Origin of the sequence: Polynucleobacter sp. MG-5-Ahmo-C2 (genome assembly GCF_018687735.1) — a bacterium.
GTDB lineage: Bacteria > Pseudomonadota > Gammaproteobacteria > Burkholderiales > Burkholderiaceae > Polynucleobacter.
The window spans coordinates 1540188-1597858 of record NZ_CP061304.1; the positions used below are offsets into that span (position 1 = coordinate 1540188).

A 57671-nucleotide genomic window follows, 5' to 3' on the forward strand; every position below is an offset into this window, starting at 1 on the left:
ATACACCACTTTCTCGGTGTAATGCATACGACTCGACTCAGGAATAATTGTTTTATCCGCAACAATGTAATCCATATAACTAGCACCCGTTGAGCCAGCAAAACCAAGGTAGCCCACTTGAATTGGGGCTGCTCGGTAAGAAAAAACTCCGATAGGGCTAAGCTCTGTATGCCCACCTAAATCTACGGCAATATCAATCTCACAGTCCCTCGCAATTTGGGCAACCTGAACATCAGTTTTACCCTCGAGATCTAAAAAATGATCGAAAGCTTTGCGCAAGCGTAGCTCAACCTTATCGCCCTTTATCGCGCTTCTTAAGGAAAACGCATAGATCTCAAATTTCTCCCGGTCATGGAGTTCAAAAAGTTCAGCAGTTAGCAGAGAAACAGGGTGATCTCTAAAATCAGCAGAAAAATACCCAATACGAATTTTCTGATGAGTCTTTTTTTCTAACGGCTGAAGGATGACCTTAGGCAAATGCTGCGCATTTATAAATGCTTGCGCGGCCTGATGATTTATTTCAGGTGAATTGCTAAAAGATAAAACCGGGAATACAAGTGTGCTTTTTTCATTCTTATCCAGACCCCGAATAACGTTCTCGTAATCTTTATCCAGACCATCCCAAAGGGCCATTTTTAACTTGGTGTAGAGAATAGAACCTGGCAAATACTCTAGACTAGGCTTTAATGCATGTGCTTTCTGAAAGCAAAATAATGCCTCCTCATACTGACCCAATCTCTCAAGAACATTTCCTTTGTCTGCATAAGCACCAGCATAATCGGGCTTTAATGAGAGTGCTTTATCAAAATATTTGACTGCAGCCACATAATCAAACAACGCGTAGGCCGTTGATCCCCTATTGCACCAAGCATCTGCATATTCAGGTGATATTTGCAATGCTCTTTCTTGGCACTCAAAGGCCTGCTGATAATTTTTGAGTCTACGGTGCGCCACCCCCACATTGTTCCAGGTAGAGGGAGATCCAGCATTGATTGATAGGGATTGTTGATACCATAACATAGCCTCATCAAATCGCCCTAATTCCTGCAAAGCATTACCTTTATTGCTATAAGCCTCCGCATAGTTTGGCTCTAAAGAAATTGCCTTGTCATAAACTGCAATCGCATCTTGATATCTCCCCAATTCCTGCAAAGCATTACCTTTATTGCTATAAGCCTCCGCATAGTTTGGCTCTAAAGAAATTGCCCTGTCAAAACTCATTAAAGCTTCGGCATGATACCCAAGCTCCTTAAGAATATTTCCCTTATTGCTATGAGCAACTGCATTGGGAGCAAATGCATCAATCGATTTATTTATCAACTTCAAGGCTGCTGTGTAGTCGGCCCTATAGGCAGCTATCACACTCAAAAAACATAGTGCATCAGCATTTTTTGGCTCAATTTTCAAGGCATGCAGCAAGTAATTTTCCGCCTCATTCAATTGATTGGATTGAATATTCTGAATGGATAAATTGAGTAAATAAGCGACTTGGGGATTCATGATGCAATGCTAAACGATTTTTAAATCAATTCTTGGAACTTACTAAAGCAAAACGCCCGGTCTTTTGAACCAGGCGCTTTTTTCTACAGCTGACTAGCTGGTGTGGCGAGTTACATCATGCCACCCATACCACCCATACCGCCCATATCAGGCATGCCGCCGCCAGCAGATTCATCTTTTGGCGCTTCGCAGATAGCGCAATCAGTTGTCAACAACAGGGCTGCAACAGAAGCTGCATTTACCAAAGCAGTTTTAGTTACTTTAGTTGGGTCAATCACACCTTGAGCTACGAGATCACCGTATTCGCCAGTGGCTGCGTTGTAACCGTTGTTGCCCTTGCTGGCCAATACTGCATTGACAACTACACTTGCCTCATCACCAGCGTTCGATACGATGATGCGGAGTGGCTCCTCCATAGCACGCAATACGATGCTGATACCAGCGTCCTGATCAGCGTTATCACCTTTTAGACCTTTGATACCCTGCATTGCACGAATCAAAGCCACGCCACCGCCAGGAACAATACCTTCTTCCACGGCCGCACGGGTTGCATGCAATGCATCATCAACACGGGCTTTCTTTTCTTTCATCTCCACTTCAGTAGCAGCTCCAACACGAATCACTGCAACACCGCCTGCCAACTTGGCAACGCGCTCTTGCAATTTTTCTTTGTCGTAGTCGCTAGTAGCTTCATCAATCTGCACGCGAATATTCTTCACGCGAGCCTCGATCGCTTTAGCATCACCAGCACCGTCAATAATGATGGTGTTTTCTTTGCCAATTTCAATTCGCTTAGCTTGACCTAAGTGCTCAAGAGTTGTTTTCTCGAGCGTGAGGCCAATTTCTTCCGCAATGACGGTGCCACCAGTCAAAATCGCGATATCTTCCAGCATTGCTTTCCGGCGATCTCCAAAGCCAGGAGCCTTAACAGCACAGGTCTTGATAATGCCGCGAATATTATTCACCACCAAAGTTGCCAAAGCTTCACCTTCAACATCTTCCGCAATGATGAGCAATGGACGGCCAGATTTGGCTACTTGCTCGAGTACTGGGAGCAAGTCACGGATGTTGCTTACTTTTTTGTCGAACAAGAGAACGTATGGTGATTCCAATACGGCAACCTGCTTTTCAGGCTGATTGATGAAGTATGGGGAGAGGTAGCCACGATCAAACTGCATACCTTCTACTACTTCAAGTTCGTCCTCTAAAGACTTGCCATCTTCAACGGTAATCACGCCTTCTTTACCTACTTTTTCCATTGCTTCAGCAATGCGCTGACCAATGCTGTGATCACTGTTAGCTGAAATAGAGCCAACTTGAGCGATTTCTTTAGTAGTTGTGCAAGGCTTGCTAATTTTCTTGAGTTCTTCAAGAGCGGCAGTTACTGCTTTATCAATACCGCGCTTGAGGTCCATTGGGTTATGGCCTGAAACAACGTATTTCATACCTTCGCGTACGATGGACTGGGCCAAGACAGTAGCGGTAGTTGTACCGTCACCAGCGATGTCAGCAGTTTTGGAAGCAACTTCCTTAACCATCTGCGCACCCATGTTTTGCAACTTATCTTTGAGCTCGATTTCTTTTGCTACAGATACGCCATCTTTAGTAATCGTAGGACCGCCAAATGAACGCTCCATAACAACGTTGCGTCCTTTTGGTCCCAGGGTTGTTTTTACTGCGTTTGCGAGAATGTTGACGCCTTCTACCATTTTGGTACGGGCGCTATCTCCAAATACAACGTCTTTTGCTGCCATGATTGAATTCCTCTCTTAAATACCGAAATTACTTCTGTACAACAGCCATGATGTCTTCTTCGCGCATTACGAGAAGCTCATCGCCGTCGACCTTAACTGTTTGACCTGCGTATTTACCAAACAACACGCGATCGCCTACTTTGACGTCGGGTGCATTTAATTTACCGCTGTCATCGCGTTTACCTGGACCCACTGCCAAAACTTCGCCTTGATCAGGCTTTTCTGCAGCAGCGTCAGGAATGATGATTCCGGAAGCAGTTTTTGATTCTTGATCTAAACGCTTGATGATTACGCGATCATGTAAGGGACGCAAATTCATCTCTTCTCCTATGTTAGTAAGTGTTAACTAATTAAATATCTATATATAAATCAATTGCTTATAATCTCTTCACACGAACTGCAAAGGTGATTTACTTAAAAATCAGCTATTTTTAGCACTCGTGTGTAGGGAGTGCTGATTATATAGGTGCGATTCCCAGGATTTCAAGAGGAAGACCATAAATTCGGGCAAATTTCGGCTCTATTTATAATATGGACAGGTTGGTAGGGTAATTCCTACAGATAAATCAGCCTTAAGCCCTTACCGCTCCAATCCGTCCTGCCTAGACTGGACAGTCACCGATTGGAGATTGCTGATGAGCCCGAAATCCCGGCTGTACACGCTTGTAAAGGCATGGAAGAACAAACCCTTCCAAGAAGTCCGCGACGCCTGTGGCGCGCCCTGGCTTGGCATTAGCAGCCAAGCACTAGAAGAACACCAATCCTGGTCCAAGCGACAAGCGATTAGCCATGAACCTATTTTTAACTGCAAGGGAACAAAACTGAGCGGCTCATTATTTAGACCACTATTAACAGCCTCAGATATGCAATTACTGCGTTTATTCATGGAAGGCCTCGATACGATTTCCTACTGGTATCGCAGTGGGCGTTTCATTCCTGGCATTTTGCCAGTGCCCACACATGCGATTGCCTCAAGCGGCTACATAGATGCATTAAGCGATCTGATTCTGAACTCACGTCTGCCAGTAGGTCTTATTGCACTGGGTATTCCCGCGCTTCCAGAATCCAATGTTACTGATGCATTTAAGGAAGGTTTATTACGAATGCGCAGGCTAGGCGTCTTGTTGCACTTGATGAACTTCTCGGGGAGTGTCGAACAATTGCACTTAACCTCAGAAATAGAGGTTGATGGAATTCATATTGATATGAGTCAGCTTCGTAATGCAACATTGTCTACAGGTGTAATTAAGCAACTCAGACATTCGCCCTATTCGACCACAAAAGTTTATGCAAGCAATGTAGGCCTTGTCAAAGACTTAGAAAATGCAGCTATCTTACAAGCCGATCATTGCTATGGCGGCTTAATGATGTCGCCACTAAGTCGCCATCAGATGCTCCAGATTAATGACAGCCGAATCGCTAAAGCCATTTTTTCGCTGCACCCTCATCCACAACCAAACCAAAATGGAGACAAGTAATGAGAAAACGCGTGATGTTGGTAGATGATCATCCAGCTATGCTGATGGCTCTCAAAAGTATGTTGCAAGACCAGCTGTTATTTGAAATAGTAGGACAAGCCCAAAATGGCGAGGAGTGCCTCCGATCTATTAAGGAGGTTAATCCCAATATGGTGATTCTGGATCTGGATATGCCTAAGACTGATGGCTTTGATGTCATTCGACGAATAGGCCTCATGTACCCCGATGTCCGAGTTCTAGTCTTATCTAGCATGGATGAAGCAGTCTATGGTGGCAGAGTTAGATCGCTAGGTGGGCATGGTTTTGTCAATAAAACTGCGGGGGCTGATGTCATCCTAGCAGCCTGTGTTGCTATTTCACAAGGTTATAACTTTTTCACTCACGGAAAAAACGGTAATAGCTCATTAAGTGACAACGATAAGTTAGCGCTGATTTCTGATCGCGAATTACAGGTTATGAAGTATCTAGGAAAAGGAAATACTAATCAGCAAATTTCAGACATGCTGCATATCAGCAATAAGACTGTAGCAACTTATAAGACTAGGGTATTTGACAAGCTTGGCATCAACAATATTGCTGACTTAATCTTATTTTGTCGGATGAATAAAATCATCGAAAGCTAAACGGTATGCATCGATTCATCGTCTGCACATCACTACTGTTTTACCCATTATTTCATGGTGTAAGTGGGATGACATACGCCAACCCAATGAATTCGGCAGAACAGCAATGGATCGATGCCCACCCCATAGTGCACTTCAGTATTCATGAAAAATATGAGCCCTATTTACAAGAAGAAATTGGCGGCAAGCAGGCTGGTGTCTTTTATGCACTCCTGAAACAACTGGGGGAATTTACTGGTCAAGAATTTTTACCCAAATGGAGAAAGACAGATCAAGAAGGATTACAGCAGCTAGTCAATGGGGAGGTCGATTTTATGATCGATCCGCCAGCTCTTAATAATGGATACCTCAAATTTGGATCTCTGTCTAAGGCGATCTTTTGGGGGCATGACGCCATCCTGACAAGAAACTCTAAAAGCATTGAAGGTATTTCCCCTGCCAATATTGCTTACTTTGATCGTGGATATGAGAATCCACCCATACCCGAGCACCCTCAAACCCATATCTCCACCAATTCTGGGAAGCTCATTGTCGACCTACTCAAAAATGATATTGAAGCCTTAGTCTTGCCTATTCGACTGGCCCATCAGCTAGTCAATAGACTTGATGCGCCAGAGCTACAACTTGATGGCCTATACAGCCGAGAGCCCTTTGCATATCGCTGGCTAATTTCAAATCAAGATGGTGCTTTGCATAGCCTATTAAGTCAATTTTTAAATAGTTTAGACCCCATTGAATCACGCCATCTATTTGCTCTTGGAGAATTGAGCCCCGCCCCAAAAAGAAGTCCCCACTGGAAAGTTCTTCCGTGGCTATCAAGTTTCGCACTCTTAATACTTGGTAGTTTCATATTTTGGCGCCAGCTAAAAAGACAATCCCTCCAAGAGAAAATATCTTTAACCCTTATTGCCTCTAAAGAGTTGGCTGAAAAAGCGAATGCAGCCAAATCTGCCTTTCTTGCAACGATGAGTCATGAAATTCGGACTCCGATGAATGCCATATTAGGGGTGCAAGAGCTGCTTCTGACAAGCAAGCAATTTCCTGATAATGAAAAAACATTACTAAAGAGCGCCCATTCATCGGCCGAGTCTTTGCTGGGCATACTTAATCAGGTATTGGACCTTTCAAAGATTGAGGCGGGCAAGCTCACTCTCAATTTAGAGCCTTGTTGTCTAAATACTCTTGTTGACAGTATTCATTCAACATTTTCAGCGATGGCAAAGAAGCAGGGCCTGATCTTGCATACATCTAAAGATCCACGTATTGCTACCGTCTTAATGATCGATACTTTACGGCTCCGTCAAATTCTGCAAAATCTTCTAAGTAATGCCATTAAATTTACCGATAGAGGTGAAATCTACTTTTCTATCAACGTGCTAGCAGATGATCACGCGGGCCAGTTAGTTGAATTTAGAGTCATCGATACTGGAATTGGCATGGATACCGAAGATATCAAGCTAGCGCTACAAGCTTTCGAACAAGTCCCAGGTAAAACAGATCAGCAAAATGGTACCGGGCTTGGCCTAACCATTACCAATCATTTAGTTAACTCTATGAACAGCCAGCTCTACTTTGAAAGTACCCCTGGCTTTGGCAGCAATATACATTTTTGCGTCGCCTTCCCACGGACTAGCATTGCCGCATCTAGGAATGCCTCTGCAGACCAAACTACGATCTCGCGCAAACTGGTATCCAAATGCCCTCAGGGTCAAAATAGCCCACTTCAAGCATTAGTAGTTGAAGATCATCCTGCAAGTCGACAGATTATTTCTTTGCAATTGCAAGCCTTGGGTATTGAAGTCAGTATTTGTGAAAATGCAAACGAAGCTCTTGAATTGATATCTCAACAGTATTTTGACCTTCTTCTCACGGACCAGTCCATTCCGGGGATGCAGGGTTCAGAGTTAGCAAAACGCCTACGCTCTTTAGGTCATCGTGAAATAGTCATCATTGGTGTTACTGCAGATATCTACGCTTTAGACTCTAGGCATCAATTTCTTGCCGCTGGTATGAATGGCGTTCTGATTAAACCTGTGAGTCTTATGACCTTAGAAAATGAGCTAAGCCGCTATTTCACCTCTCAAAAAATCACAGGGCAAAAAGAGGCGGGGAATACTTCAGAAGAGTATTCCTTTGATATTTTCTCCAAGCTCTTAAAACAAAGTCCAAGCCATATTTTGGTCATACTAGATGAAATTAAAAAGGTTCATGACAATAGTCTTATTACACTGAAAACAGAAAAGCTAGATGAAGATGTTCTGGCACACATGATTCACAAGGTGAAGGGTGGGGCCCAGCTCTTAAATGCCAGGCGTTTTGTAGAGTGCTGTGAATTATTAGAGGCAAAGGGACCCTTAACCGATAGGATCAGATCATTCATCCAGTTACTAGAAGAACAAAATCAGATTATCGAGCGTTATAAAGCAAAGCATGCCAAGCATTAATTGAAGGCATGGCTTTGCCTTCAGACCTCCTAGGTTTATCCTATTGGCTATGCTGCATCTTTTGAATCGATCTCTCTCGGTAGCTTTGGCAATCCTCTGGATTGGGGGTCCTCTCTTTGCAATTGACGCAGAAGCTAAGGAAGTTATTAAGACGCTGCCTCGGTCAGTTTCCAGCAGCTTAGACCGAAATCAAATTCCCATTGAGGCTGTGAGTGTCTCGGTCATCGAGATCGAGCCAGCTTATCCTGGCAAGCATGTATCTAAAGATATTCTGAGTTGGCGCGCCGCTGAGGCCATGAACCCGGCTTCAACAATGAAGATCCTAACAACACTTGCAGGCTTAGATATTCTAGGGCCGCAATATCGTTGGCGAACGAATATCTATACTGATGGCGTTATTCGCCAGGGAACTCTGAAAGGGAATTTATATCTACAAGGTACAGGTGATCCGAAGTTGATCCCAGAAGAGCTGGCCAAACTAATGAAATCCCTCCAAGCCCTTGGAATTCAAAAGATAGATGGCAATTTATTCTTTGATCGAAGCGCCTATGCGCCTAGCGTGATGGAGCACAACACGATCGACGGCGAAGCCCTGCGCGCATATAACGTTCCGCCTGATCCACTGCTCTATGCGTTCAGAACACTCTCATTTCAGTTAAGCAAATCTCGCACAGCTGACTTTATCGATATCAGCTATACGCCAGCACTATCGCGACTGAAGGTTGACAATCAAATGCAGCTAGTGGATCGAGCCTGTGATAACTGGAAAAGCAATATCCTCTTCAACTTAGATCCTGAGGCCTCAAACAAAACAGATCAATTGGTAGTGGCACAGTTTTCAGGAGCCTTTCCAAATACTTGCAGAGACGTAAACTACAACGTCGTTGCGCTAGATGCCAATACTTTTCTTACACAAGGCTTTGCCGCGGCCTGGGAGTTATCCGGTGGCACATGGCGGAATCCTCCCGTCGGAAAAAATGGCAATGTACCTCTTGCAGCAAGGTTACTTCTGCAGTTTGAAGGCATCAACCTCGCTGATGATGTGTTAGATATCAATAAGTATTCAAATAATGTCATGGCACGCCAAGTTCTTTTGACCTTAGCGCTAGAAAAAATGGGGAAGCCGGCTACGACCTCTAATGGTGAGTTAGTCATTCAGAGTTGGCTTAAGCAAAATGGCTTAGATTTTCCTGGTCTCGTCATTGAAAACGGTTCGGGCCTATCTCGCAATGAAGCCATCTCAACAGAACAAATGAACCAACTCTTGTTCACTGCGCGCAATCTGCCAGTAGGGAATATTTTTTATAACAGTCTGCCGATAGCTGGTACCGATGGCACGATGAAAAATCGCCTCATGGCTCAGTTGCGTAAATTTCTCCATCTCAAGAAAAAGCCAGAAGTCAGAATGAAAACCGGTTCATTGGTGGATGTACGCGCCATCTCTGGCTATGTGATCAGCAAATCGGGAAAGATGTATGCAGTGAGCTCATTCATCAACCATCCAAATGCTTGGAGAGGCTTAGAGGCACACGATCAATTACTGTCGTGGCTAATGGAAGATGGCCCAGAACCAAAACACGCACGCTGAAGCCGATCTCTGACGCCATCCCATTCCTCACCAGATGGCGGCTCTGGGAATAAGATGAGATCCCAGCCCTGTTGATCCAAATCCCGTAATGAACGATATAGGCGACTAGCAAAAGTAGTGGCATCGCTCGATATCACTACTTCTTCAGCATCAATTGAGGGATGGTCCTCTAAAACTAAAGAGGATTCTGAATCCCACACCACTACTGCAACACGAGATTTTGTATCCGGAAATTCACTTAAGGCATCCAATACTCGACCTGGAGCATACAAGCGCAAGGGTGTGGTTGGAGCGTAATGGGCCTTGAGACTTCCAGAGACTCTTGGTGAGAGGTCTGCTAAATTGACATCATCGCCCTCGCGCTTTACCCCGCCATCTTGATAGACCTTAACTCCAGTCATCGCAAAAATTTCTTTTGGCGTAATTACACCAGGACGGAGTAAAACAGCTTTATCGCCGGAGGACATATCAATAATGGTTGATTCAATACCGACTTCACAATTGCCGCCATCTAAGATCATCAAATCCAGAATGCCTTCAAATTCATTTCGGACGTCAGCTGCACTAGTAGGAGATACTTTGCCAAAACGATTAGCAGATGGAGCAACTACGCCACCTTTGAACTTTCGCAATAACTCTTGAGCAATCGGATGCGCAGGCGCGCGTATGGCTACCGTATCCTGACCACCGGTTAATTCATTCAGAACACTCTTGTCTTTTTTAAAGACCAAAGTGAGAGGGCCGGGCCAAAAAGTATTCACCAGTGTTAGCGCATCTTCGGATAGATCCCTTACCCACGGCGCCAGCACTGATACCCAATCCACTTGAGTCTGATCAAATTTATCAGGTGCTGCTAGATGCACAATCAAGGGATGACTAGTAGGTCGGCCTTTAGTGCTAAAGACTTTTTTGATGGCCTCGGGATTCTTGGCATCTGCACCAAGGCCATATACAGTCTCCGTTGGAAAAGCGACTAAACCACCATCGCGTAAGGTCTGGACCGCCTCGTTGATCACCGCAGAAGATTGCAGTGGGGTACTATCAGCGAACATTTTTAGGGCTCAATGCCTAATTCAATAGCTACGGCAGCACAATTTTGACGAGCTTCATTTAGCGCCTCGCCTAGACAATTAATGTGGCCCATCTTTCTACCTATGCGTGGAGCAGATTTACCATAGAGGTGCAACTTTGCATCAGGATGGGCAAGCACTTTATTCCAGGCAGGTTCTTTTGCTTTTTCTTCGCCTCCCTCAAACCAAAGATCCCCTAGTAAATTCAACATAGAGACCGGAGCAAGTTGGCGGGTATCGCCTAGAGGGAGACGAGCCATTGCCCTTACCTGTTGCTCAAATTGACTAGTCACACAAGCATCCATGGTGTAGTGACCAGAGTTATGTGGACGAGGTGCGATTTCGTTGGCAACGATATCGCCATTCTTGAGTACAAAAAACTCAACGCAGAGAACTCCGACATACTCAATCTTACGTATGAGTGCTTTTGCCGCTTCAATAATTTTCTTTTCTTGTGCAGGCTTCAGTGATGGGGCTGGTACGGTGGAAGTATGCAAAATCCCATCGCGATGAATGTTTTGGGACACAGGATAAGCTACAACCACATCATCATATCCGCGCACGACTAAAGCAGAAACCTCAAAATCGAGCTCCATACGCTTTTCGAGCACACATGGCACGCGCCCAAAATCATTCCAGGCAGCAGTCAATTCTTCTAGAGTATGAACAGTTTCTTGACCTTTACCGTCATAACCCATCCGAGCGGTTTTTAAAATTCCAGGAAGGAGGTCGGCTGGAGTATGAGTAATGTCTGCAGCATGCTCAATAATGCAATGAGGCGCTGGGCCAATATTGGTTTCTGACTTCCAGGCGGCCAAGAATTTTTTCTCAGCAATACGGTTTTGCGCTAACGATACGCAGCTACTTCGTGGGGCCACAAAAACACCCAAGGACTCCAGTTCATCTAAAGCCTGAGCGGGAACGTTCTCAAACTCAGTGCTAACAGATGCGCACAAGGCTGCCATTTCTTTTAAGGCAGCAGAGTCGGTGTAATCGGCTTGAATAAATTTTTCTGCAACAGAACCAGCAGGGCTATCAGAGCCGGGATCTAAAACACAAACTTTATATCCCATCGCTTGGGCAGCCTGGGTAAACATACGCCCCAGCTGACCACCGCCCAATATTCCCAAATATGAACCCGGCAAAATGGGCCCCATACGATCCGCCATGTAATTAATATCCAGGCAAATTCATGGAGCGTGCAGTATCTGATTGCTTTGCACGAAACTCTGCGAGACGCTTAGCAAGGTCTGGATCATGTAATGCAAGGCCCGCAATAACATGCAAGGCAGCATTGGCTGCGCCAGCTTCACCGATGGCAAAAGTAGCCACCGGAATACCCTTGGGCATTTGAACAATGGAGTACAGAGAATCTTCACCGCGCAAGTACTTACTTGCAACAGGAACGCCATAAATGGGGACAATGGTTTTAGAGGCAAGCATGCCTGGCAAGTGAGCAGCGCCACCTGCGCCCGCAATAATGGCTTGCAAGCCATTGGCTTGGGCACTTTCTGCATATTGAAACATATCATCAGGCATGCGATGAGCAGACAGTACTTTAGCCTCGTGTGCAATACCAAATTGCTCCAGCATCTGGGCGGCGTGCTGCATCGTATCCCAATCTGAATTGGAACCCATCACTATTCCGACTACTGGCTTCTTGCTCATTTACTTCTCCAAATGCCCTAAATATTTCTCAAGAGACCCTATTATCCCCGAGTTAAACGATTCAGGGCTTCGCGGTACTTTTCTGCTGTCTTTTCAATCACGTCAGCGGGCAATTGAGGTGCTGGCGCAGTTTTAGGCCAAGGCTTACCATTTACCGCAGCAGTTTCCAGCCAATCACGCACAAATTGTTTGTCATAAGAAGGTGGGTTTGAGCCCACATAGTAGGTTTCCGCTGGCCAGAAGCGAGAGGAATCCGCCGTGAGGATTTCATCCATTAGAACCAATTGGCCAGATTCGTCTAAGCCAAACTCAAACTTGGTATCAGCAATGATGATTCCGCGTGTTACAGCATATTCTGAGGCAGCTTTATAAAGTCGAATGCTGACTTCACGAATTTGATTGGCTAATTTTTCACCAATGAGCTCAACCACTTTCGCAAAAGAAATGTTTTCGTCATGCTGACCAAGCTCTGCTTTAGCAGCCGGTGTAAAAATCGGCTCAGGTAATTTTTGGGCATTCTCTAGACCAGCAGGCAATGTAATGCCACAAACTTTCCCAGTCTCTTTGTAGTCATTCCAACCGCTTCCAGCGAGATAGCCGCGCACAACTGCTTCTACCAAAATTGGCTTTAAGCGTTTTGCGACCACTGCGCGACCTTTCACCTGGGCAACTTCATCAGGACTCACTACCGTAGTTGGATCAATTCCAGTCAAGTGATTTGGAATAACTGCGGCCAATTTATCAAACCAAAAATTAGCCATCTGATTTAATACAATGCCCTTCTCTGGGATCGGCTCACCCATCACTACATCAAATGCGGATAAACGATCAGTAGTGATCATTAATAGCTTGTCATCGCCCAAGGCGTAGACATCACGTACCTTACCCTTAGACAGCAAAGGTAAAGACTGAATGGTGGTGGCGTACAAAGCTGGCATTTTTAATTCACTTCACGATCTGAGTTAGCTTGCCGCTCTTATAGAGTTCAGCCATTTTTTCCAAGGGAATAGGTGTGATTTTGGATGCTTTTCCAGCAGATCCGAAAGCTTGAAAGCGCGCAATACAAACCTTCTTGGCAGCTTCACGTGCTGGCTTCAAATAATCACGCGGATCAAATTTGCTTGGGTTCTCAAATAAATAACGGCGAATAGCACCAGTCATTGCTAAACGAATATCGGTATCAATATTGATCTTACGGACACCATTCTTGATACCCTCCTGAATCTCTTCAACAGGCACGCCGTAGGTTTCTTTCATATCCCCACCAAACTCACGAATTTCAGCAAGCAACTCTTGTGGAACACTGGATGAACCATGCATCACTAGGTGCGTATTCGGAATACGCGCATGAATTTCTTTAATACGGTCAATTGCCAAAATATCGCCAGTCGGTTTTTTTGTGAACTTATATGCGCCGTGACTTGTACCAATCGCAATTGCCAAGGCATCGCATTGTGTGGCTTTTACAAAGTCAGCAGCTTGCTCGACATCGGTCAATAACTGCTCACGTGTCATCGTACCGTCAGCCCCATGACCGTCTTCCTTATCGCCTTTCATGGTCTCTAAAGAACCCAGCACACCAAGTTCTGCCTCCACAGTAACTCCAATAGAGTGGGAAAACTTCACGACTTCCTTGGAAACATCAATGTTGTACTCATAGCTAGCAACTGTTTTACCGTCAGCCTCAAGCGAACCATCCATCATTACGCTAGTAAAACCACTCTTAATTGCTGCCATACAGACTGCTGGACTTTGACCATGGTCTTGATGCATCACAACGGGAATATGAGGATATGCCTCGACAGCAGCAGAGATCAAGTGGCGCAGGAATGCTTCGCCAGCATACTTACGCGCACCCGCAGAGGCCTGCATGATGACCGGGGAATCAGCTTCACTAGCCGCTTCCATAATCGCAGTGACTTGCTCTAGGTTGTTAACGTTAAATGCTGGGAGACCATAACCGTTTTCAGCAGCATGATCCAAGAGTTGTCGTAAAGATACTAAAGCCATGATGTTCTCTTAATTTATAAAGTGTTAATAATTGAATTTAATAAAATGTGAATTACTTCACATGAATAATTTTGAGGGTATTAGTACCGCCAGGTTCACCCATTGGCTCTCCTGAGGTCAGCACCACTGTATCGCCCTTTTTAACGGCACCTGCTTTTTTTAAGCAAGCCTCAACTTCTTGCAAAGCGGTATCACGATCCTTGGTGTAATCCAGACCAATTGGCGTCACATTGCGATAAGTGCTCAATGCTCTTTGGGTTGCAATCTTTGAAGTTAAAGCAAAGATGGGGACATGAATGTTATGACGGCTCATCCATATTGCTGTAGAGCCAGAATCGGTCAGCGCTGCAATCGCATTTGCGTTTAAATGATGAGCAGTAAACAAAGCGCCCAAAGCAATGGTTTGATCAATACGGGTAAATGTTTGATCCAAGAAATCCGTATCTAATTTCACAGGGTCTGATTTTTCCGCTTCGACACAAATCTCCGCCATCGCTTTAATTGTTTGCACGGGATAAGAGCCGGCAGCAGACTCAGCTGAAAGCATGACAGCATCAGTACCGTCCAATACGGCATTCGCTACATCACTGACTTCGGCACGCGTTGGCACTGGAGCATTAATCATGGACTCCATCATTTGCGTTGCAGTAATCGTAAATTTATCTGCCTCACGTGCCCAAGCAATCATGCGCTTTTGTAACGCTGGTACTGCAGCATTACCCACTTCAATAGCGAGATCGCCGCGGGCAACCATGATGCCATCACTCTCCGCAATAATACTTTTGAGCGCCTCAGGTTCAATAGCTTCAGCACGCTCTACCTTAGCAATCGTTCTCACCTTGCCAACGCCGTATTTAGCACTAGCAGCATCAGCCAACTTGCGGGCATATGCCATATCAGCGCCATCTTTTGGAAAGCTAATCGCCAAGAAATCAACGCCCATAGCAATTGCAGCATCCAAATCGGAGATATCTTTTTCAGTGAGCGCTGGCGCAGTCAAACCACCACCAGCGCGATTAATACCCTTGTTATTCGAAAGCGGGCCACCCTGTTCTACGAGCGTATAAATTTCTCCGCCCTTAACGCTCTCAACACGGAGAACAACGAGACCATCATTTAACAGGAGGCGATCTCCAGGCTTCACGTCACTGGGTAGCTCCTTGTAATCGAGTCCTACGCGACCTTGATCGCCAAGCTCACAAGCAACATCCAAAATAAACTTCTCGCCCTCTTTGAGAAGAATCTTGCCATCTGCAAATTTACCCACACGAATTTTAGGGCCCTGCAGGTCGGCCATGATGCCAACTTCCTTGCCCGCTTCAGCAGAAATACTTCTCACTAAATCATGACGTGCTTTGTGATCTGCCACGGTCCCGTGTGAGAAGTTCATGCGTACTACATCGACACCTGCGCGAATCATGTCTCGCAATACCTCAGGTTTTTCTGAGGATGGCCCTAGAGTTGCAATGATTTTTGTGGCTCGAAGCATATTTAGTCTTTCGCTCTTTCAGCAAGTACTGCAAAGGCTGGCAAAGTTTTACCCTCGAGAAATTCCAAGAAAGCACCACCACCAGTTGAGATGTAATCCACTTGATTTTCAATACCGTATTTTGCAATTGCAGCCAATGTATCGCCACCCCCAGCAATCGAGAATGCTGGTGAGTGCGCAATTGCTGCAGCTAGCATTTTTGTGCCGCCGCCAAATTGATCAATTTCGAATACACCTAATGGGCCATTCCAAACAATGGTGCCGGCGTGTGCCAGCATGATGGAAAGACGCGCCGCAGTCTTAGGGCCAATATCCAAAATCATGTCATCTTCCGCCACTTGATCTGCAGACACTCTATTCGCACGAGCCAAAGGAGAGAGTTCGTTAGCAACTACAACATCCTCAGGAATGGGGACGTGTGCGCCGCGCTTTTCCATGAGATCCATAATCTCTCGAGCCTCATTGACCAAGTCGGGTTCTGCAAGCGATTTACCAATAGGCAAGCCTTTAGCAAGCATGAAGGTATTCGCAATACCACCGCCAACAATTAATTCATCCACTTTTTCGGAAAGTGCTTTGAGGATTGTGAGCTTGGAGGAGACTTTAGAGCCCGCAACGATTGCTACAAGCGGGCGCTTTGGACTTGCCAATGCGCGACTTAATGCGTCTAACTCGGCCGCCATTAATGGGCCGGCACAAGCAACTGGTGCAAACTTAGCAACACCATAAGTCGTTGCCTCAGCACGATGAGCAGTACCAAATGCGTCATTTACGTAAATATCACATAGAGCGGCAATCTTTTTGGCCAGCTCATCATTGTTCTTTTTCTCGCCCACATTTAAGCGGCAGTTTTCTAAGAGAACTACTTCGCCTGGATTTACTTCAAAGCCACCATCCACCCAATCGCTAATGAGCGGAACTTTGCGATGTAACAAAGTGGCAATGCGATCTGCTACAGGGGCCAAGCTATCTTCGGATTTAAATTGGCCTTCGGTGGGGCGGCCCAAGTGAGAGGTGACCATCACGGCAGCACCAGCATCCAAACACATCTGCACTGCCGGCATAGAGGCCCGAATCCGAGTGTCTTCAGTAATATTGCCCGCTTCATCCTGAGGCACATTGAGATCGGCACGGATAAAAACCCGCTTTCCCTTTAATTGACCTGTTTGAGCTAATTCACTTAAACGTTTAACTTTAAATAAGGATTCCGGCATGAGATTGGGCAAATAAGGTGGTTTGTGGGGATTGCTCCATTCTAAATCGTCTAGCCCAACTACCCCAAAGGATCTAAGCCAACATACCGCCCTGCCTGCTCTACAATAGGGTGCTTGGACGCATTTTGGGTCTAGGGCCACCAACCCTCCCTCGGCGCCCCGATTAACCAGATACAAAAAGGTAGAGAAAATGTCGATGTCCGACCGCGATGGCTTTATTTGGTCCGATGGGAAGCTGATTCCCTGGCGTGAGGCCAATATTCACGTCCTAACCCATAGTCTGCACTACGGCATGGGGGTATTCGAGGGCATCCGCGCCTATAAAACCCCCCAAGGCACGGCCATTTTCCGCCTACCAGAGCACGTAAAGCGCCTCTTTAATGGCACCAAGATTTTCCAAATGAACATGCCCTATAGCCCAGAAGTGATTAGCAAGGCAATTATTGATGTGGTGAATAGCAACAAGCTGGAATCTTGCTACATTCGCCCTATTATCTTTATTGGATCCCAAAAGCTCGGCATTTCCCCCAAAGGAAATACGATCCACACCGCAATTGCCGCCTGGGAATGGGGTGCTTATTTAGGTGAAGATGGCCTTAATAAAGGGATTCGGGTAAAGACCTCTTCATTTACCCGCCATTTTGTGAACTCCTCACTCGTTCGCGCCAAAGCATCCGGCTATTACATTAACTCTATTTTGGCAAATCAAGAAGTCACCGCCAATGGATATGACGAAGCTTTGTTGTTAGATACCGAAGGCTATGTTTCTGAAGGTTCTGGCGAAAATATTTTTATGGTGAGCGATGGCATTGTTTACACGCCAGATTTAGCATCATGCCTAGACGGCATTACACGTGATTCAATTATCGATATCGTGAAAGACCTCGGTCTTGAGTTGCGCGAAAAACGGATTACTCGTGATGAGATTTACTCTGCAGATGAAGCCTTCTTCACCGGTACAGCTGCTGAAGTTACTCCGATCCGCGAGCTTGATGACCGCACTATTGGTGATGGCAAGCGCGGGCCAATTACCGAAAAAATTCAGAAGACTTATTTTGATGCGGTATACGGTAGAAGCGATAAATACAAATCTTGGCTCACCTACGTCAAGTAATTAGGAATAGAAACATGACTCAAGCTCAAGTGGTTATGGTGGATGGCAAGGACCTGCCATTGCATTGCCCAACCAACCAAACTCCAGCCTGGAACTCTCATCCACGGGTTTTCTTGGACATCACGAAAACCGGGGAAGCAAAGTGTCCATACTGTGGCGCTGACTACAAACTCATTCCTGGTACCGAGCCACACGGACATTAAGCGATATCAGTGCCCCGCCATGGGGTGCTGACTCGGGATACAACACATGCAAAGTATTCTGATCATTGCCCCAAACTGGATTGGGGATGCCGTAACAACACAGCCTTTACTAGCCAATCTCAAGGCACTCTATCCAGATTCTAAAATTGATGTTCTTGCAAGCAATTGGGTGGCGCCAATCTATCGTGCCTGCACTGAAGTGCACGAAGTCATTGAAGCAAATTTTGAGCACAAGAAGTTGCAATGGGGCCTACGAAAGCAATTAGCCAAAGTGATTGAAGCCAAGCATTATCAAGTTTGTTTTGTATTGCCTAATAGCTTCAAGTCTGCCCTCATTCCGTGGCTAGCGAATATACCTTTTCGGATAGGCTACCGCGGCGAGTTACGTTTTGGTCTGATGAATTTATCTTTGGATAATCCAAGAAAAATTAATCGCCCGCCAATGGTTGAGCACTACTTAGCCCTGAGTCAACTTCTGGAGGATGATGAGTCTCTTCCGCTTGACCCAAGCGTTCCGAAGCTCAATGTATCCCCCGCAGCAAAGCAATCTGTACAAAACAAATTACAAAGTGCCAATATCAATCGAGACTTGATCTATGTGATGTGCCCGGGCGCGGAATACGGGCCCACCAAACGCTGGCCTACTGAGCACTTTGCAGTACTCGCACAAAATCTCATCGCACAAAATCTCAGTAACCAGATCATTCTGCTCGGCAGCAAAAGCGATCATGCTCTTGGCGAAGAAATTAGCTCCCTAGCAAAACAAGTCAGCAACATTCACAACTGGTGTGGCAACACTTCATTAGATGAAGCGATTGCCTTAATTGGAATGAGTAAAGCAGTCATCAGCAACGATTCAGGGCTGATGCATGTTGCGGCAGCCCTAAAGACCCCCCAAGTTGCCATCTTTGGCTCTAGCGACCCCGCCCATACACCGCCCTTGTCTGATAAAGCTAAGATTATTTGGCTAAATATGTCCTGTAGCCCATGCCACAAAAGAGTGTGCCCTTTGGGTCACCTACGATGCCTAAAAGACATCCTGCCGGAACAAGTATTGGCTACACTCAATACATTGAAATAATTACTCGGAAACGGTAAGTCATGACCAAACTTGCAAGACTCTTTCAAAATGCTGATGAAGTCGTAGATGCTTGGCGAGATGCACTGCGCCATCGTGATGTTAAGAGTGCTCTCGATATCTGGCTTGATGACGACTCCATTACCTGTGTTCTACCTGAAGGTCATCGCCTCAGTGGGCATGCTGAAATTCGTAAAGGCTTAGAGAGGTTGTTATCTAAACAACCCTTGTTCCTTGAGCCCGTTGCTTGCATTAGTCACTCCATCCTAGGGGCCGCTATTTATGACACTACGGAAGCAGTACATCTAAGACCTGATCAAGTAGAGGCTGAATTTTTCTTAAATATCACCCTGGTCTTATTACAGGATAGTCAGGGCTGGCGGATAGCGCATCTGCATGCAAGCCGCTCTACCGAAGAAACCTTTGATGCTCCCTCTACACCCCACGGTCTGCATTAAATATCAATATGGATGAGCAAGTATTACGGTCGCTCATCAAGTGGCCCAATGTGCCAGATTGCTTTGGTTGGCTTGCTTTAGATCGACGTGGGCAATGGCGCATGCGCGATGAATTCTCCCAGCAAAATAAATTACCTGGCCAAATAATTACCCATACAGCATTAAATGAATTTATCTCCAGAAACTACGCCTACGATACTTTAGGAAGATACTTTTTCCAGAACGGCCCACAGCGTGTCTTCATTACACTCGACATCACCCCTTGGATAGCGCGTATAACCCCAAGCGAAAATGGCTCAGAACTTCTTACTCAATGCAAAAACCCAATCAAACCAAGTAGCGCCTTAAGCGATGAAAACGGCAATATTTATATTGTCGGAATAGTAAATCAAGTTCAATCTTCTAAAGAAGATTTCCAGACCGTAGCGCTTTTGCATGATCATGACTTAGATCATTTTTCCCAATTAGCAAAGCTTCATGAAGAAGCTTGTAGTTTTGGCGGATCCTGGATTTGGCAAGGTAAACAATTACCTCTAGATCCCATTCTCTCAGAAGAGCTCGCTGCACGCTTTAATTTTGTTGCTAAACCGAGCGAGAACGTTGGCTCTTAACTCGGCAGCTTTCCTTGCTCTTTGAGCTCATCCTGATACTGTCTTTGCATCTCGCGCAAACGCGCATCAATACTAGAGCCCTGATAGTAATCGGAGCCACCGGCAGAACGGGCAATCTTTAATTGCTCAATTGCTGATGGCCACGCACCTTCAAGAGCATACTTTTCACCGAGAGCGTAATGACGCATGGATACATTCTTAGCCTGATCATATGCTTTTGATAACAAACTCCACCAGACAATTTCATTAGGCTGCAAGCGAGTTCGAGATTTAAGCCAAGTAATCGCATCATTGGTACGGCCAAGCGCCAAATCCGCATTGATCATTGCAGCACCAGCAGCATATGACTGAGGGTAAGCACGAAAAGTCGCTTGCGCAATCTGTAAGGCCTCTTCTCCCCTGCCTTTAGCCAGAGCTAACTCGGATGCCGTGATATCTAAAGACAAACTTTGCCTCTGAATCGGCGAACCTGGAGCGCTAGCAGCCTGCGCTAAATTACGGGCTAGCTGCAAATACATTTCAGCTTGATCCACTTTGCCTTGCCGTTGCGCAATGAGAGCTAAGCCATAAAAGCCCTCCATTTGTTTTCCTGCCTGAGGCTGCTTACTCAAGCTTTCAAAAGTATTTTTAAGATCGTATAAACCGCTTGAAGTTCCTGACTGCTCCATACGCGCTCTAGCCTTGATGAAATAAAACTCGACTGATGTTGGAACATTGCGTGCATCAACTCTTCTTGCTCTATCTTGCATATCAGCAATACGATCAGTGGTTAAGGGGTGAGTCCTGACATAAGCGGGGACCCCTTTATCCATAACACTTGTAGCCCTTTGTAGGCGCTGGAAAAATCCAGGGGCGCCATTAACATCATATCCACTAGCATCCAAAATCTGAAAGCCAACGCGATCAGCCTCACGTTCAGCATCCCTTGAATAGGAAAGTTGATTATCAATGGCGACTGCCTGACCACCTTGCATTAAGCCCGCAGCAGCTGAAGGGTTGCGCGACATTGCAAGTGCACCAAGCACCATACCTGCAATTGCAATCATGGTGTTAGTAGATTGCTTATCCATCTGACGAGCGAGATGACGCTGTAATACGTGCCCAGTCTCATGGCCCATTACTGAGGCCACTTCTGAATCTGTCTCTGCGCTGACTAGCAACCCCGTATGAAAACCAATAAAGCCGCCAGGTAAGGCAAACGCATTGATGCTACTGTCTTTAACTGCAAATACTTCAAAGTTATAGGCGCCACTACCCTGTTCATTAGCGCCACCAAGTTGTAATCTTTTCGCAGCCTGTAATAGGCGGCGTTCCATTTGATTTAAGAAATCATAAATGGGTAAATCATTAGAAAAATCGGGATCAGGACGAATCTGACGCATGATCATTTCGCCATATTTACGCTCATCAATCCGGCTTAAAGAGTCTCCACCAGGATCTCCCATGTCGGGCAAAATAATATTGGGCTGACTTTGTAGAGCGCTACGAGCGGGCAGCTTGGACGATTTGGCATCAGGAGACTGCATGGCCCTGCCAATATTTTGGATGGCTGCAGAATTACCGTCTACCGAAACATCTCCAACAGGGGCGGCAGCATAAGCAGGCACAATTCCCGAGAATGCCAAAGCGGCTATCAGCTGAGTAGCCAAAATGCGCTCCAAAAATGAGGTTTTTCTGATGATCTTTATTTCCTGCATCCCCATATGGTAAAACTTATCCCATGAACAAACTAACTCATTTTGATGAAAGTGGCCAAGCCCATATGGTGAATGTGGGTGATAAGGCCTCCACCCACAGAGTCGCCATTGCTACAGGCACGATCAGCATGCTCCCCGATACCTTCACAATGGTTCAAGAAGGAAATCATAAAAAGGGGGATGTATTAGGCATTGCCAGAATCGCAGGGATTCAGGCATCAAAGAAAACGGCAGATCTTATTCCACTGTGCCATCCACTAGCCTTAACCCACGTTAGCTTAGACTTTCAGCTCGATCAAAAAACTAGTAGTATCAGTTGCCAAGTAAAAGCAGAAACAACAGGGCCAACCGGCGTCGAAATGGAAGCCCTCACCGCAGTCCAAGTCGCCCTACTAACAATCTACGATATGTGCAAAGCAGTAGACCGTGGCATGGTGATAAGTGATGTTAAGCTTCTTGAAAAGAGTGGTGGAAAGTCTGGGTTATGGAAAGCAAAATAGCAAATTATTAAGGGTCTCTATCATAAAATGATCATTGTCAATTATGCACAAGAAGTACTCGTTGAATTTTGACAAGAGACAAGGATTCAGGATATTTTAAATTCGCGATATCCTCAAAGTAGGTGGCATCACCCGCAAAAGTCTTATCCCTGAAACCAGCTTTTGACGCAAGATTTGCTTTAATAATTGCGGCCCCCATATCTATTGACGCCCTTTGAAAACTTGTTTCAAAGAAAGAATATGCTGGTAAATTTCTTAGCCCGGGGCCGTCATGACTATGAATCATGTCAAAAATAATCCCATCCGGTGAGTGAACCAAAAATACTTCATTTAAAAATTCAACCGCCCGTGGAACATAGTAGTTATCTGCATTTGTCAGCAAAACATAGTCTCCTTTGATGTTTTGGAGGCCAATTTCTCTTAATGAATGCCCATAATCATTAAATCTATTTTTAGTGCTCAGGTATTCTATTCGCTCCTTTGCGTGCGAGCGATATTCGGCCATAATTGCATCGAATTCATCACTTAACCCGTCATGAATCACAGTCAGAATCCAATTATCCGAAGATTGATTCAGCCAAGATTGAACAAAAACCTTGAGCTGTCCAAATTTTTCAAAAGCTACTGCAATAACATGAATTTTAGGTGGCATATTGAGGGAATTTAGTCATTAAAAAATTGAAGGTAAGAAAAATTCATAATAATTTACAGTTATTATGGCTAGTAAATAAGGCATAACTAAAGTTAGGACTAGCAGTTGAAGCCATGGCGCTAAATTCAATTAACCGATTTATAGTCTGCACAGACCATGCTAAATTAACTTCATATTGATAAGAATTATATTCCCCAAAAACATCAATGTATCCTGAAACATACCATCGGCATTAATTTAAAAGAGGTTTACATAGTGAGTTCAATTGTTTTAATTACCACGGCAAATACACCCCCAAAGGATGTGCCATTTCTACAGATGACAAATGTTGTAACCCGATACATCACTGCAAAAGCTTCGGTTTTCTTTTGGGCCGCTCAAGGAATAAAAAAAATTGTTATTGCTGATGCAACCGGAGGAAGCCTTCTTAATGCAGATGAAGTTTTGCTATTAAACGATATCGGTGTAAATGTAGAACAAATTTCCTACCTGCAAAATAGCGAAGAGATAATATTAAAAGGTAAGGGGTATGGCGAAGGAAGATTACTAAAATTTGCATTAGAGAGTTCAACCTTCTTGAGGGATGCGCCAAATTTTTTTAAATGCACTGGCAAGGTTTACTGTAGAAACTTTGAAACGATACTTCAGCTAATACAAGAAAATAATATACAAAATATTTTCTGGAGACATCTTGATGATGGTGATCCATCGAAACCTTGGGCAGACCTAAGATTTTTTTTTACTACTAGAAAATTTTGCGCAGAAATTTTAATACCCGCTTACCTAAATTCCGACGACAAAGTAGCGGCTGTTGAATATTCCTGCTTCAATGCTCTTAATGAGAGCTTACCAACCGCTAAGGCAATAAGGCCTTTACTTTCCGGATTTGCTGGCGGTACAGGTAAACAATACTTTGACTTAAGTCTAGGATTCCTAGACATGAGCTACCCTTGCTGGGTCGGCACTTAGCACTTTAATGAATATGTAAACCCACATCAATCTGAATTTTTTCCAACACCCCTGCCCAGTCACCAATTTTCTCCTGCCTATACAAGCTTATTGAGGGGTACCAAGGGGTATCGGATCTATCTAAGAGCCACCTCCAATCTGGGACGAAAGGTAGTAGCACCCAGGTTTTTTTACCTAAGGCGCCACTTAAATGCGCCACACTTGTATCAACACTAATAACGAGATCTAAGCACTCTATCAGGGCGGCACTATCACCAAAGCTCTTAAGATATTGCGAAAAGTTTCGGATCCTTGTATTTAACTCAAGAGTCAATTGATCCGCTTCGCGAACCTCTTTTTGAAGACTAATGTACTCATAGTGTTCTGGCAGGTAAGGGAGCAAGTCTTTTAATGCCAAGCTGCGGTTGTAGTCATTCTTGTGATCTGGATTGCCGCTCCATACCAAACCTATTCTCGGTTTAGTCTTTTGACCTAATCTTGCTTCCCATTCAGTTACCGCCGCAAAATTGCCAGATAAATACTTCTGTGCAGATGGGATGTTGCTTAGATTAGTTTTAAATGCCAAAGGCAGACTGAGAAGAGGGCACTGGAAATCAAATGATGGAAGCTCTTGCTCCTTGATGACTAGCTGCGAAACGCCATCCAAGTCAGATAGGAGGGTAACAAGAGGATCAGGCACCTCCAAGATAACGCGCGCACCTAATTCTGAAACTAATTTTGCGTACCGACAAAACTGAATAAAATCACCCAACCCTTGTTCACCATAAAGTAAGATGGATTTATCTTTGAGTGACTCAGTGCCAGCCCAACAAGGTTTATCGAAGCGACGATTTCCTATGACTTTGCTCACTGAATCTGAACTCCATCGACTTTCATATAAGGGTAGACCACGTTCAAAATCGCCTTGCAGCAAAAGGGTTAGGGATTTATTCCAAACTGCTTCGTGATAATTAGGTTTGAGGGTTATGGCACTATCGTATGATGCAAGCGCTCTTTCAAAGCACTTAAGACCATGATAGGCTACCCCCTTATTTCCCCATACTTGGTAATAGCTACCATTTAGATTTAATACCTTGTCATAGATCGCAATTGCTTGATCTAAGTGTTGCTGCTCATGCAACGCAATACCCTTGTTAGTCAAAACTTCGTAGTCATCAGGTTTGAAAAGTAGCGCATAGTTATAGTGAGTTAAGGCTTGGTCATAAAGCCCCAAGGCTTTCAACGCCATACCTTTATTAGCCAAAATCTCAAAATCATCTTGCTTAATACTCAAGGCTGAATCATAGGCGACTATTGCCTCGCGGTAACGACCAAGTTTATACAAAATAATTCCCTTACTGGCCAAAACTTTAAAGTCATTGGGATTTACACTAAGTGCATGATCGAATGCAATACCAGCCTCCTCATAACGTCTTAACTCTTTGAGGGTGGCGCCTTTATTTAGATAGGCTTCAGCGTAATTGGGCTCTAGTAACAGGGCCTTATCGTAGGCTATTATTGCTTCTTCGTAAAAATGTAAGGCTGACTGGGCCTTCCCATAGTTAAGCCAGGCATCTGGATTATTAGGGTTGAGCTCTACTGCTTTCTTATGATGGGGGATAGACTCTTTGTCAAAACCAGAATCCATCAGGGCCTTTGCCAAGTTGTATTGAATGGATGCATCGCTTGGATTGAGACGAGCTGCCCTGCTGAGTAGATCTGCAGCCTCTTTGTATTTATTCTGGGATGCCTTGATGAGGCCAAGGACATGCAAGGCAGGAAGATTCTTCGGATCAACCTGAATAATTCTTTTAAGAATTGAGTCTGCCCCATCAAAATTTCCATTTTGAAAGGCTTGTATGCCCTGCTGAAGCATGATTTGGAGCTGAGGATTCATGAGCTTATTTTATATCTAGACATCATTGAAAAGCATCGGCTTCAAGCAAAACTAAACCACCCTTTGGTGGCTCAGCTTTATCAAAAAAATCCAATCGCCCTATTTATTTATTCTGCACTCAGACGGCAGCAGCTGAGATAACAGATTTGTTTCAGTAGATCTACAAGACCAACCACCTGACCAAGTTGCCCCCTCTGGCTTGGATAAATCAATTGGTCTAGGCACATTAAGATCCGGCTCATTAGTCGGAATAAGATGTAATGTATTTTTACCCTCTGGCGCAACACTGACTTGGTAGTCAATAGCGATTGCCCCCGAAGGTGTAATTTCTATTAACTTAACGCTACGAGTTGGTCCAAAAGTAAATGATCCACTTGTTGCCTCATCCATAGGGACTGTCCCACGACTTGCAAATGCTTCTGTAACAGCAAGTTTTGCGCTTGAAGATAAATTCATGCCCTCTACAACCCGACTTCGGGCAATGTAATCTTGATACTGCGGCACTGCAACTGCTACCAAAATTCCAATGATGGCCACCACCACCATTACCTCGATTAATGTAAATCCTGCCTCCTGGCTTTGGTTCTCTACTTCTTTGCTTAGACTTTGCATATCTTCTAACTCCTGAGGTGAAATTCCTCATCATCCAGTCTATGCCGCTTCTGCTCAAGAAATCTACGCGAAAAAAAACCGGCTTTCGAGGCCGGCTTTTACTGATTCTGGTGAGAGCAAATTAAGCTTTAGCCTTCTTATTATTCTTTTTCTTGAGATAAGTGCCCAACAGGATCACGATAGCAACGCCAATGCCCTCGAAGATCATATGCGCATCTTCAAATGCAGCTTGCATCGATTCCTTGATTGCTGGATCTTCAACTAACATGCCACCAGCCAAGAGACCTAGAAGGCCCGCACCCAAAGTAATAATGACTGGAAAGCGGTCCATAACCTTGAGGAGCATAGTGCTGCCAAAAATGATCAATGGAATAGAGAGTCCAAGGCCAATAATGAGCAAGGCTAAGCGAGTTTCCTCAGGCCCCTTTTGTGCTGCAGCAGCTACAGCAAGAACGTTATCCAAGCTCATCACCAAGTCAGCAACCAAAATCGTCCGAATAGCGCCCCAGATATTGGAATGGCCATGCATCTCTTCTTCTTCGCCGCTGTCAGCAAGTAGCTGAACCCCAATATAGACCAGCAAAATAGCGCCAATAATCTTGAGGTACGGCAAAGCCAATAACTGCACAGCAGTTACTGTAAGCACTACGCGCAAAATAATTGCGGCGGCACTTCCCCAGAAGATTGCTTTCTTTTGTTGATTAGGCGGCAGATTGCGTGAAGCTAAGGCAATCACAACCGCGTTATCGCCTGACAGCAAAATATTGGCAATAATGATTGATAAAAGCGCTGCCCAGAATGCTGGGCCTGAAAATGCTGAAAAATCCATAATGTCTCCTACATTTTTATGTTTTAACTACTTTTTTAAACTACCCATTACTACAAAAAAGATACTGCCGAACGCTATTGGTATAGCAGCATCCTTTCTTTGTCACTAATTACAACATGGCTTTCAATAAAGCAGCCATTTCCGATGGATTCTTTGTTACTTTGAAGCCACACTCTTCCATTACGGCGAGTTTGGCATCAGCAGTATCAGCACCACCAGAAATCAATGCCCCAGCATGACCCATGCGTTTTCCAGGAGGCGCTGTAACCCCAGCAATAAAGCCAACTACAGGCTTTTTCATATGATCTTTACACCAGCGGGCAGCTTCAGCTTCATCTGGACCACCAATTTCACCGATCATGATGACCGCATCAGTTTCTGGATCTTCGTTAAACATGCGCATGACGTCGATATGCTTCAAGCCATTGATTGGGTCTCCGCCAATACCAACTGCAGTGGACTGACCTAAGCCGATTGCAGTCAATTGACCCACTGCTTCGTAAGTTAAGGTACCAGAACGACTTACAACACCGATGCGGCCCTTTTTGTGAATGTGGCCGGGCATGATACCAATCTTAATTTCGTCAGGAGTAATAATTCCTGGGCAGTTTGGGCCTAGCAACAAAGTCTTCTTGCCGCCTTTAGCTTCTTTTGCCCTCATCTTGTTGCGCACTTCTAGCATGTCGCGTACTGGAATACCTTCAGTAATACAGATCACGAAATCAAGGTCAGCCTCAACTGCTTCCCAGATCGCAGCAGCAGCGCCAGGAGGCGGAACGTAAATGACGGAAGCTGTTGCGCCAGTTTGCTGAGCAGCTTCTTTAACGGTTGCATAAATCGGAATATTAAAAATAGACTCGCCAGCTTTTTTAGGATTTACTCCAGCAACAAAGCAATTTTTGCCGTTTGCATACTCTTGACACTTCTCAGTATGAAACTGACCGGTCTTACCAGTAATACCCTGTGTAATAACTTTGGTGTTTTTATTAACTAATATAGACATTTCAAAATTCCTGGATTATTTGTTTTTGGCAACAGCAGCAACTACCTTCGTAGCTGCTTCAGCCATTGAATCGGCGCTAATAATTGGCAAACCAGAGTCTGCAAGAATCTTCTTGCCCAACTCTTCGTTTGTACCCTTCATGCGCACAACCAAAGGTACCGTGAGATTGACTGCTTTGCAGGCTGTAACCACACCATCGGCAATCACATCGCAACGCATAATGCCGCCGAAGATGTTTACCAAAATTGCTTCAACACTCTTGTTCTTGAGCATGATTTTGAATGCTTCAGTTACTTTTTCAGCTGTAGCACCACCGCCAACATCCAAGAAATTTGCTGGCTCACCGCCGAATAGCTTAATGGTATCCATGGTTGCCATCGCTAAACCAGCGCCATTCACTAAGCAACCGATATTGCCATCTAAAGAAATATAAGCAAGGTCAAACTTAGAAGCTTCGATCTCTGCAGCATCTTCTTCATCGATATCGCGATAAGCAACGATTTCTGGATGGCGAAATAAAGCGTTTGGATCAAAGTTGAACTTCGCATCAAGAGCCTTGATCTTGCCATTACCTTCAAGAATCAATGGATTAATCTCTACTAAGGAGGCATCGGTATCCCAGTAGGTCTTATACAAGTTTTTGAATACATCGCGAGCCATTGGAATGGAGGCTTCCGGAACCCCAATACCCTTCGCAACGATGTCACAGTCTGCATCTGTCAAGCCAATTAATGGATCAACAAATACTTTGATGATTTTTTCTGGATGAGATTCAGCAACTTCCTCGATATCCATGCCGCCCTCACTAGAGGCCATGATCACATTTTTTTGTGTACCACGATCTGTAACAATACTGAAGTAGTACTCTTTTTTGATATCAGCGCCGTCTTCAATTAAGAGGCGATTTACTTTTTGACCTTCAGGGCCTGTTTGGTGTGTCTTAAGCTGCATGCCCAAAATTTCAGATGCGTATTTCTTCACTTCGTCCATGCTTCTAGCCAACTTTACGCCACCACCTTTACCGCGACCACCTGCATGAATCTGCGCCTTAACAACCCATACAGGGCCGCCAAGTTTTTCAGCAGCCGACATCGCTTCATCTACACTAAATGCAGGGATGCCGTTTGGAACTGGCACATTAAATTGGCGCAGAAGTTCTTTGCCTTGGTACTCGTGAATTTTCATAATTACTCCGAAACGGTATCTTTTTTAGCAAGCGATGAGGATTAGTTAAACCGATGTTGCCTTGATCCCAAACTTACCCTGAAAATAGCTAAATTAGCTAAATTTGAATAAATGTGAATGGCTTGACCGACTTCATAAGTCTAGCATGCTGCAACGCGGCAATTACCCATCTCCGATCCGTAATTGCCCTAATCAGGCTGTTGCCCGCCAATGACCTTTACCACCACTTCAGAGCTAAAACCCTTTGAGGCTAAAAAGCGATACTGCCGGGCACGCTCTTTTTGATCCAAGGCTCGCTCTCCATACTTTCGAGTCCAAAGCTCATAGGCGCGTTGATACTCTGTTTCCTTGAGGCCGGCCAAGAGTTTCGCCGATTGTTTCGAATCAATCCCAGCTCGCTCTAATTCACCCTGTATTTTTCGCATTCCATACCGCTCGCTACGCCTGCGAACCAATGCCCCTGCAAAACGCTCATCCGAGAGCCAGCCCCTGCCCTCAAATTCGTCTAAAACAGCCTCAATATTTAAATCGATAGATTCTGGGTTCTGGTCAGCCTGCTCACCCCCCAACTTTGCCCACCACGCCTCTGATTCTGCAAGCTTTGCGGCCAAACCTTTACGACTATATTCTCGGAGCGATAAAAGACGCAAAGCCCGAGCTTTGAGACTCGGGCTTTGTTTGGTTCTTTCTTTGCTTTTGCTATCTAGCTCAGACATCGAACTATTCGACTTCCTCTTCTTCGCTCAGCACATCAGTAACCACCGCTGAGCCAGATTTAACACCCAACTTTTCGCGAATCTTTGCCTCGATATCCTTAGCAATTGCTGGGTTCTCTTTTAGGAACTCGCGCACATTATCCTTACCTTGACCAATACGATCGCCGTTGTAGCTATACCAAGAACCGGATTTTTCAACGAGGTCAGCCTCAACGCCCATATCAATGATTTCGCCTTCTCTAGAAATACCAGCGCCGTACATGATGTCAAAAATCGCCTCGCGGAATGGAGGAGAAACCTTGTTCTTTACAACCTTCACACGGGTTTCATTACCAACCACCTCATCACCTTTTTTGATACTACCGATGCGACGAATATCCAAACGCATAGAGGCATAGAACTTCAGTGCATTACCACCAGTTGTAGTCTCTGGCGAACCAAACATCACGCCAATCTTCATGCGAATTTGGTTAATAAAGATTACGGTTGTATTTGTACGCTTGATCGCGCCAGTCAACTTACGCAACGCTTGACTCATTAAACGAGCCTGCAGGCCTGGCAATGAATCTCCCATATCACCTTCAATCTCAGCCTTTGGAACCAATGCAGCAACCGAATCAATTACGATCAAATCAATAGAGCCTGAGCGCACTAACGCATCAGCGATTTCTAAAGCTTGTTCACCGGTATCAGGTTGAGAGATCAATAGGTTATTTACATCAACGCCTAAACGTGATGCGTACTGAACATCTAAAGCATGCTCAGCATCAATAAAGGCACAAGTACCACCGAGCTTTTGCATTTCTGCAATCGCATGCAGAGTCAATGTTGTTTTTCCGGATGATTCTGGTCCGTAGATCTCAATCACTCGACCACGTGCTAGACCGCCAACTCCAAGGGCAATATCAAGACCGAGTGATCCACTGGATACCACTTGAATATCTTGGCTAATTTCAGCATCGCCCAATCTCATGATTGAACCCTTGCCAAATTGCTTCTCAATTTGCGCCAAGGCTGCTGTTAATGCTTTTTGCTTATCTCCGCTCATTCCCTCAAATTCTGAGGAGGCTGATTTTCTTTTGTCATCCAAGGCCATTTTTGATTCCTTTTCGCTTTGTATTGGGCTTTTTCCCGAAGTTTTATCTACTGTTTCACAACTTAGAAGTTACTGTATATAAAAACAGTACTCTTTGCAAGATACTTTTTACAGGAATTTACAGATTTTTTACTAAGCCCTGCTCGATAGGGGTTCGATCCCAATAGAAAAACAGGGGTATTGCCACGCCCCAAACCAGTCCCAATAAGATGAAACCGATAATTTGACCCCCAGGACCCCATTCTCCAGCCCCCATCCGAATACCAGCCTCATAGGACATAGGGCCAGCAATGGCTCCCAATACAGCCCCCACGATAGGCCTACCCCGCAACCAAGATAAGGAGCCATTAATAGTAGTGGCCACTAACACCCAAAGAGTCCACATCCATATGGGCGATAGAAAGGGGGATGGCCAGCCATCTCGAAAATCCAAATACCCCAAACGCATAATGAGGGTATCAGTAACAACCCCAAAAATAAGGGCCTTAAATAAGAGGCTTAATTCAGTTTTGGGGGATGGTGAACGCCAAGCATGAAAAGCGATATAGGCCAGAGTGCCAAGAACAGGCCACAACACCTGCTGGTTAGCCGCGCCCAATACGCAGGCAAACCAACCCGCCTGAAAAAGAACAAAGTTCCAAAATTTAGCCATCAGATGATTCTAGCCAACCTAAGAAAAAGGCCACTGCCGGTGGGCAATGGCCTTGAGATTTGGTGGCGAATCAGGGATTTGAACCCCGGACCTGCGGATTATGATTCCGTCGCTCTAACCAGCTGAGCTAATTCGCCGAACTGGTTATTTTAGCGTAATTAAGTGCTACTGTCTAAATATGGCCCACAGCACCCATTAACAGCCCATTAGATAGATTATGGAGACTCAAAAGTAGCGAGGGGAAATCGCTTATAGTTATAAAAAAATATAAGGGGTTGTCGTGAAGCCATTCATAACGCTGATGCTGGTTAGCGCACTGCTAGCTTGCTCCCAAAATGCTGATAACTTAACATTAAGCTGTTACGGGGCTGCCATTAAGACCAAAGCAAAGCAAGAATCCGTTACACCTCAAGTCACGCGAACCTATAAGTTCCAAGATTATAAAATCGATGATTATGACTGCACCCACCAGGCCAATATCATTAGCTGTAATTTTATTAAAGAAGAAAACGGCACTAGGCAACGTAAACGCATTATTTACAACATAAGCACGCATTCATTAGCGGAAATTGACGCCATTTGGGCTGTTGGTGAACAAATAAACGCCAACGAGCGCACTATTGCTAGGGCAGAATTTATTGGTCAATGCCAAAAGCCCATCAATTAATGAATCAGAAAGCGGCATAGTTAAGCTTTCTCGTACCCTGGCAATACCAACACTACCCGCATTGGACGGCGGAAAGTAATATAGGGCAATGAGAAAACATCCCCTCAAATTCTTGATCTTGGCTGTTTTAAGTGCTTTTATGGCTCTGAGTGCGTCTGCATCTCAAATTTTCATCACCAATTACCCGTCTGAAGCGAATGCCAAGGTCTTTGTAAGTAAATACCAGTCAGAAGCCAACTGCATTGTTTACGACACCCAATACTCCAGCGATAACGAACCTGGAGTGTGGTTCTATACAAAATATAAAAGTGATGCCCGTGCGGTGATCTACTACACCCAATACAAATCAGAAGCAGACTTGATTGTGTATTTCACAAAATACAAAAGCGATGCGCGCTGTCGCTACTAATGAGCTCTTCGTCTATGAGACTACTGTCTATTTCGGCAGGCAAAGTTCTGCCGCTGTTTAGCAACCACCATCCCAATTACAAATCGGTTGGCTCTGCAATTCATAAACAGAGCATTAGCAATCTACAAAACCCCAACGCCATTGAAATTACTACCCTTGGTGTTAAGGGTGATGAGCAAGCCGATCTCAGCGTGCATGGTGGATTAGAAAAAGCAATTTATGTTTACCCCTCAGAGCATTACGCTTTTTGGAATCAGCTACTCACCCGAGAAACTAAAAAACCTATTGATCTACAACATGGTGCAATTGGTGAGAACTTCACCATCGAAGGCCTGCTAGAGACTGAAGTTTTTGTTGGGGATAAGTTATTTATTGGCAAACTAGAGTTTGCTGTTGTCAAGTTACGCGAGCCCTGCTTTAAATTCAATGCCAAATTGGGCTATAAGGGCGCGAGCAAGGCCATGCTGCAATCCGGTTTTAGTGGCTGGTATCTGCGAGTCCTCAAGACTGGCGCTTTGACTGCTGGCGCAGAGATCGGCATTGTTCCAGGGACAAGAGATATTTCGATTGCCGATCAAAATCAAAAGCTACTACACAATCGCAATCAAAAAGATTTATGGGAATAAAAAAGCCCGATCATTTTGTGATCGGGCTTTTAATTTACTGCAGACTAAAAAAGCTTAGTCACGTGCATAGATATCTACATCTTTGGTTTCACGAACAAACAATACACCGATTACCAATGTCATCGCAGCGATGATGATTGGGTACCAGAGACCGTAGTAAATGTTACCGTTTTGCGCTACCAAGGCGAAGGAGATCGTTGGCAACAGGCCGCCGAACCAACCGTTACCAATATGGTATGGCAAGGACATCGATGTGTAACGAATACGAGTTGGGAACATCTCAACCAACATCGCAGCGATTGGGCCATAAACCATGGTTACCAAAATCACCAAGTACACCAACAAGCACAACACAGCAACATAGTTGATTTGTGCTGGATCAGCTTTGGCTGGATAACCTTCTTTATTCAACGCTTCGCGAATGGCTTTCTTGAATTCAGCATCCTTGGCTTTAGCTTCAGCAGGATCAACACCCTTTGAAGTGTAGCCATTGATTTCAATATCGCCAATTTTCACAATTGCGGTAGAACCAGGTGCGCCAGCAACAGTGCTGTAGCTCGCAGAGTTGGAAGCCATCACTTGTTTTGCAATATCGCAAGAACTTGTGAATTTCGCTGTACCAGTTGGGTTGAACTGGAAGGTACATTCAGTTGGATCAACGGTGATTGTTGCTGGTGCGGTTGCCATTGCTTTTTCTAACGCTGGGTTAGCAAAGTGAGTTAAAGCATTGAACACAGAAACAGGAGTATTAGGGATGTAAGTAATTACAGCCAATAACAAACCACTCATGATGATCACTTTACGGCCAATCTTGTCTGACCAAGCTCCAAATACTACGAAGAATGGTGTACCGATGACCAACGAAGCAGCAATCAATAAGTTTGCAGTCTTCGCATCTACCTTCAATACTTGGGTGAGGTAGAACAAAGCATAGAACTGACCTGTGTACCAAACTACCGCTTGACCTGCAACCAGGCCAAACAATGCCAAGATCACAATCTTCAAGTTTTTCCACTGGCCAAATGATTCGCCCAAAGGAGACTTAGACAACTTGCCTTCGTCTTTCATCTTCTTGAAAGCTGGTGATTCATTCATGGACAAACGAATCCATACAGAAATTGCTAACAATGCGATAGAAGCGATGAAAGGAACACGCCAGCCCCAAACATCAAAGTCTGGGCCAGTAAATTCACGTGTGAACAAAATCACGAGCAGGGAGAGAAATAAGCCAAGAGTAGCTGTAGTCTGAATCCATGCTGTGTATGCGCCACGTTTGCCATGAGGAGCATGTTCCGCAACATATGTAGCCGCGCCACCGTACTCGCCACCTAAAGCCAAGCCTTGAAGCATACGCAATGCGATCAAGATCACTGGGGCAGCAACGCCAATAGTTGCATAGTTAGGCAAAATCCCCACAATGAAGGTTGCGCCACCCATCAAGAGGATGGTGACCAAGAAGGTGTACTTACGACCAATCAAATCGCCTAAGCGGCCAAACACCAATGCACCGAATGGGCGCACGATGAAACCAGCAGCAAAAGCCAATAAGGCGAAAATAAAGGCAGAGCCAGCATCTAGGCCTGAGAAGAACTGCTTGGCGATAACGGCAGCCAAAGAACCGTAAAGATAAAAGTCGTACCACTCAAAAACCGTACCCAAAGAGGAAGCAAAAATAACTTTGCGCTCTGCGGCGGTCATTGGGGCTGCTTTAGTTGATGTTGACATCAGTAGCTCCTAACTATTTTTATTAAATAAAAAACAACGGATTGATTATGCTTTGAAAAAAATCAAAGAAATCCATTACTTAGGGTAATTCCTCATCGATTTGACTCGGGGTTTTCCCGAGAAATATGGATTTGATGCAATGCACTTAAACCATCATCTCAATATGGAATGGAGCGCCTCTAAACCTAGATGCACAATTGGGGTGCATATTCGTGCATCTAGGTGCAAACTTGGAAAGTAATATGACCGCACTTCGCTCTAATAGTCTCAGAAGTTAATAAAAAAGGCATTATCAAAAAATGCTATTTCGAAAATGTTAAACAAGGAGCATTCCAAATGAAAAGACGTGACTTTTTAGGTAAGACCGCACTTGGCGCTGCCGCGGGCGTATTGGCTGCACCGGCGATTGCACAATCCATGCCGGAAGTGAAATGGCGCTGTGCCTCTAGTTTTCCAAAGAGCTTAGATACGATTTATGGCGGTGGCGAGTTCATCTCCAAACGCGTTGCCGCTCTCACGGACGGCAAATTCCAAATCCGTATTTTTGGAGCAGGTGAAATCGTTCCAGCCTTCGGTACTGTTGATGCAGTGCAACAAGGAACTGTAGAGTGCACTCACACTGCTGGCTATTACTTTGTAGGCAAAAACAAAACTTTTGCTTTTGACACAACCGTCCCATTTGGCATGAATCAGCGCCAACAAAATGCCTGGATGTATTGGGGTGGCGGCTTGAAACTGCAACGTGAGTTCTTACGTGACTACAACATTATTTCTTTCCCAGCAGGTAACACTGGAACTCAGATGGGCGGCTGGTTTAAAAAGCCAGTAAAAACTGTTGCAGACCTTAAAGGTTTGAAAATGCGTATTGCCGGACTCGGCGGAGAAGTAATGTCCCGCTTAGGCGCAATCCCACAACAAATCGCTGGTGGCGATATTTACCCAGCTCTTGAAAAAGGCGTAATTGATGCGGCTGAATGGGTAGGCCCGTACGATGATGAAAAATTAGGCTTTTACAAAATTGCCCCTTACTACTACTACCCAGGATGGTGGGAAGCTTGCTCGATGTACTCCATGTACGTCAACATCAAAGAATGGGAAAAGTTGCCAAAGCAATATCAAGAAGCTTTGACCTCAGCTTGCGCAGAATGCAACATTGACATGATGGCTGAGTACGACTACAAAAACCCAATCGCTTTGCAAAGCTTAATTAAGAATGGCGTCAAGCTGCAATCTTATTCAACAGAAATTATGAAAGCCGCATCTACTGCAGCCTTCGAAATGTATGAAGAAGAAGCGGCCAAGAATCCATCATTTAAGAAGATTTATGAGCCTTGGAAAAAATTCCGCAATGATCAAATGTTGTGGAATAAAGTTGCTGAGCAAACTCTCATGAGCTTCATGTTGACAAATCCGGTCAAATAAAACCTTACTGAGAATCTGATATGCCAAAACAATTTTTAGTTTTCGCAAGTTTCGTTGATCGTTTAAATGACCGTTTTGGTGTATTAGCGAGTTGGATGGTATTAATTGCCGTACTGGTCAGCACAGCAAATGCGCTGATTCGGTACGGCTTCAATATCAGCTCCAATGGTTGGCTGGAAGCCCAGTGGTACTTATTTGCCGGCATGGTGATGTTTGGTGCCGCGACTACTTTCCGCCTCAATGAACATGTGCGAGTAGATGTCCTTTATGCAATGTACCCCAATAAAGTTCGACTTTGGTTGGATTTTTGGGGTGGCATTGTCTTCTTTTTACCCGTAACGATCATCATCGGCTTTTACTCCTGGGAATTTTTTATCACTTCGGTGATTCAAAATGAGACCTCGAGCAACCCCGGCGGCCTCATTCGTTGGCCAGTGCGCGGCGTGATTACTTTGGGCTTTTTCTTATTAACGCTCCAAGGTATTTCTGAAATTATCAAACGCTACGCAGCCATTATTGGCATGATTCAAATCGATCCTAAGTACGAAAGACCTCTCCAATGATTAGCCAAGATTTAATGGCCCCCATCATGTTTGGGGGCTTGATTGTATTTTTATTGCTCGGATATCCTGCCGCGTTTTCTCTTGGCGCTGTAGGCTTATTCTTTTCCTTCATCGGCATTGAAATGGGCATGTTCCAGCCCACATTCTTGCAAGCCCTACCAGATCGAGTGTTTGGCATTCTTTCGAATGACTTATTGCTCTCAATTCCCTTCTTCACCTTCATGGGTGCGATTCTTGAGAAGTGCGGCTTGGCGGAAGACATGCTCGAAGGCTTGGGTCAGCTATTTGGCCCAATCCGCGGTGGTTTAGCTTATGCCGTCATTATTGTTGGTGCGATTCTGGGAGCCATTACTGGAACCGTTGCTGCTTCAGTGATTGCAATGGGATTAATTTCTCTGCCAATCATGTTGCGCTACGGTTACAACCCGCGCGTAGCGACTGGTGTGATTGCTGCATCTGGAACTATCACTCAACTCATACCACCATCACTCGTTTTAATTGTGCTGGCTGACCAGTTAGGTAAGTCTGTTGGCGATATGTATGCCGGCGCCATTGGACCATCCATCATTCAGGTAGTGCTGTTCTGCTTGTTTATTTTCTTCTTATCGATTTTCAGACCTCAAGACGTACCAGCACTTCCGCCAGAAGCTCGTCCAAAAATCGACTGGAAATTGTTCAAGCGAATCTTATGGGGCATTGTTCCATCCATCGCACTGATCTTCTTGGTACTAGGAACCATCTTGATGGGCCTTGCTACTCCAACTGAAGGCGGCGCAATGGGCTCCGTGGGAGCATTACTTCTCGCTGCTATGAATAAGCGCTTAGAAAAGCCTTTGGTCTGGGAAGCAATGACTTCCACTATGCGCATCAATGCCATGGTGATTTTCATTCTGATTGGCTCTACAGTGTTTGGTTTGGCATTCCGCGGTGTGGACGGCGACCTTTGGATTGAGCACCTCTTGTCTGGCCTACCAGGCGGTCAAGTCGGCTTCTTAATTGTGGTGAACTTGTTTGTGTTCTTCTTGGCCTTCTTCTTAGACTATTTTGAAATCGCTTTCATCATCATTCCATTATTAGCTCCGGTTGCAGACAAGCTCGGCATTGATCTGATTTGGTTTGGCGTGCTTCTCGGTGCCAATATGCAGACCTCATTCATGCATCCCCCGTTTGGATTTGCATTGTTTTATCTGCGAGGCGTTGCACCAAAATCACTAAAGAGCTCGGATATTTATTACGGAGCCCTGCCGTGGGTTGGTCTGCAACTAATTCTGGTAGCCATCATCATCTTCATCCCAGAAACAGTGACCTACTTTGTGGATAAGCCAACTGTTGCTTTTGATGCTAGTGGGCCATCCGTTGATCCATTAGCTGGTGTCGAGCAAAATGAGATCACGGTAGACTCTAGTTCAGATATCGAGCGGCAATTGCGAGAAAATAAATAATATAAAAATAGTAGGACAAAAAATTAGAGGGGTTTTGCAATGCAAGCAAAGTGGGGTATTCAAGGGATGGCGGTTGCACCGCACTCCCTTGCTTCTGAATCGGCATTAGCGGTTCTGAGAGAAGGTGGTAACGCATTAGAAGCAATGGTGGCTGCAGCAGCTACCATTGCTGTCGTTTATCCTCACATGAACTCAATTGGCGGAGACTCGTTCTGGGTCATTCATTCGCCTGGCAAGGCAATGGGCGGTATTGATGCCTGTGGCGCAGCAGCTGGTTTAGCCAGCAAACAATGGTACGCAGAGCGGGGTATCACAAAAGCAATTCCGTTTCGCGGTCCAGTTGCAGCAAATACCGTTGCCGGCACGATCTCTGGTTGGGGTGCGGCACACAAACTCTCTAAGCAAGGTCTAGGCGGGAAGATTACTTTATCTCGCTTATTAGCTGATGCGATTCATTATGCTGAAGCAGGCGTTCCAGTCACCTACAGCCAATCGAGCCTTACCGCCAAAAAGCGTGAAGAGCTCAGTTCTATTCCTGGTTTTTCCCAAACCTTCCTAGTCAACGGCAAAGCACCAGCTGTTGGAAGCATCTTCAAGCAAGAGCGGCTAGCTAAAACACTGCGTCAGATTGCAAGCAAAGGTACTGAGGATTTTTATCGTGGTGACCTTGCTAATTTATTGGCAAAGGAGCTTACCGATATTGGTAGTCCCTTGCGTTTAAGCGATCTCCATCGTCACCATGCAAAACTCATTGATCCGCTTGAACTGAAACATAGTCTGGGTAATGTGTACAACATGGTGCCGCCTACCCAAGGCGTAGTCTCATTAATGATCATTGGCATCTTGGATCAATTGAACTTAAAACGCTTTAAGGTGGATAGTACAGAGTATGTGCATCATTGCGTTGAAGCTACCAAACAAGCATTTAAGATTCGGGATCAATTTGTAACCGATCCCGCCTACATGAGTAAAAATGCACAGTCATTTTTATCTCCTGCGTTCTTGAAAAAACTTGCCAAGAATATTGATTCCAACAAGGCCTTACCATGGGGCCAGGGCAAAGGTCCCGCAGATACCATCTGGATGGGGGTGATTGATGGTGATGGCAACTGCGTCTCCTTCATTCAAAGCATCTATCACGAGTTTGGTGCTGGCATTGTTTTACCGAAGTCAGGCGTGAATTGGCAGAATCGCGGTTGTAGCTTCTCCTTAGATCCTAAGACGCTCAATCATCTTGAGCCTTATCGCAAACCTTTCCATACACTTAATCCCGCCATGGCCTTATTTAAAGATGGTCGCTCTATGGTTTACGGAACAATGGGTGGTGATGGCCAACCTCAAACGCAATGTGCCGTCTTCACCCGTACCGCTACCTATGGGCTTGATCCACAGGATGCCATTAGTCGCCCACGCTGGTTGCTTGGTCGTACCTGGGGTCAAACCAGTGATAGCCTGAAATTAGAATCTCGCTTCAGTCCATGGGTTGCAAAAGAATTACATGCCATGGGTCATGAAATTGAGATGCTGGATGCTTTTGATGAGACAGTGGGTCATGCTGGCTGCATCATTCGAGATCCATCAGGCACCTTACGGGGGGGCTGGGACCCACGTAGTGACGGGGCTGTTAGCGCGTTTTAGTAATAAACATTTTTGGTACGCGCAGATCCCAATAAATGGCAGCTGCGCGTAATCCAAAGATTCCTAACATGCAAAGTACGGAACCCTCAATCGCATATTGAGGAATGAAGTTCAATACCAATACATAAGCACAACATCCTAGCGTTACCGGAATTGCATACAACTCATGAGACATTAAAAGTGTTTTCCGGCCTGCCAAAATATCCCGCAATAAACCCCCGCCAATTGCAGTAATTACGCCTAATATCACCGGGGCTACCGGCAAACCGAAATCCATGCCCCAGGCCTTGTCTGCTCCCTGAATAGCAAACAGTGCGGCACCAAAAGCATCGATATATAGCATCCATCGGTATATCTGAGGTTGAGTAAAAAAAGATTCGGCAAAAAATGTTAGGACGCTAGCGCCCAATGCAAGCCAAACATAAATCTGGCCCTCAGACCAAAAGATAGGGGCTTCCAAAATAATGTCCCGAATAGTACCCCCGCCAATTGCGGTAATTAAACCGAGCACTAAAACACCAAACAGATCAACGCCACGATCAGCAATCGCAAGGACGCCAGTGACCGCAAAGGCCATGGTTGCAATGATGCCAATCCAAAAATTAATTTCATCCATAACAAACAGTCTAAAGGAATTGAAAAGCCCTTCACTCGAATTCGCTTCCTTAATATACTGTTAGCCATGAGTCCAAGGAAAGTACTTATATGAAACCCAAGCTTTATAGCTACTGGCGCAGCTCGGCAGCTTTTCGTGTTCGTATTGCACTTAATCTCAAGGGTATGGACTATGAAGTGATTCCTATCCACCTTAGCAAAAATGGTGGCGAACAACTATCTGAGGCCTATATAAGCAAAAATCCAACTCGCCTCGTACCACTATTGGATGATGGAAAAAATTGCATTCATCAATCACTCGCCATCATTGAGTACTTAGATGAGATTCAATCCACGCCAGCACTACTCCCAAGTTCACCGATCGATCGCGCTTGGGTGCGCTCATTAGCAATGGATATCGCTATTGATATTCATCCCATCAGTAATTTACGAGTGCTTCGTTACCTAATAAAACAGGTTGGGGCAAGTAATGAGGCCAAAGATACTTGGTACCAACATTGGATTAAGGTGGGAATGGATAGCCTTGAAAAAAAATTAGGCGCTGATCCCCGCGTTGGACGTTTTGCCTTTCGTGATCAGCCTGGTCTCATTGATATTTGTCTAGTGCCCCAACTCTTTAATGCTGTAAGTACGAAAATGGATATGAGTCCTTACCCCACTCTAATGAAGATCTTTAATGAGTGTATGAAGTTACCCGCATTTATTGACGCCTCTTGGGAAAAACAAATTGATGCAGAAGGTTTAAACCCTTCTATTTAATTTGAGATTCCAACATTTTGACTAATGCATAGACTGACTCGTTATACGGAGTAGCGACCTTATATCGCTTACCTAGCTCCACAATATAGCCATTCAAGAAATCAATTTCCGTCATTTTTCCTCTAGCCAAATCTTGAGCAGTTGAGGAAACTTGGGTAAGCATCGTGGTTGCTATAGATTTATTTACCGCAAGCGCCTCCGACATACTAATGTCAACCTTTTCATGCGCAGCAATTACCAAAAACTCTTTAGTAATTTCCTCGATCAGCTTGACAATACCAGGGGACTTCATCATTTCACCATAGGGTATTTGGCCAATACCCGAGATAGCATTAAAAGAACAGTTCACCATAAACTTGAGCCACATATCTCTTTTAATCTGGGGCGCAAGCGAGCATGGAACACCTGCCTCTTCAAATAGCCTGGTGATCTCTTTGAGATTTTGATCGCCAACAGAGGTGCCCTGCCCTAGATTGCCAATCAGCAACTCTCCTCTACCATGATGCTTCATAGTTCTTGGGCCAATCATCTCTGCAGCAACATACACAACCGCCGCATAAATCGGATTAGCAATGATTTTGGAAGCAAGATCAATATTAGCCACACCATTTTGCAAGCTCAGAATGACCGCCTTACTTGGCAGAATAGATTTCACCTCAGCTAGCATGCGCTCTGTATCGAGAGACTTCACACTCAGTAACACTAAATCCGCATCACTCAGAATGGAAGGGTCAGCGCTTGCTTTAACCTGAACTGTTTCATGAAATGCTTTGCAATCCATCTCCAAACCAGACTCATTCAGAGCTGCGGTACGCTCTGGCCTAGCGATAAAAGTGACGTCATGATGCCCACGAGCCAACATACCGCCGAAATAGCAGCCAACTGCACCTGCACCTAATACGTATATCTTTTTATAAATCAAGTACCAGTGTTCCGCTCTTAATATGGGAGATACAGGGAGTTAAATACTCCTGGTGCTCAGTTTCACTCAAAATGCAATCACCATGCTCTACATCACCACTGATGTATCTTGTCTTACAGGTGCCGCAAAGCCCGGATTGGCATGAGGTTGGAACTTCAATGCCGATCTTAGCTAGAGCATCAATGATTGATTCGGCTCTCGTGATGCTTATTTTTTGGCCAGTGCTCTGAACCTCAATCACTAACCCTTCAGAGTCCACGCTGGAAATTTTATTCACTTTTTTGCCTCTCTCCACAAAAATAATGGGCTGCAATAGCAGCCCATACCTTCCAATTGATTGATTAATGCTTGAATTGTGCCTTTGCAGTTTGCTCGAGCTCTTCCATTTTTGCTTTTACAAAGTCGTTACGCTCTTTGCCCTTGTACTGCTCACTCTCCGTCAGAATAGCGATCACACCCTTAGCGACAAAGCGTCTTTGAGCCACCTCTTCTTCAGTGCTAGCGCCGATTGGCAATTCAAAAACGTTGCCAGAGCAATAGCTGTTAGGTGCGCCATTAATTTCTTTGAGCCACTCAGAAAATGCTTCCGCACTCGCTGCAGGATTAGATCCACGCACTGCATCACGCAACATCTTTCTAAATAAATAGGGGCCGGCATCAAACTTTGTGGGGTTCTCCAATGCATGAATAGCAATTGGTCTTTGGCTAATAATGGCTTCATAGTCACCAGGGGCGTACTGGGCCATTTTGTAGTTAGAGCGTGCTCTGTGATCAGATGGAATCTCCACAAGATCATTAATCGTGTGATTGCCAAAACGCTCATTTCTTCTTAAGGCAACCTGACCATCTAAGAAATCAATGGACTCATATCCAACCAACTCTTTTTGTCCGATGCCTCGAGTATCAATACCAGGGCCCATCACACGCCAACCAATCATCTTGCTATTAATGTCATCGACTGGAACTGTCCAGCGGATGATATGAAAGCGACTAAATAATTTCTTATTAGAACCATCTTCCGATGTGTAAGCATGCAAACTCAGATTTGGTAATACCTGATGTTGAACTCGTATAAATAATTTTTCGTTATTTACACGACGAGCGCCAGAACAGGCCAAACCTCTACCGCCATGAATGGGGACAAACTGCATATCAGGATGAACTTCCATCGTAGGGGCTCCCACCTCATCAAATGTAGTGCCCTGGTAGTGACCACCAACCACGTTTTTGGCAGCATGCAGTTCAGCTGTGTGGAAATTATCTGCAGCGTTATCTTGTACTTGCAACCAATTGCAATGCTGAAAATTACTGTAAGGAACTAACTCATCTCCAGGTGCTACCGTAAAATCTGACTCCCATTCAGGAAATGGTGGCTCTTTATCTGGAGCGCCCATATACGCAAATACCAAACCGTTTCTTTCGAATGCCTTATAGGCGCCCTGTTGAATGGAGCATGCATATTTTTCTGCTTCAGCTTCTTCGCCCTTAGGAAAAGGTGCATTCAAACACGTCCCATCCACATCGAACACCATGCCGTGATAACAACACTTAATTCCATGTTCTTGAATCAAGCCATACTCAAGTGAAGCGCCACGATGTACGCAATGCGCATGCAGCAAACCAACTCTTCCGCTGCCATCACGAAACGCGACTAACTCTTCGCCCAAGATTGTTAAAAACTTTGGCGTGTCAGTGAGCTCAATTGACATACAAACTGGATGCCAAAAGCCACGCATGTATTCACCCATTGGAGTGCCTGGACCCACTTCGGTGAGTTCTGGATCATGACCAGGAACTTTATTGGTGTAGTAGCCACCGTAGGGTACTAATTTCTTAGGTGTGCCACCTGCTCCAGCTGAGGCGCCAACTTTCTTTTCTGCCTGCTCCTGTTTGCTTGTCATTACTGGGGTCTCCTATTAATTGACTGGTCTTTTTACTTTGTATACTGTATACAGAGTATATAATATTTTTTAAATGGGTGCAGACCCCAAAACACGATTTCAGGCTTCCAGAACCCCAAAAGATGCTTTCACAACTTAATAAACTGCCAGCTAGAACTGATTATGTCCAAGCGGTTTACACCGCCCTATTAGATGCAATTAGTGATGGCTCTCTTCCGCCCGGAACACGCATTACCCAGGAAGACATTGCTGAACAAATGAATGTTTCTCGCTTACCAGTGCTTCAGGCACTGCGCATGTTGAAGAATGATGGCTTTGTTGAAGATGCCCCCGGTAGAGGCCTGCAAGTCACTGCATTAAATATTGAGTGGATCGATAAACTGTATGAAGTACGCGGCGCATTGGATTCTTTGGCGGCAAAACTAGCCGCCCAAAAGAAATGTGTGATTAATCCCGCACTAATCAAACATGGTCGTGCTGTATCTGAAAAGAGCGATGTCAAGGCATTGATTGATGCAGATATGGCTTTTCATAGTGCAATCTATGAGGCTTCAGAAAATCCACTCATTGCCAAAAGCGCTCACTTACATTGGGTGCATCTTCGCCGAGTGATGGGTGCTGTACTGCAATCTACCCAAGGCTCAACTATTTGGGATGAACATCAGGCAATTGCAGATGCCATTAAAAATGGGGATGAGAGAAAAGCTGCTGAACTCTCTGAGCTACATGCAATGCGAGCCAGAAAAAATCTTATTGGACAGCTTGAGCAGGTGCTATCGAGTAATTAAAAAATCCCAGCATGCTGGGATTTTTCTTTCTGCACTTCTTTTAAGATTACGCAAACATATCTGGTTGATTTTCTTTTAAATAACCCCAGATTGGCTGGAAGTGTAACCAGCCAATATACTCGCTACCTACGTGCTCACGACTGTAACGGGCAACCTCGGGAGAGAGCAAGTTAGGCTTGATGCCAGTTGCCTCAACCAACATCTGCTGCTTGCAGCAACGCTCCAAAGCAATAAACCAAAATGCTGCAGCTTCAATACTATGGCGACTCACCGTAAGCAAACCATGATTGCGATGAATAATGGCCTTCACCTTCTTCAATGATCCTGCTACGTTGTAACCTGCATTATCTTCAACTGCTACTTGGCCTGCTTGTTCTGCTAGAACCATATGGTCTTCAAAGAATGCAGCAGCATCTTGAGAGATTGGATCTAAAGGTTTTCCTAAGGCTGCAAATGCTGTTCCATAAACTGTATGGGCATGACACATAGCAACAATGTCTGGATGTTTTTCATGAACTGCCGCATGCAATACAAAACCAGCACGATTCAATGCATGCTTGCCTTCCAAAATATTACCTTCATGATCTGCCAAAATTAAATTAGAAACTTTGACTTGATCAAAATGTACTGCCATTGGATTTGTCCAATATAGGTTTGGATGCTCAGGATCACGAACAGTTAAATGCCCTGCAAATCCATAGTCAAACTTTTCTAAAGCGAACGCTCTGCATGCAGCGACTAATCGCTCTTTGAGGTGCTGACGCTCCTCGGCAAAGTTCTTAAATTTTGGCAGGTAAGGAAAAATCTGGGATTTGTCTTCTGGTTGATAGATAGACTCTCTGCCACCCAAGTCCAACTTACGTTCTCTCTCCATTACTTCAGCCATGTGAATTCCTTTTTATATACAGATAAACGCGCCACCAACAGCACAACTAGACTGTAATCATGGGCTTTCGAGAGGGTTTTGACAAACGATAACTGTTCATGGAGAGATGAATATAAATCATGTATATTATATTTACATGAGAAAAATGCCAAATTATGTACTATTGCGCGCTTTTGAGGCCGCTGCACGCCTTGAGAGCTTTACCTTGGCCGCAAAAGAATTACACCTCACTCAGTCGGCAATTAGCCATCAAATAAGAGAACTTGAGGATTATTTTGGAAAGCCGCTTTTTTTACGCAAGAATCGTAAAGTGGAGCCCACCGCTGAAGGACGTCGCCTATTAGATTCCCTCTCCAGGGTCTTTGATGTCATTGAAGCGGCATGTAATGAAGTCACTCTTGCTCCAAGCTCGCAAGTTCTTGCCCTACATTGCTCGCCTAGCTTTGCAGCCAAGTGGCTTAGTCCAAGACTGCCGGAATTCATTAAGGACAATCCCGACATTACTATTCGACTGACATCGGGAGCAGAGCCAATTGATCTTCTGCGCAACCAAGAAGTGGATATCGCCATCTCTTATCAATCCATTCATGAAGGACCTGGCATCACCTCAATCTCCTTGGGCGAAGAAAACATTGTTCCCCTCTGTGCCCCTCATTTAATTGACCCCAAGGTTCCTATAGACGAATTGATGAGTAGACTCACCTTAATTGAGTCGTCTCTCAATCACCATACCTGGGAACAATGGTTTGAGATAAATCATCTTAAAAACCCATCAACTCGCAAAATGTCATTTGATCGCGCAGCCCTCTCTGTATCAGCAGCAGTTGATGGAATTGGCGCTGTACTTGAGAGCGTGCGATTTGCTGAAAGAGAGATCTTGCGTGGCGAGCTTGTAGAACTTGGCAAAGGGACCTTCTTACCCACTACCGACAGAACACACTTTTTATCCTATCGGTCCAATGCAAAAAACAGTCAAAAAATAAAACTCTTCAAAGAGTGGATTTGCATTAAAGCTGGGGTGGCTGCAGAATGATCCCCCAATCTATTTTTTCAACCAATCAATAATGAGTTTGGTTACTTGCTCAGGTTGCTCACGATGCAAGAAATGGCCAGCGTTATCTACTAGCTTAAATTCATACTCTTTATTGAAATACTGTGACTGCTCCAGCATGAGTTCAGCTCGCAAATCTTCTTTGCCGCATAGCGCAAGTGTAGGGACCTCAATAGGGCGAGCCATTTTTTCCCGAACAGATATTAAATTAGGATCTGCTTTAGTCACATCAAACATTGCGCGATAGTAAGCCAGTGTTGCAGCCAAAACCCCTGGCTTTTCTAGGGTGTCTTTGACGGCTTGAATATGCGCCTCATCGCGATGACTTGGAATGGTCCAATAGGACCAAAGATAATCAATGAAAGCTTGGTTGTTTGCAAGAATAGCCTTCTCTGGTAGATCCGGCAATTGAAAGAACCACCAATGAAAAGATCGATGAATATGTTTGGGATTTACTAGGCTTTCGGTCACTTGACCTGGATGAGGCACTGCCATAACAACGGCACGAGAAATTAGCTCTGGATATGCAGCCAGTACGGCATAAGAAATAATGGCACCCCAATCTTGACCAACAAGATGAACGGGCTGATCCTCAGAAAACATTTTAATTAATCCAGCAATATCTTCTACTAGCGTTGCTTTGTCATAAAACCCACCAATAGGAATTTCAGTAGGCCTATAACCGCGCAGGTAGGGGGTAACCACTCGATAGCCTTGTGCAACAAGCGCGGGTATTTGATGGCTCCAAGTCGTAGCGATATCTGGGAAGCCATGCAATAACATGACTAAGGGTCCCTGACCTTCCTCATGATAGGCAAACTTCAGGTTGTTAGCGTTAATATATTTGAGAGTCATGATTTAGAGTAATAAGGGTTGCACAAAGCAAGACGCCGCTTTTTGGGCGGCGTCTGCTCAACTATAAATTCCTATTTAAGGAAATTATTTCTTCTTTGCTGCGATGGGACCGGCTGCATCTTCTGCGTTCAGATATTCAACGCGACCATTTTCAACTACGCCCATCACTACATTCTTAGGCTTAATTGCTTCATGATCACCAGCTATATATGGCTTGACATAGGTTGTTATTACACCCTCTACTGGAGCATTCAAATCATTCAATGCAGCCAAGATTTTTGGCCCCTCTGTACTGTTAGCCTGTTTAATAGCGGCAGCCATCAAGTACACAGAGTCATATCCTTGAGCTGCTGACACTGCAGAAGGAATCAAACCGTTCTTTGGGTTGTACTCTTTTAAGTACGCATCAATAAATGCCTTACGTTTTGGTGTATTGCCTAATTGAATAAAGGTTTGCGGCATCACAGCGCCGTTACCATTTTTACCAGCTGTATCAATAAAGTTAGAGAGCGATAAAGTCCAGCTGCCAATCATTGGTTTTTTCCAGCCCAACTTTGCCATGCCATTAGCAATTTGAGCCAACTCAGGCCCAATTGCATAAGTCAAAATGACTTCAGCACCAGCATTTTTTGCAGACAGAATTTGAGAAGTCATATCAACGTCGCCGATATTGAATTTTTCTACCGCTACAGCAGTAACGCCATAAGCCTTTAATGCTTTCTCCATATCTTCACGGCCTAACTGACCATAGTTAGTAGAGTCAGCCAAAATAGCCACCTTCTTGAAGCCACGCTTCTCAACGGCCTCTTTAGCAATCAACGGAGCCTGAATACTGTCAGCAGCAGAAATACGGAAAATATAATTCTCTGGAGCATTTGGGAACTGCTTGGTCACAACAGATCCAGAAGCCATAGTAATTACTGGAATTTTTGCATCCTGATAAAAACGGGAAGAAGCCAATACAACCCCAGTATTAATAAAGCCCAATACACCGGCTACTTTTTCGTTATTAATAAATTCTTGTGAGATTTGAACGCCGCGCTCATTTTTTGCCTCATCATCGCGCTCAATCAAAACAATCTTGTTCCCATTAATACCGCCTGCAGCATTAATTTCTTTTACTGCCAGACGAATACCGCCGCGGTTACTGACGCCCATTGGGGATGAACCACCAGTAAATGGGCCAATAACGCCAAGTTTAATATCAGCTGCATATGAGGTACTTACCAGCATTGCAGCCACTGCGGCTGCATAAATATGATGACGAATCTTCAAAATGTCTCCTTAATGAAATAAATAATGCGGGGAATACAAGAACAACAAACACTTCTAAGCTAGAAATGACATCACCCCTAGCTTAGAAAAATAAATTCTATTGGCGAAATACTTTTTCCATTTCGCGACGGAATTGAATTGCTTGCTTAGTGGCGTCGTAATCTACATCACTCCAACACACTGGCTTTCCTGCTGAAATGTCTTTGTTCAAGACCATGTTGTGTGCCAGCCCAATCGGCAGAGCGCCAAGCTTAAGCGAGTCGGTAGCAGTCATGAGTTTTCCATAGACAGTGAAGCCACCCTCACCATCTAATTTCTCACCAGCCTTCAGCGTACGCTTGGCGGTAGCAACTACATCACCCTTCCATTCACCAGTCGCCCCCGTAGCCTCACCACGCACAGCAATACTGGCAACAGAAATGCCGAGCTCCAAGCCTATCAGATGGTAAGGCTTGTACATCGCTGCATATTTACCAGTGCTATCTGTTTTTAAACCATATTGTGCGAAGCAATCAATGACATATTGACTAGGAGCCTCAAAGACTGCAAACACGCCCCAACGTAAATCTCTAAATACTGGCCGCCCATCTCTTTCAACCGAAGAAACTACTTCTACAGTACCTTTTTGAGTTAGCAGACCACCCTCGGCTACTGGTCGAAAGATGTGGGGCAAGTCATCCACACCACAAGGTGGGAACTCAAGGCCATTGCTTGGTGGCGTCAAGTCACAAGCATTTGATACTGCAGCCATTTCAAGCGCCGACTTTGTCCCATCCAAGAATGAATTAAACATTTGCGCATTAAAGTCACCGCCAGCCACCATCTCTTCAGAAAAACCATAATGACCCCAGACGGTATCCGGCGTGGACTGATGATAGATAGGTAAATATTTAGTACCTTTGCCCGCGCACACCACTTCCAAGCCAATCGTTCTAGCCCAATCGACTAATTCAGCAATGAGAGCGGGTTGATCCCCAGAAGCCATGGAGTAAATTACACCGGCCTCCGCTGCTTTACGTGCAAGCAAAGGTCCAGCTAAAACATCTGCTTCTACATTGACCATGATGATGTGCTTACGATGATCAAAACAAAGTAAAGCATGACGAATACCCGCAGCTGGACTACCAGTAGAGTCAATCACAATATCGATGTACTCACTAGCGATCATTTTTTCAGCATCATCAGTAACAAAGGTAGCACCTGACTTGGCCGCATCCTGCAATGAAGTAGCGCTATAACGAGAAGCATCCCAACCTACACGAGCTAGAGATTCTTTTGCACGTGCGGGAGATAAATCAGCAACTGCCACCAAATGAATACCTGGAGTCCGCGGCGCTTGCGAGAGATACATAGAACCAAATTTACCTGCGCCAATAATACCCACCCGCACTGGACTGTTGTTAGCAGCACGTGCCTTGAGCTTTTGAATAAGGGACATCTAAAAATCTCCAGTTAATTTGGGAATAAAAAATAATGGGGCCATCATCAAAGAGAGGTCGAAAGAATTATTGCTTTAAGGACTCTTTCACTACTTTGCTGATACTGTCTGCGTTAACACCAAAATATTCTCTCAACGCAGCCCGTGTATCGCTCCGACCAAAACCATCGGTACCGAGCGTAATATACCCCCTGCCATCTGGAATGTAAGCTCGAATACTTTCGGGAAGCGCATGCACATAGTCTGTAGCAGCCACAATCGGGCCACGACCTTGAGCAAGCACTTGACTAATAAATGCTTGCTCAGCGCCAGTATTGCCTGAGAGTCTGTCCTGCTCTTTTGCCTTGCCATCTCTTGATAATTCGCTCCAGCTGGTCACGCTAAAGACGTCCACATTGATCCCTACATGAGCTAGTAAGTCGGCCGCTTTTAATACTTCAGTCATAATGGCACCGGAACCCATGAGGCTTACGTAAGATTTGCTATCGCCATTGCTAGCCTTCACAGTTTTTAGTTTGTAGCAACCACGAATTACACCATCGGCAGCATTCTCAGGCAAATCAGGCTGTGCATAGTTCTCGTTCATGAGGGTGATGTAATAGAACAAATCTTTTTGATCTATTAGCATATCGCGCATACCTTGGTCGACAATTACAGCTAACTCACCTGCAAATGCAGGGTCGTAGGCCTTGCAGTTTGGAATGGTTCCAGCTACCAACTGACTACTGCCGTCCTGATGCTGCAAACCTTCACCACCTAAAGTAGTCCTGCCTGAAGTAGCTCCCAATAAGAAGCCTCTTGCCCGTTGATCAGCGGCTGCCCAGATAGCATCGCCAATTCTCTGAAATCCAAACATCGAGTAATAGATATAGAAGGGAAGCATTGCTATTCCGTGCACACTATAACTGGTTGCTGCCGCAGTCCAACTTGCAATCGCGCCCGCCTCACTAATACCCTCTTCCAAAATTTGTCCGTCCAATGCCTCACGATAGCTCAGTACGGAGCCAATATCCTCTGGCTCATAGCGCTGACCAACGCTGGAGTAAATACCAACCTGTTTAAAGAGATTGGCCATACCAAATGTGCGCGCTTCATCTGCGACAATCGGCACAACTCTAGGCCCAAGCTCTTTATCTTTCAGCAAGTTTCCAAGCATCCGAACAAAAGCCATTGTGGTCGACATCTCCTTATCTTCAGCCTTGATTGCAAAAGCCGCATAAGAGTTGATATCGGGCACTTTTAATTGCTCACAATCTGAATAACGCTTGGGCAATTGGCCGCCGAGTTTATTACGCTGCTCCTTTAAATATTTCAGTTCTTCACTGCTCTCCTCGGGCCTAAAGAAAGTAAGGCTCGTAGCCTGCTCATCTGTTAATGGCAAGTTAAAACGATTGCGATATTCAATTAGCGCCTCGTCATCGAGCTTCTTCTGGCTATGCGTAGTCATTTTTCCTTGACCGGCATTACCCATGCCATAACCTTTCTTCGTATGCGCCAAGATTACTGTTGGCTGACCTATATGATTAGCGGCAGCTTTATAAGCAGCATAAATTTTGACGAGATCATGGCCACCTCTTTTGAGTCGATCGATTTGCTCATCTGTCATGCCTTGCGCAAGACGGGTCAACTCCTCATTTTGGCCAAAGAAATTGGTGCGATTGAAACTGCCGTCTTTAGCAGCAAATGTTTGCATCTGTCCATCAACCGTTTGAGCAAAAGCCTTCACTAAGGCACCAGTAGTATCCCTGGCAAACAGCCCGTCCCAATCACTGCCCCACACTAATTTAATAACGTTCCAACCAGAGCCGCGAAACAGTTTTTCAAGCTCGTCAATAATCCTGCCGTTGCCACGCACCGGACCATCTAAGCGTTGTAAGTTGCAATTGACCACCCAAACCAAGTTATCCAGCTTTTCTCTGGAGGCTAAAGTCAAGGCACTCATGCTTTCTGGCTCATCCATCTCACCATCGCCAAATACACCCCAAACTTTTCTGGTTGAGCAATCTAATAATTTTCGATCGCTCAGGTAGCGCATAAAACGCGCATGGTAAATCGAACTAATGGGGCCGATTCCCATTGAACCTGTTGGGAACTGCCAAAAGTCTGGCATTAACCAGGGATGTGGATAGCTTGATAAGCCTCTTGCACCAGCTTCAGGCGCAGTAATTTCTCGCCTGTAATGTGCGAGGTCATTCTCAGACAATCTGCCCTCCAAGTAAGCGCGCGCATATACACCTGGCGCACTATGCGGCTGAAAGAAAACGAGGTCGCCACGCTCTTTTGCATCACCACCCTCAGTTCTTGCACGGAAAAAATGATTAAAGCCAACTTCAAATAAATCAGCAGCGCTGGCATAGCTGGCAATGTGGCCGCCCAATTCCCCATAGGCTTCATTTGCTTTAGCAACCATCGCGAGCGCATTCCACCTCATGAGAGATGCAAGTTTTTCTTCGATTGCAAGGTCTCCAGGGAAAGGAGGTTGCTCATCCACAGGGATCGAATTGATGTAAGGAGTAACTAAGTCAGGCACCCAGTTGATTTGATTTTTATTGGCCAGCTTTACTAAATGATCCAAAATAAATTTGGCGCGCGCACTATCACCAGAGGCCAACAAATCCATAAATGCCTCATTCCACTCTGCAGTTTCCGCAGGATCAGTGTCTACGTTTTCAAGATTTAGATATTTTTTAATGTCGGGGGCATTCATGAAAAATTCCTCAGTAACTTTTTACTTTTAATAATCACAACATAACTTTACGAAAATCGCCCAGTAATTGGGCAAGATAAGTGGTGAAGTGGGTTGCTAAAGCCCCATCAATAACGCGATGATCCGCCGTCATAGAAAGTGGACAAATCAGACGCGGAATGAATTGCGAACCATTCCATATGGGCTTCATGGCAGACTTATTCACTGCCAAAATAGCCACTTCGGGTGCATTCACAATTGGGGCACAGTAAGTGCCGCCGATGCCACCCAATGAAGAAATCGTAAAGCTAGCGCCTTGCATCTGATCTGGCTTGAGTTTTCCTTCACGCGCCAACTTTGCTAAGCCAGCGGTCTCCTGTGCAATCTCCATAATGCCCTTCTGATCAACATTACGGATCACTGGCACTACCAAACCACCTTCGGTATCAACAGCAAAACCAATGTGAAAATATTTTTTCAAAATAAGCTCTTCACCGTCTAAGGAGGCATTGAATGTTGGGTATTTCTTAAGGGCAGCCACTGCGGCCTTAATAAGAAATGCCAGCAATGTAACCTTAATATCGTCTTTTTTATTTTCTTTGTTTAATGACGCGCGAAATTCTTCAAGATCAGTAATATCCGCATCGTCGTGATAGGTCACCGCTGGAATCATGACCCAATTGCGCGCCAGATTTGCAGCAGACACCTTCTGAATTCGACTGCGAGCTTGGCGCTCAATTTCTCCGAACCTCGTAAAGTCAATCTTAGGCCAAGGTAACAGATCAAAGCCAGCAATACCTTTGCCATTGAGGGCTGGTGAGATTTCTCTGGCTGACATTGAGCGCTTAATAAATTGCTGAATGTCTTCTTTCGTAATCCGGCCTCTTTGACCGCTACCGCGAACCTGCTGAATGTCAACACCAAATTCGCGGGCAAACTTTCTTGCAGAAGGGCTGGCCCAAATATCAGGGCTCAAAATGGATTGGCTTGTTGAGGCCTGATTGCCGCTGGGCAATAAACCTCCAACCTCAGGAAATGCAAACTCAAGACCCACAACCCCTCCAATGAACAACAGGTGTATTGATGGCTATATTTTGTTAGATTATCTACAAAATAGGATGCTAACTATTGGCTATAAATCATAATTTTCAGCATAAAATGCTGATATATAGACTTTTTGAGAAACTTTATGAAGCTAGACCCCATAGATATCAGAATTTTGAATGAACTCCAAAATGATAGCTCCCATAGCAATGTAGAGCTAGCAAAGCGGGTTCATCTCTCGCCATCGCCTTGTCTCATGCGGGTGAAAGCACTCAAAGACAAAGGGGTCATCAGAAACTATGTAGCGCTGGCAGATCCCAAAGTGTTGGGTCTTGGCTTAAACGTCTTTATCTCTATTAGCCTTAAAGAGCAATCCAAAGAGGCCTTAGCGGAATTTGAACAACGCATCTCAGAGCACGATGAAGTCATGGAGTGTTATCTCATGACCGGAGATAGTGATTACCTTATCCGCGTTGCAGTAGCTGATATGGGTGCGCTCGAAAAATTTATCCTAGAACAACTAACACCAATCTCTGGGATTGAGAAAATTCGATCTAGCTTCGCTTTAAAGCAAGTACGCTATAAAACTGCTTTACCATTACCAAAGTAGATGTAGAGCAATATAGAATTTATTCGAGACACTATACATAGAAAGAAAGCGATGCCACAGAAAAATAATAAAGTAGCACTCGTCACTGGAGCAGGAGTTGGAATTGGAAGAGCGGCAGCTAAAGCCCTTCTAAAAGGCGGATATCAAGTTGTACTCACTGGCCGCAACCTCGAGAAGCTAGAAAAAGCAATTACCGATATTGGTGGAACAAGCGACAACTGTCTTGCGGTAGCTTGTGATGTTGGTCAACCAGAGCAAGTGAAAAAATTATTTACCGCCCTTAAGGAACGTTTTGGGCGCATTGACGTGCTCTTCAATAACGCCGGCATTGGCGCTCCCGCCATTCCGATGGAAGATCTCACCTATGAGCAATGGATGAATGTTGTAAATGCAAATCTTTGCGGAGCTTTTTTATGTTCCCAAGAGGCAATTCGTATGATGAAGGCACAATCCCCGCAAGGTGGCAGAATTATTAATAATGGCTCAATTTCTGCGCATGCTCCAAGACCAATGTCAGCGCCCTATACTGCCACTAAGCATGCTATTAGCGGTCTAACAAAAACCATTTCACTAGATGGTCGTCCGTTTAACATTGCATGCGGCCAAATTGACATTGGTAATGCCGCCACAGAAATGACGGATCGCATGGCTGCTGGCATCATGCAAGCAGATCAATCTATTAAAGTTGAACCGCGTATGGATGTTGATCACGTGGGAGAAGCTGTACTACATATGGCTCAACTACCCCTGGAGAGCAATATTCTTTCAATGACAATTATGGCTACCAATATGCCTTTCGTTGGTAGAGGTTAATCCAAATTACTTCAGCTCAAATCAGAGTCGCCGGGGATAGATCATGAATAACGCACAACGTCGTCATTTCATTAGCCTAGCATTTGCCGCTGCCTTGTTGCCAAGCTTTCATGCAATTTCTGCTCCGGACAATGATTACCCAAATCGCTCAATAAAACTGGTAATCCCATTTCCCGCTGGAGGCAGTACTGATGCCATGGCACGTAACCTTGGCCCAGCCCTTGGTAAAGTGCTTGGCCAATCGATTGTGATTGAGAATAAGTCTGGAGCATCCGGCACGGTAGGTGCAGACTTTGTTGCAAAGTCTGCACCAGATGGATATACGCTACTGATGGGAACCTTGCATCTCACCATTGCGCAGTCTGTTTTTCCAAAACTCAATTACCGTATTGATAAAGACTTGGTGCCGATAGGAACCGTGGGAATGATTCCGAATGTTGTCGTAGTAAACGCATCCGTTCCAGCCAATAACATTAAAGAACTGGTCGCACTAACGAAAGCCAATCCCGATAAATATGATTACGCTTCCGTTGGCCCAGGATCTGCACATCATCTGATTGGAGAGATGTTCAAAATTAAAACTGGGGCCAGCCTAACCCACATACCTTATCGTGGCAGTGCCCCTGCTGTTGTTGACTTGCTTGGTGGCCAAGTATCAGTCATGTTTGATACGATTCCATCTGCTCTCCCTCACATCAAAGATGGAAAAACAAAAGCGCTAGCAGTGACAACAGCAAAACGCTCTAGCGCCCTTCCAAACGTTCCGACCCTGATTGAATCTGGAGTAGCTATAGATGTTGGCACCTGGAATGGGTTAATGTCTCCCGCAGGCACAGATCCAGCCATTATTGACAAGCTAAATCGAGCGGTTGTGACTGTGCTAAACGATCCTGAGATGCGAAAACAATTGCAAGCACTGGGGATCGAGCCGATGCCAAGTACCCCCGCAGAACTAAGGACACGCATCAATAAAGAAATAGTTGACTACAGTAGTTTGGCTAAAGAACTAAAACTGAGCGTTGAGTAAGCTCATGCTCAGGCAATTTTTTTAAGCGTCTTGATATAACGCTGTGCGTTCTTGACATAGCGCCCTGCGATATCTTCGATACCTACAATCTGCTCTGGGCTTAATGTTTTTACTGCCTTAGCAGGTGAGCCAATAATCATCGAGCCTTCAGGAAATTCTTTGCCCTCAGTAACAAGAGCACCCGCACCGACTAAGCAATTTTTACCGATCTTTGCGCCGTTTAAAATCACAGCGCCAATACCGATTAAGCTGCCATCTCCAATATGGCAACCATGAAGCATTACTTTATGCCCAACAGTAACATTCTTGCCAACAATCAGTGGGTAACCAAGATCGGTGTGTAGAACTGATGCGTCTTGTACATTACTACCTTCGCCAACTTGAATGAGGTCGTTATCACCACGAATAACAACTGCAGGC

55 protein-coding genes, 1 tRNA gene and 1 pseudogene (2 of these 57 cut by a window edge) are annotated in these 57671 nt (G+C 44.9%); 24 read left to right on the forward strand and 33 right to left on the reverse strand.

Annotated elements, in window-relative coordinates; genetic code table 11:
* The 3 genes from C2740_RS07885 to C2740_RS07895 form a co-directional block, all read right to left on the reverse strand.
* On the reverse strand, window positions 1–1500 hold the 5' portion of the coding sequence (locus tag C2740_RS07885; protein WP_215292981.1) for a tetratricopeptide repeat protein. Its footprint begins 687 nt before the window's first position; 1500 of the gene's 2187 nt are visible here — the first part of the coding sequence; the start codon lies at window positions 1498–1500; its stop codon lies beyond the left edge, outside the window.
* A 110-nt stretch (window positions 1501–1610) separates the two neighbouring features.
* Complete coding sequence (gene groL, locus C2740_RS07890) at window positions 1611–3254, reverse strand: chaperonin GroEL (RefSeq protein WP_215292983.1); 1644 nt, start codon at window positions 3252–3254, stop codon at window positions 1611–1613.
* A 28-nt stretch (window positions 3255–3282) separates the two neighbouring features.
* Complete coding sequence (locus tag C2740_RS07895) at window positions 3283–3573, reverse strand: co-chaperone GroES (protein ID WP_087909492.1); 291 nt, start codon at window positions 3571–3573, stop codon at window positions 3283–3285.
* A 316-nt stretch (window positions 3574–3889) separates the two neighbouring features.
* Between C2740_RS07895 and C2740_RS07900 the strand changes: the two genes are divergently transcribed.
* The 4 genes from C2740_RS07900 to dacB all read left to right on the forward strand — a co-directional run bounded on the left by C2740_RS07900 (window position 3890) and on the right by dacB (window position 9387).
* Entirely contained in the window at window positions 3890–4732 is an 843-nt protein-coding gene (locus tag C2740_RS07900; protein WP_215292985.1) for a diguanylate phosphodiesterase, read from the forward strand.
* The gene (locus C2740_RS07905; protein WP_215292987.1) at window positions 4732–5355 is read left to right on the forward strand and encodes a response regulator transcription factor; all 624 of its coding nucleotides are present in this window, start codon (window positions 4732–4734) and stop codon (window positions 5353–5355) included. Before C2740_RS07900 ends, C2740_RS07905 begins: the two co-directional genes overlap by 1 nt.
* Window positions 5356–5423: 68 nt before the next feature.
* A complete protein-coding gene (locus C2740_RS07910; protein ID WP_251369626.1) occupies window positions 5424–7799 on the forward strand; it encodes an ATP-binding protein in 2376 nt (791 codons plus the stop codon).
* A gap of 49 nt (window positions 7800–7848) precedes the next feature.
* Window positions 7849–9387, forward strand: coding sequence for a D-alanyl-D-alanine carboxypeptidase/D-alanyl-D-alanine-endopeptidase (dacB, locus tag C2740_RS07915; protein ID WP_215292991.1), 1539 nt, complete (start codon window positions 7849–7851; stop codon window positions 9385–9387).
* Here dacB and C2740_RS07920 read toward each other — a convergent pair.
* Genes C2740_RS07920 through C2740_RS07950 form a run of 7 tightly spaced genes read right to left on the reverse strand, consistent with a single transcriptional unit; the run spans window position 9333 to window position 16838 of the window.
* Window positions 9333–10439, reverse strand: a complete 1107-nt coding sequence (locus tag C2740_RS07920; RefSeq protein ID WP_215292993.1) for an L-threonylcarbamoyladenylate synthase — start codon at window positions 10437–10439, stop codon at window positions 9333–9335. The two genes, dacB and C2740_RS07920, sit on opposite strands and share 55 nt — an antisense overlap.
* Window positions 10440–10441: 2 nt before the next feature.
* Complete coding sequence (locus C2740_RS07925) at window positions 10442–11626, reverse strand: 5-(carboxyamino)imidazole ribonucleotide synthase (RefSeq protein WP_215292995.1); 1185 nt, start codon at window positions 11624–11626, stop codon at window positions 10442–10444.
* 4 nt (window positions 11627–11630) lie between these two features.
* A complete protein-coding gene (purE, locus tag C2740_RS07930) occupies window positions 11631–12125 on the reverse strand; it encodes a 5-(carboxyamino)imidazole ribonucleotide mutase (protein WP_215292997.1) in 495 nt (164 codons plus the stop codon).
* A gap of 41 nt (window positions 12126–12166) precedes the next feature.
* Complete coding sequence (locus C2740_RS07935; RefSeq protein WP_215292999.1) at window positions 12167–13063, reverse strand: phosphoribosylaminoimidazolesuccinocarboxamide synthase; 897 nt, start codon at window positions 13061–13063, stop codon at window positions 12167–12169.
* A 7-nt stretch (window positions 13064–13070) separates the two neighbouring features.
* Complete coding sequence (gene fba, locus C2740_RS07940; protein ID WP_215293001.1) at window positions 13071–14135, reverse strand: class II fructose-bisphosphate aldolase; 1065 nt, start codon at window positions 14133–14135, stop codon at window positions 13071–13073.
* A 52-nt stretch (window positions 14136–14187) separates the two neighbouring features.
* Window positions 14188–15624, reverse strand: a complete 1437-nt coding sequence (pyk, locus tag C2740_RS07945; RefSeq protein WP_215293003.1) for a pyruvate kinase — start codon at window positions 15622–15624, stop codon at window positions 14188–14190.
* A 2-nt stretch (window positions 15625–15626) separates the two neighbouring features.
* The gene (locus C2740_RS07950) at window positions 15627–16838 is read right to left on the reverse strand and encodes a phosphoglycerate kinase (protein WP_215293005.1); all 1212 of its coding nucleotides are present in this window, start codon (window positions 16836–16838) and stop codon (window positions 15627–15629) included.
* 190 nt (window positions 16839–17028) lie between these two features.
* Here C2740_RS07950 and C2740_RS07955 point away from each other — a divergent pair, with 190 nt between their 5' ends.
* Genes C2740_RS07955 through C2740_RS07975 form a run of 5 tightly spaced genes read left to right on the forward strand, consistent with a single transcriptional unit; the run spans window position 17029 to window position 20302 of the window.
* Window positions 17029–17952 (forward strand): branched-chain amino acid transaminase, encoded by a 924-nt coding sequence (locus tag C2740_RS07955; protein WP_215293007.1) that lies wholly within the window; start codon window positions 17029–17031, stop codon window positions 17950–17952.
* Window positions 17953–17966: 14 nt separating this feature from the next.
* Entirely contained in the window at window positions 17967–18155 is a 189-nt protein-coding gene (locus C2740_RS07960; RefSeq protein ID WP_215293009.1) for a zinc-finger domain-containing protein, read from the forward strand.
* 46 nt (window positions 18156–18201) lie between these two features.
* On the forward strand, window positions 18202–19236 hold the full coding sequence (gene waaF, locus C2740_RS07965) for a lipopolysaccharide heptosyltransferase II (protein ID WP_215293011.1): 1035 nt from the start codon (window positions 18202–18204) through the stop codon (window positions 19234–19236).
* Window positions 19237–19256: 20 nt separating this feature from the next.
* Window positions 19257–19691, forward strand: coding sequence for a nuclear transport factor 2 family protein (locus tag C2740_RS07970; RefSeq protein ID WP_215293013.1), 435 nt, complete (start codon window positions 19257–19259; stop codon window positions 19689–19691).
* Window positions 19692–19699: 8 nt separating this feature from the next.
* Complete coding sequence (locus tag C2740_RS07975) at window positions 19700–20302, forward strand: DUF2946 family protein (protein ID WP_215293015.1); 603 nt, start codon at window positions 19700–19702, stop codon at window positions 20300–20302.
* Here the strand turns inward: C2740_RS07975 and C2740_RS07980 are convergent.
* A complete protein-coding gene (locus tag C2740_RS07980) occupies window positions 20299–21999 on the reverse strand; it encodes a M48 family metalloprotease (RefSeq protein WP_215293017.1) in 1701 nt (566 codons plus the stop codon). The genes C2740_RS07975 and C2740_RS07980 overlap by 4 nt on opposite strands.
* A 23-nt stretch (window positions 22000–22022) precedes the next feature.
* Between C2740_RS07980 and moaC the strand changes: the two genes are divergently transcribed.
* Window positions 22023–22499, forward strand: a complete 477-nt coding sequence (moaC, locus tag C2740_RS07985) for a cyclic pyranopterin monophosphate synthase MoaC (RefSeq protein ID WP_215293019.1) — start codon at window positions 22023–22025, stop codon at window positions 22497–22499.
* Window positions 22500–22536: 37 nt separating this feature from the next.
* Here moaC and C2740_RS07990 read toward each other — a convergent pair whose 3' ends face one another.
* Complete coding sequence (locus C2740_RS07990) at window positions 22537–23151, reverse strand: glycosyltransferase family A protein (RefSeq protein WP_215293020.1); 615 nt, start codon at window positions 23149–23151, stop codon at window positions 22537–22539.
* A 255-nt stretch (window positions 23152–23406) separates the two neighbouring features.
* Between C2740_RS07990 and C2740_RS07995 the strand changes: the two genes are divergently transcribed.
* Entirely contained in the window at window positions 23407–24120 is a 714-nt protein-coding gene (locus C2740_RS07995) for a hypothetical protein (RefSeq protein WP_215293022.1), read from the forward strand.
* A 4-nt stretch (window positions 24121–24124) separates the two neighbouring features.
* Here C2740_RS07995 and C2740_RS08000 read toward each other — a convergent pair whose 3' ends face one another.
* The 9 genes from C2740_RS08000 to C2740_RS08040 all read right to left on the reverse strand — a co-directional run bounded on the left by C2740_RS08000 (window position 24125) and on the right by C2740_RS08040 (window position 32226).
* Entirely contained in the window at window positions 24125–25996 is a 1872-nt protein-coding gene (locus tag C2740_RS08000) for a tetratricopeptide repeat protein (protein ID WP_215293024.1), read from the reverse strand.
* A 99-nt stretch (window positions 25997–26095) separates the two neighbouring features.
* Entirely contained in the window at window positions 26096–26608 is a 513-nt protein-coding gene (locus tag C2740_RS08005; protein ID WP_215293026.1) for a pilin, read from the reverse strand.
* 121 nt (window positions 26609–26729) lie between these two features.
* Window positions 26730–27437 (reverse strand): TerC family protein, encoded by a 708-nt coding sequence (locus C2740_RS08010; protein WP_215293028.1) that lies wholly within the window; start codon window positions 27435–27437, stop codon window positions 26730–26732.
* Between the two features lie 109 nt (window positions 27438–27546).
* Window positions 27547–28440, reverse strand: coding sequence for a succinate--CoA ligase subunit alpha (gene sucD, locus C2740_RS08015; protein WP_215293030.1), 894 nt, complete (start codon window positions 28438–28440; stop codon window positions 27547–27549).
* A gap of 15 nt (window positions 28441–28455) precedes the next feature.
* Window positions 28456–29625 (reverse strand): ADP-forming succinate--CoA ligase subunit beta, encoded by a 1170-nt coding sequence (gene sucC, locus C2740_RS08020; protein ID WP_215293032.1) that lies wholly within the window; start codon window positions 29623–29625, stop codon window positions 28456–28458.
* A 188-nt stretch (window positions 29626–29813) separates the two neighbouring features.
* Window positions 29814–30341 carry a recombination regulator RecX gene (gene recX / locus C2740_RS08025; protein ID WP_215293034.1) on the reverse strand — a complete coding sequence of 176 codons (528 nt, stop codon included), beginning with the start codon at window positions 30339–30341 and terminating at the stop codon, window positions 29814–29816.
* Between the two features lie 4 nt (window positions 30342–30345).
* Entirely contained in the window at window positions 30346–31437 is a 1092-nt protein-coding gene (recA, locus tag C2740_RS08030; RefSeq protein ID WP_215293036.1) for a recombinase RecA, read from the reverse strand.
* 118 nt (window positions 31438–31555) lie between these two features.
* Entirely contained in the window at window positions 31556–32089 is a 534-nt protein-coding gene (locus tag C2740_RS08035; RefSeq protein ID WP_215293038.1) for a DUF2878 domain-containing protein, read from the reverse strand.
* A gap of 60 nt (window positions 32090–32149) precedes the next feature.
* A tRNA-Met gene (locus C2740_RS08040) sits at window positions 32150–32226 on the reverse strand.
* 143 nt (window positions 32227–32369) lie between these two features.
* Here C2740_RS08040 and C2740_RS08045 point away from each other — a divergent pair.
* The 3 genes from C2740_RS08045 to C2740_RS08055 all read left to right on the forward strand — a co-directional run bounded on the left by C2740_RS08045 (window position 32370) and on the right by C2740_RS08055 (window position 33791).
* Window positions 32370–32756 carry a hypothetical protein gene (locus C2740_RS08045; RefSeq protein WP_215293040.1) on the forward strand — a complete coding sequence of 129 codons (387 nt, stop codon included), beginning with the start codon at window positions 32370–32372 and terminating at the stop codon, window positions 32754–32756.
* Between the two features lie 88 nt (window positions 32757–32844).
* The gene (locus C2740_RS08050; RefSeq protein ID WP_215293041.1) at window positions 32845–33165 is read left to right on the forward strand and encodes a DUF6150 family protein; all 321 of its coding nucleotides are present in this window, start codon (window positions 32845–32847) and stop codon (window positions 33163–33165) included.
* Between the two features lie 14 nt (window positions 33166–33179).
* Complete coding sequence (locus C2740_RS08055) at window positions 33180–33791, forward strand: MOSC domain-containing protein (RefSeq protein ID WP_215293043.1); 612 nt, start codon at window positions 33180–33182, stop codon at window positions 33789–33791.
* 54 nt (window positions 33792–33845) lie between these two features.
* Here C2740_RS08055 and C2740_RS08060 read toward each other — a convergent pair whose 3' ends face one another.
* Window positions 33846–35516, reverse strand: a complete 1671-nt coding sequence (locus C2740_RS08060; RefSeq protein WP_215293045.1) for an MFS transporter — start codon at window positions 35514–35516, stop codon at window positions 33846–33848.
* Between the two features lie 336 nt (window positions 35517–35852).
* Between C2740_RS08060 and C2740_RS08065 the strand changes: the two genes are divergently transcribed.
* The 4 genes from C2740_RS08065 to ggt are packed head-to-tail and all read left to right on the forward strand — an operon-like array spanning window position 35853 to window position 40581.
* Window positions 35853–36938, forward strand: coding sequence for a TRAP transporter substrate-binding protein (locus tag C2740_RS08065; RefSeq protein ID WP_215293047.1), 1086 nt, complete (start codon window positions 35853–35855; stop codon window positions 36936–36938).
* Window positions 36939–36958: 20 nt separating this feature from the next.
* Window positions 36959–37501 (forward strand): TRAP transporter small permease subunit, encoded by a 543-nt coding sequence (locus tag C2740_RS08070; RefSeq protein ID WP_215293048.1) that lies wholly within the window; start codon window positions 36959–36961, stop codon window positions 37499–37501.
* The gene (locus tag C2740_RS08075) at window positions 37498–38943 is read left to right on the forward strand and encodes a TRAP transporter large permease subunit (protein WP_215293050.1); all 1446 of its coding nucleotides are present in this window, start codon (window positions 37498–37500) and stop codon (window positions 38941–38943) included. Before C2740_RS08070 ends, C2740_RS08075 begins: the two co-directional genes overlap by 4 nt.
* A gap of 39 nt (window positions 38944–38982) precedes the next feature.
* On the forward strand, window positions 38983–40581 hold the full coding sequence (gene ggt, locus C2740_RS08080; RefSeq protein ID WP_215293052.1) for a gamma-glutamyltransferase: 1599 nt from the start codon (window positions 38983–38985) through the stop codon (window positions 40579–40581).
* Here ggt and C2740_RS08085 read toward each other — a convergent pair.
* Complete coding sequence (locus C2740_RS08085; protein ID WP_215293054.1) at window positions 40568–41197, reverse strand: trimeric intracellular cation channel family protein; 630 nt, start codon at window positions 41195–41197, stop codon at window positions 40568–40570. The genes ggt and C2740_RS08085 overlap by 14 nt on opposite strands.
* An 89-nt stretch (window positions 41198–41286) precedes the next feature.
* On the opposite strand from C2740_RS08085, the gene maiA reads away from it, so the two are divergent.
* Window positions 41287–41955 carry a maleylacetoacetate isomerase gene (gene maiA, locus C2740_RS08090; protein ID WP_215293056.1) on the forward strand — a complete coding sequence of 223 codons (669 nt, stop codon included), beginning with the start codon at window positions 41287–41289 and terminating at the stop codon, window positions 41953–41955.
* Here the strand turns inward: maiA and C2740_RS08095 are convergent.
* From C2740_RS08095 to C2740_RS08105, 3 genes are all read right to left on the reverse strand, one after another.
* Window positions 41948–42877, reverse strand: coding sequence for a ketopantoate reductase family protein (locus C2740_RS08095; protein WP_215293058.1), 930 nt, complete (start codon window positions 42875–42877; stop codon window positions 41948–41950). The genes maiA and C2740_RS08095 overlap by 8 nt on opposite strands.
* The gene (locus C2740_RS08100) at window positions 42867–43154 is read right to left on the reverse strand and encodes a 2Fe-2S iron-sulfur cluster binding domain-containing protein (RefSeq protein WP_251369627.1); all 288 of its coding nucleotides are present in this window, start codon (window positions 43152–43154) and stop codon (window positions 42867–42869) included. The genes C2740_RS08095 and C2740_RS08100 overlap by 11 nt, the downstream gene beginning before the upstream one ends.
* Before the next feature lie 64 nt (window positions 43155–43218).
* Complete coding sequence (locus C2740_RS08105) at window positions 43219–44778, reverse strand: Rieske 2Fe-2S domain-containing protein (RefSeq protein WP_215293060.1); 1560 nt, start codon at window positions 44776–44778, stop codon at window positions 43219–43221.
* Window positions 44779–44900: 122 nt separating this feature from the next.
* On the opposite strand from C2740_RS08105, the gene C2740_RS08110 reads away from it, so the two are divergent.
* Entirely contained in the window at window positions 44901–45566 is a 666-nt protein-coding gene (locus C2740_RS08110) for a GntR family transcriptional regulator (protein WP_215293062.1), read from the forward strand.
* A gap of 46 nt (window positions 45567–45612) precedes the next feature.
* Here C2740_RS08110 and C2740_RS08115 read toward each other — a convergent pair whose 3' ends face one another.
* Window positions 45613–46452, reverse strand: a complete 840-nt coding sequence (locus C2740_RS08115) for a class II aldolase/adducin family protein (protein WP_215293064.1) — start codon at window positions 46450–46452, stop codon at window positions 45613–45615.
* A gap of 136 nt (window positions 46453–46588) precedes the next feature.
* Here C2740_RS08115 and C2740_RS08120 point away from each other — a divergent pair, with 136 nt between their 5' ends.
* Window positions 46589–47485, forward strand: coding sequence for a LysR substrate-binding domain-containing protein (locus C2740_RS08120; RefSeq protein ID WP_251369628.1), 897 nt, complete (start codon window positions 46589–46591; stop codon window positions 47483–47485).
* A 9-nt stretch (window positions 47486–47494) separates the two neighbouring features.
* On the opposite strand, the gene C2740_RS08125 is transcribed toward C2740_RS08120, so the two are convergent.
* The 5 genes and pseudogenes from C2740_RS08125 to C2740_RS08145 form a co-directional block, all read right to left on the reverse strand.
* Entirely contained in the window at window positions 47495–48358 is an 864-nt protein-coding gene (locus C2740_RS08125; RefSeq protein WP_215293068.1) for an alpha/beta fold hydrolase, read from the reverse strand.
* Window positions 48359–48442: 84 nt separating this feature from the next.
* Complete coding sequence (locus C2740_RS08130; protein ID WP_251369629.1) at window positions 48443–49633, reverse strand: ABC transporter substrate-binding protein; 1191 nt, start codon at window positions 49631–49633, stop codon at window positions 48443–48445.
* Between the two features lie 97 nt (window positions 49634–49730).
* Entirely contained in the window at window positions 49731–51071 is a 1341-nt protein-coding gene (locus C2740_RS08135; RefSeq protein ID WP_215293070.1) for an NAD(P)H-dependent oxidoreductase, read from the reverse strand.
* A 67-nt stretch (window positions 51072–51138) separates the two neighbouring features.
* A complete protein-coding gene (mdeB, locus tag C2740_RS08140; protein ID WP_215293072.1) occupies window positions 51139–53778 on the reverse strand; it encodes an alpha-ketoglutarate dehydrogenase in 2640 nt (879 codons plus the stop codon).
* Window positions 53779–53812: 34 nt separating this feature from the next.
* Window positions 53813–54718 (reverse strand): annotated as a pseudogene (locus C2740_RS08145) (2-oxo acid dehydrogenase subunit E2); the annotation flags it as partial.
* Between the two features lie 228 nt (window positions 54719–54946).
* On the opposite strand from C2740_RS08145, the gene C2740_RS08150 reads away from it, so the two are divergent.
* The 3 genes from C2740_RS08150 to C2740_RS08160 are packed head-to-tail and all read left to right on the forward strand — an operon-like array spanning window position 54947 to window position 57251.
* The gene (locus C2740_RS08150) at window positions 54947–55411 is read left to right on the forward strand and encodes an Lrp/AsnC family transcriptional regulator (protein WP_215293074.1); all 465 of its coding nucleotides are present in this window, start codon (window positions 54947–54949) and stop codon (window positions 55409–55411) included.
* Between the two features lie 51 nt (window positions 55412–55462).
* On the forward strand, window positions 55463–56224 hold the full coding sequence (locus C2740_RS08155) for an SDR family oxidoreductase (RefSeq protein WP_215293076.1): 762 nt from the start codon (window positions 55463–55465) through the stop codon (window positions 56222–56224).
* 43 nt (window positions 56225–56267) lie between these two features.
* Window positions 56268–57251 carry a tripartite tricarboxylate transporter substrate binding protein gene (locus C2740_RS08160; protein WP_215293078.1) on the forward strand — a complete coding sequence of 328 codons (984 nt, stop codon included), beginning with the start codon at window positions 56268–56270 and terminating at the stop codon, window positions 57249–57251.
* An 8-nt stretch (window positions 57252–57259) separates the two neighbouring features.
* Here C2740_RS08160 and C2740_RS08165 read toward each other — a convergent pair whose 3' ends face one another.
* On the reverse strand, window positions 57260–57671 hold the 3' portion of the coding sequence (locus C2740_RS08165) for a gamma carbonic anhydrase family protein (RefSeq protein WP_215293080.1). 113 nt of this gene lie beyond the right edge of the window; 412 of the gene's 525 nt are visible here — the last part of the coding sequence; the start codon falls outside the window, past its right edge; it ends in the stop codon at window positions 57260–57262.

What these genes read in the sequence shown, in the direction of transcription:
- groL (WP_215292983.1), bottom strand. Translation starts at nt 3,254, where the DNA reads ATGGCAGCAAAAGACGTTGTATTTGGAGATAGCGCCCGTACCAAAATG.
- C2740_RS07895 (WP_087909492.1), bottom strand. Translation starts at nt 3,573, where the DNA reads ATGAATTTGCGTCCCTTACATGATCGCGTAATCATCAAGCGTTTAGAT.
- C2740_RS07900 (WP_215292985.1), top strand. Translation starts at nt 3,890, where the DNA reads ATGAGCCCGAAATCCCGGCTGTACACGCTTGTAAAGGCATGGAAGAAC.
- C2740_RS07905 (WP_215292987.1), top strand. Translation starts at nt 4,732, where the DNA reads ATGAGAAAACGCGTGATGTTGGTAGATGATCATCCAGCTATGCTGATG.
- C2740_RS07910 (WP_251369626.1), top strand. Translation starts at nt 5,424, where the DNA reads ATGACATACGCCAACCCAATGAATTCGGCAGAACAGCAATGGATCGAT.
- dacB (WP_215292991.1), top strand. Translation starts at nt 7,849, where the DNA reads ATGCTGCATCTTTTGAATCGATCTCTCTCGGTAGCTTTGGCAATCCTC.
- C2740_RS07920 (WP_215292993.1), bottom strand. Translation starts at nt 10,439, where the DNA reads ATGTTCGCTGATAGTACCCCACTGCAATCTTCTGCGGTGATCAACGAG.
- C2740_RS07925 (WP_215292995.1), bottom strand. Translation starts at nt 11,626, where the DNA reads ATGGCGGATCGTATGGGGCCCATTTTGCCGGGTTCATATTTGGGAATA.
- purE (WP_215292997.1), bottom strand. Translation starts at nt 12,125, where the DNA reads ATGAGCAAGAAGCCAGTAGTCGGAATAGTGATGGGTTCCAATTCAGAT.
- C2740_RS07935 (WP_215292999.1), bottom strand. Translation starts at nt 13,063, where the DNA reads ATGCCAGCTTTGTACGCCACCACCATTCAGTCTTTACCTTTGCTGTCT.
- fba (WP_215293001.1), bottom strand. Translation starts at nt 14,135, where the DNA reads ATGGCTTTAGTATCTTTACGACAACTCTTGGATCATGCTGCTGAAAAC.
- pyk (WP_215293003.1), bottom strand. Translation starts at nt 15,624, where the DNA reads ATGCTTCGAGCCACAAAAATCATTGCAACTCTAGGGCCATCCTCAGAA.
- C2740_RS07950 (WP_215293005.1), bottom strand. Translation starts at nt 16,838, where the DNA reads ATGCCGGAATCCTTATTTAAAGTTAAACGTTTAAGTGAATTAGCTCAA.
- C2740_RS07955 (WP_215293007.1), top strand. Translation starts at nt 17,029, where the DNA reads ATGTCGATGTCCGACCGCGATGGCTTTATTTGGTCCGATGGGAAGCTG.
- C2740_RS07960 (WP_215293009.1), top strand. Translation starts at nt 17,967, where the DNA reads ATGACTCAAGCTCAAGTGGTTATGGTGGATGGCAAGGACCTGCCATTG.
- waaF (WP_215293011.1), top strand. Translation starts at nt 18,202, where the DNA reads ATGCAAAGTATTCTGATCATTGCCCCAAACTGGATTGGGGATGCCGTA.
- C2740_RS07970 (WP_215293013.1), top strand. Translation starts at nt 19,257, where the DNA reads ATGACCAAACTTGCAAGACTCTTTCAAAATGCTGATGAAGTCGTAGAT.
- C2740_RS07975 (WP_215293015.1), top strand. Translation starts at nt 19,700, where the DNA reads ATGGATGAGCAAGTATTACGGTCGCTCATCAAGTGGCCCAATGTGCCA.
- C2740_RS07980 (WP_215293017.1), bottom strand. Translation starts at nt 21,999, where the DNA reads ATGCAGGAAATAAAGATCATCAGAAAAACCTCATTTTTGGAGCGCATT.
- moaC (WP_215293019.1), top strand. Translation starts at nt 22,023, where the DNA reads ATGAACAAACTAACTCATTTTGATGAAAGTGGCCAAGCCCATATGGTG.
- C2740_RS07990 (WP_215293020.1), bottom strand. Translation starts at nt 23,151, where the DNA reads ATGCCACCTAAAATTCATGTTATTGCAGTAGCTTTTGAAAAATTTGGA.
- C2740_RS08000 (WP_215293024.1), bottom strand. Translation starts at nt 25,996, where the DNA reads ATGAATCCTCAGCTCCAAATCATGCTTCAGCAGGGCATACAAGCCTTT.
- C2740_RS08005 (WP_215293026.1), bottom strand. Translation starts at nt 26,608, where the DNA reads ATGCAAAGTCTAAGCAAAGAAGTAGAGAACCAAAGCCAGGAGGCAGGA.
- C2740_RS08010 (WP_215293028.1), bottom strand. Translation starts at nt 27,437, where the DNA reads ATGGATTTTTCAGCATTTTCAGGCCCAGCATTCTGGGCAGCGCTTTTA.
- sucD (WP_215293030.1), bottom strand. Translation starts at nt 28,440, where the DNA reads ATGTCTATATTAGTTAATAAAAACACCAAAGTTATTACACAGGGTATT.
- sucC (WP_215293032.1), bottom strand. Translation starts at nt 29,625, where the DNA reads ATGAAAATTCACGAGTACCAAGGCAAAGAACTTCTGCGCCAATTTAAT.
- recX (WP_215293034.1), bottom strand. Translation starts at nt 30,341, where the DNA reads ATGTCTGAGCTAGATAGCAAAAGCAAAGAAAGAACCAAACAAAGCCCG.
- recA (WP_215293036.1), bottom strand. Translation starts at nt 31,437, where the DNA reads ATGGCCTTGGATGACAAAAGAAAATCAGCCTCCTCAGAATTTGAGGGA.
- C2740_RS08035 (WP_215293038.1), bottom strand. Translation starts at nt 32,089, where the DNA reads ATGGCTAAATTTTGGAACTTTGTTCTTTTTCAGGCGGGTTGGTTTGCC.
- C2740_RS08050 (WP_215293041.1), top strand. Translation starts at nt 32,845, where the DNA reads ATGAGAAAACATCCCCTCAAATTCTTGATCTTGGCTGTTTTAAGTGCT.
- C2740_RS08055 (WP_215293043.1), top strand. Translation starts at nt 33,180, where the DNA reads ATGAGACTACTGTCTATTTCGGCAGGCAAAGTTCTGCCGCTGTTTAGC.
- C2740_RS08060 (WP_215293045.1), bottom strand. Translation starts at nt 35,516, where the DNA reads ATGTCAACATCAACTAAAGCAGCCCCAATGACCGCCGCAGAGCGCAAA.
- C2740_RS08065 (WP_215293047.1), top strand. Translation starts at nt 35,853, where the DNA reads ATGAAAAGACGTGACTTTTTAGGTAAGACCGCACTTGGCGCTGCCGCG.
- C2740_RS08070 (WP_215293048.1), top strand. Translation starts at nt 36,959, where the DNA reads ATGCCAAAACAATTTTTAGTTTTCGCAAGTTTCGTTGATCGTTTAAAT.
- C2740_RS08075 (WP_215293050.1), top strand. Translation starts at nt 37,498, where the DNA reads ATGATTAGCCAAGATTTAATGGCCCCCATCATGTTTGGGGGCTTGATT.
- ggt (WP_215293052.1), top strand. Translation starts at nt 38,983, where the DNA reads ATGCAAGCAAAGTGGGGTATTCAAGGGATGGCGGTTGCACCGCACTCC.
- C2740_RS08085 (WP_215293054.1), bottom strand. Translation starts at nt 41,197, where the DNA reads ATGGATGAAATTAATTTTTGGATTGGCATCATTGCAACCATGGCCTTT.
- maiA (WP_215293056.1), top strand. Translation starts at nt 41,287, where the DNA reads ATGAAACCCAAGCTTTATAGCTACTGGCGCAGCTCGGCAGCTTTTCGT.
- C2740_RS08105 (WP_215293060.1), bottom strand. Translation starts at nt 44,778, where the DNA reads ATGACAAGCAAACAGGAGCAGGCAGAAAAGAAAGTTGGCGCCTCAGCT.
- C2740_RS08110 (WP_215293062.1), top strand. Translation starts at nt 44,901, where the DNA reads ATGCTTTCACAACTTAATAAACTGCCAGCTAGAACTGATTATGTCCAA.
- C2740_RS08115 (WP_215293064.1), bottom strand. Translation starts at nt 46,452, where the DNA reads ATGGCTGAAGTAATGGAGAGAGAACGTAAGTTGGACTTGGGTGGCAGA.
- C2740_RS08120 (WP_251369628.1), top strand. Translation starts at nt 46,589, where the DNA reads ATGAGAAAAATGCCAAATTATGTACTATTGCGCGCTTTTGAGGCCGCT.
- C2740_RS08125 (WP_215293068.1), bottom strand. Translation starts at nt 48,358, where the DNA reads ATGACTCTCAAATATATTAACGCTAACAACCTGAAGTTTGCCTATCAT.
- C2740_RS08135 (WP_215293070.1), bottom strand. Translation starts at nt 51,071, where the DNA reads ATGTCCCTTATTCAAAAGCTCAAGGCACGTGCTGCTAACAACAGTCCA.
- mdeB (WP_215293072.1), bottom strand. Translation starts at nt 53,778, where the DNA reads ATGAATGCCCCCGACATTAAAAAATATCTAAATCTTGAAAACGTAGAC.
- C2740_RS08150 (WP_215293074.1), top strand. Translation starts at nt 54,947, where the DNA reads ATGAAGCTAGACCCCATAGATATCAGAATTTTGAATGAACTCCAAAAT.
- C2740_RS08155 (WP_215293076.1), top strand. Translation starts at nt 55,463, where the DNA reads ATGCCACAGAAAAATAATAAAGTAGCACTCGTCACTGGAGCAGGAGTT.
- C2740_RS08160 (WP_215293078.1), top strand. Translation starts at nt 56,268, where the DNA reads ATGAATAACGCACAACGTCGTCATTTCATTAGCCTAGCATTTGCCGCT.